The sequence below is a fragment of the Saccharopolyspora sp. NPDC002376 genome (genome assembly GCF_053593195.1).
Genome location: NZ_JBSFBZ010000041.1, coordinates 1 through 57,671 on the forward strand (window position 1 = coordinate 1; position 57,671 = coordinate 57,671).

Below are 57,671 nucleotides of genomic sequence, written 5' to 3' on the forward strand. Positions count from 1 at the left end.
GAGGAGATCGTCGCGCTCGCGCTGCAGTACCTCGACGGACGCGCACCTCTGTTCGAGGAACGGGTGCGTCGCGGATGCGTTGTGGACGGCCACGGAGATCTGCTCGCAGAGGACATCTTCTGCCTGCCGGACGAGCCACGGGTGCTGGACTGCCTGGAGTTCGACGACGCACTGCGCTACGTCGACGGCCTCGACGACGCGGCCTTCCTGTCCATGGACCTGGAACGGCTTGGAGCCGTCGATCTCGCGGTGGACTTCCTGTCCTGGTACCGCGAATACTCCGCGTCCCGCAGCACCACATCCCTGGCCCACCACTACGTGGCCTACCGTGCGTTCGTCCGTGCCAAGGTCGCCTGCCTGAGATGTGCACAAGGTGCGGATGCGGCAGCGGACGCGGTGGCTCTGACCGCCATTGCCCTGCGCCACCTGCGCACCGCGCAGATCAGGCTGGTCCTGGTGGGCGGGCTTCCGGGAACGGGCAAGACGACCGTGGCCGGCGCGCTGGCCGATCGCATGGGCGCTGTCCTCCTCCGCACCGACCAGATCCGCCGCGAGCTCCCCGGTGCTGCTCAGCTCGCCGCACACGCGGGATACGGCCGAGGCCTGTACGACAGCGACAACGTCCACGACACCTACAGCGAAATGCTGGCCCGCGCCCGGACCCTGCTCGCTCACGGGGAGAACGTGGTGCTGGACGCGAGCTGGAGCAATGCCGACGAACGCGAAGCGGCCAGGGCGGTGGCACGCGAAACCTCTGCCGCACCGTCCGAGTTGCACTGCGTCGCGCCGATCGAGATCAGCGAAGCCCGCATCACCGCCAGAACCGACGACGCCTCGGATGCGACAGCGGACATTGCCGCGCACATGGCAGACCACTTCGCAGCCTGGCCACAAGCCACGCGCATTGATACCTCGGGAAACCCGGACACAGCACTGTCCGAAGCCTGGGGAGTGCTGGAACCCTGAACCGATCAGCATGCCGAACACGTCGGTGGGCCGCGGCACGCGCCGCCACAGGATCATGTCGAAGATATCCAACGACAACACCGAGCAGGACCCATCGCAGAGCATCCGCTCCACCCGCTCAAGCTGCGACACGCGCTCGGTACCCATCGCATTCAACAAAGTCTTGATCTCCGTTCAGCAAGCCAGATCGACAGCTCGGCCGTCCGGAGGAAGCTCGCGGCGCAGCAGGCAGAGCTGCTGTCCGCGTTGCTCGCGGCAGGCGAGCCGCCGCCGGGATTCGAGCCCGATCGGCTTCGCGCCCAGTTCGACGTCCTGCTGGCGAAACGACGTCGGGTGGTCAGCAACCGGAACTCGGGGACCTAAGCGGACGGCATCCTGGGCTGTTCGAGGCTTTCGGGCGGAAGAATCCCCGCCGGACCGGGACCGGCGCGCGCTACGACGCGGATTCCATTGTGGACTGGCTGCGGGATCGGGGAGTTCTCGACCGGCCGAAGCACTGGCGGTGGCGGCGATTCCTCAGGTGGCTGACCAGTTGATCCAGGCAGGGCTGCGAATGTCCCCGATCCAGCGGCAGGTCATGGCTATGCGCAGAGCGCCGTGTCCAGGGCTTGCTCGACGTGTTGTGCCGTGGGAAGGCTGGTGAGAGCGCCTGTGACGACGACCGTGGCCGCGCGCCCGTCTTCCGTTGCGGCGTTGCGGGTGGTGTAGCCGGGGGCGTCGCCGCCGTGGGTCCAGGCGGTGCCTCCGCAGCTCAACTTGATGGCGGCGATGCCTAGCCCGTAGCGAGTGCTTCCGGTCGTGTCGAAGGCGGGGGCGTCAACGGTGGTCCGCATCTGTTCAAGTTGTTCCGGCTTGAGCAGCTCCCCGTTCAGCAGCGCGGTGAGGAATCGGTTGAGGTCTCGGGGAGTGCCGACCATCTGTCCGGCTGCCCACCCCATTGACGGATCCATCTCGGTGACGTCGGCCTGGGAGCCGTTGGAGTCGGGAAAGTATCCGTGCGGGTGGCTTCCGCGGATGGTTTGCTCGCCGAGCGCGGGCCAGTAGGTGTCCTTCAGCCCGATGGGCTCGATGATCCGCTTGGTGATCTCCTCGCCGACGGGGCGGCCGGTGACCTTCTGGATGAGCAGGCCGGCGACGACGTAGTTGGGGTTGCTGTAGCTCCAGCCGGTGCCGGGCGCGAACAGGGACTTCTTGGCCAGGGCGATGTCGAGCAGTTGATGCGGCTCGAAATAGGTGTGCTGGACTTCGGAGTAGTTCGTCGCGAGCTCTTCGTCGTTGTCGTCCAGCCCGCTGGTGTGCTGGAGGATCTGCCGCACGGTGATCTTCCGGCCGTCGATGCCGTCGCCGCGGAGCAGGTTCGGCAGGTAGGTCTCGATCGGAGCGTCGAGGTCGATCTTGCCCTCGCCGACCAGTTGCAGCACTACCGTGGCGACGAACATCTTGGTGTTGCTGGCGATGCGCACCTGCCCGTTGGCGGGCACCTCCGCCCCGGTGGCGAGGTCGCTCACGCCCGCGGTGTAGTCGCGAACTTGCCCGTCGCGCCCGTGGACGGCGGCGAGCGCGCCGGGAAAGCCATCGTCGCGGATCAGCCGGTCCAGGCTCGCCTGGACCGCGTCGGAGCGGTGCGGGGCGGTGCTTTCGACGGACGAATCCTCATCTGCGAAGGGGAAATCGTCGTCATCGCATGCGGTGAGCCCGGCGATCAGCACGGGGATGCACAGGCTCAGCGCAGCTGCCCGGCGCTTGCGGCGGCGCGGTCCGCCTTGGGGGTTGAACACGGGATCCCTTTCCTGAAACGGTGAGCCGCCAGCATGCCGGGGTGCAGGCGGCCGATCGATCCCGCGCGCAGGAAGGTGTGAAGTGCAGCCAGCGCTACCGTGCCGACGGACGCAACGTGCCCGGCCGGTCAGGGCGTCGCTGGGTGTTTTCGAGATAGCGCAGGACCGCGGCGACACGCCGGTCCGCGCGGTCGGTCGGGGCGAGGTCCAGCTTGGCGAAGATGCTGCGGATGTGCTTGTGGACGGCCCCGTTCGTGACGCAGAGCCGCTCGGCTATGGCGCCGTTGCCCAGTCCTTCCGCCATCAGCGCCAGCACGTCGCGTTCCCGGGAGCTCAGGCGCTCCAGCCCGGTGTCGGGCCGGGTCCTGGTCATGAGCTGGGCGACGACCTCCGGATCGATGGCCGTACCTCCGTTCGCCACTCGGTGCAGCGCGTCCAGGAATTCCCCGACTCGTCCGACGCGTTCCTTGAGCAGGTATCCGAGGCGGGAGGTGTCACGGGCCAGGAGATCCGTGGCGAAGGCTTGTTCGACGTAGGCCGAAAGCACGAGCACGGCCAGGTCCGGCTGCCGCCGCCTGGCCTCGACGGCGGCAGTGATGCCCTCGTTGGTGTGTGTCGGCGGCATCCGAACGTCCACAATGGCCACGTCTGGCTGGTGCGCCTCGACCGCGGTCAGGAAGTCCTCGGGTGTGCCTGCGGTGGCCACGACGTCGAGCGATTCCGCGCGCAACAGCAGCGTCACGCCTTCGCGCAGCAGCAGGTCATCCTCGGCGATCACTATCCGCATGGCAGGCTCACAGTCAGGGTAGTAGGTCCGCCGGCCGGGCTGACCAGCGAGAACTTTCCGTCCACCGCTTCGATTCGGCGGCGCATGCCGATTATCCCGGAACCGCTGTGCTCGTCGGCTCCACCACGGCCGTCGTCGGTGATCTCCACCCGCAGCTCGTCGTCTCGGTAGCCGAGCCGAACGGTGGCCTGCCGGGCATGGCTGTGCTTGGCGATGTTGGTCAGTGCCTCGGCCACCACGAAGTAGGCCGTCGCCTCGACGGATGCGGCGCACCGCCCAGGCAGATCGGCATCGATCCGGCAGTCCACCGGGCACGATGCCGCCAAGGCGGTGAGGGCGTCGGGAAGGCTGCGATCGGCCAGCCCCGGCGGCAGGATGCTGCGGACCACCCCGCGCAGCTCCTGGAGCGCTTCCTCGGCGGCGTCCTGGGCGCGGTCGAGGATGGCGTGGGCATCGGACGGATCCCGGGAGAGCGCACGGCGAGAGGCGCCGAGCAGGACGTTGACAGCGACTAGCCGGTTCTGGGTTCCGTCGTGCAGCGCGCGTTCGATCCTGCGCAGTTCGGCGGAGTGGGCGTCCAGCGCGGCGGCCCGGGTCGCGGTCAGCTGCGCGACCCGGAGGGCGAGGTCTGCACCGGGTTCGGGCGACAGGAGACGGCGTCCGGGCCATGCCTGCAACCTGGCCATGCCGGGTAGGACGACGAAGACGACGACCAGCCACCCCACGCCCATCAGGCTCACCCAGAGAGCGTCCTGCGTACTGCGGACGTGCATGAGCTCCAGCGAGTCGGTGGCCTGCTCCGGCGGCACCAGGTACCACCACAGCGGGAAGGTGCCGTTGGTGACCACGTAGAACGGCAGCGTCACGCCGATCAGTCCGAGCAGAAGCCCGGCGGTCGCATGCCAGGCCGCCCAGCCCAACTCGCGACGCACTGCGGGATCCTTCAGGGCAGCACCCAACTGGGTCGGCACCGGACCCGGGCCGATGATCTCGGCATCCCAGCGCGAAAGCCGAGCGCGCTCCCGGTCCGCGATCATGCGCAGCATCCGCAACGTGAAGGGTGCCAGGAGAAAACCCACGCCCACGAGGCACGTCAGTGCGGTCACGGTCGCCGCGAGCAGTGCTCCCACGGCCATGACCGCGCTGCCGAGCCCGCCGACGAGGTGTTCGAAGGCGTCCATGATGACGCGCGCGCGGGTGGCCAAACTCCATGAACGGATCGGCCCCGGCGCTTCGCGTGTCGGCATCCACCGCACCTCCTTGGTGAAGATCGAATGTTAGGGCACCACGAGGACCGGAGCACCGCCCAGGTATTCGACGCGAACGTACAGCCTGCTGTACTCGAACTGTCCAGCTCGCGGGTTGGTTCGTGGCGGTTCTGGCGCCATAGGCTCAAAAAAGTCCCGACAGGCCGTCGACCGTGGAGCGCCATGACCGACTCCGACCGCATCGCGGAGAGTTCCGAGCCCCAGCGGACGACGCGGCCCACCGATGCCCGAGCCGGAAGGCTTCGACCGCTGTTGTGGCTTGTGCTCGTCATCAGCGCTTCCGCGAACCTGGTGCTGTGGTCCACGAGCAGCGGTGTCCTCATTGGACTCTGGTTCGGCCTGCTCACCGCCTTGAGCGGCATGGGCCTAATCGTCCACCACTACCACCACCGACGCGGATGACCACAGGTACCGCAGACGGCCGACCACGAAGGACGAAGAAGCTGTCCACCGTTGCACTGACGCAAGTCACCAAGACCTATCCCAATGGCCTCCGGGCGCTCGACGACGTGAGCCTGACCGTCGAGCGCGGCTCCTTCATCGCCGTGATGGGACCGTCCGGGTCGGGCAAGAGCACGCTGATGCACTGCGCCTCCGGCCTGGACATCCCGACCAGCGGAAGCGTCGTCATCGGCGATACCGACATCAGCGCGCTGAACGAAACCCGCCGCACCGAACTTCGCCGGGAACGAGTGGGGTTCATCTTCCAGTCCTACAACTTGCTGCCATCGCTCACCATCGCCGACAACCTCACGCTCCCACTACGACTGGCCGGCACCGTGCCGGACGAGGATTGGTTGCGCACGCTGCTCGACCGCGTCGGCCTGGCCGACCGCCTCGCGCACCGCCCGGCCGAGCTCTCCGGCGGGCAGCAACAACGGGCCGCGATCGTCAGGGCGTTGATTGCCCGGCCAGCGGTCGTGTTCGCCGACGAACCAACGGGCGCGCTGGACCTGCGCAGCGCCCGGGATGTGCTCGGCCTGCTCCGCGAAATGGTCCACAGCCTAGGGCAAACCGTCGTCATGGTCACCCACGATGCCGCCGCAGCCGCGCACGCCGACCGCGCACTGGTCATGGCCGACGGGCGGATCATCGACACCGTCACCGCACCTTCCGCCGCCGACCTGGCCAGGCGCATCACCGAACTTGAAACGGAGTAGACGATGCTGCGCCTGGCGCTGCATACCGCCCGCCACCGGATCGCTGCCCTGCTGGCCGTCGTGTGCGCCACGCTCGTCGGCGCGACCCTCATCACCTGCATCGGGGTGATCGCCGAGTCCGGCCTGCGCTCGCACGCGCCGGCTGACCGGCTTGCCACCACTGACATCGTCGTGTCGGCCAGCCAGTCCTACACGCCGCCCGGTGACTTCCCGATCGCGCTGCCGGAACGCGCCGAAGTGCCTGCCGATCTGGTCGGTCGGTTGGCGCGGTTCCCCGGCGTCACGACCGCGATCGGTGACGTGAGCTTTCCCGCCGTGGTCCTCGACGCGCGAGGCACGGCCGTACCGGCCGAAGACCCGCGCACTGCCGGACATGGTTGGTCTTCGACCGCCCTGCTGGACCACCTGCACATCTCCGGCATGGCGCCGACCGGCCCCGGCGAGGTCGCCCTCGACGACGACCTCGCGACCGCGGCAGCCGTGTCGCCCGGCGACCAGGTTGCGGTGAGCGCGGCCGGAAAGCAGGGCAGCTACCGCGTCTCAGCCGTGATCGCCACTCCTCAGGCGGGCGGGATCTTCTTCGCTGATCCCACGGCGATGGGATTGGCCGGTCGCGACGGTGCGGTAGACCTGGTAGCGCTGCGCACCGACCCGGGCGCTACCGACTCGGTCGCCGCCGAGGTACAGAAATCCCTGGGCGCGAGCGGGCTCCTCGTGTCCACCGGTTCGGCGATAGGTGACGTCGAGGACCTCGGCGCATCGGCGGCCCGATCCCTCCTCCCGCTGCTCGCGTTCTCGATGGCCGGGACCGTTCTGCTGATCATCGGGTTCATTGTGGGTGGCGCACTGGCCGTGTCGGTCGGAGCACAACGACAGGACCTCGCCCTGATGCGTGCCATCGGGGCTTTGCCACGGCAGATCCGCAGATTCGCGGCCGCGCAGGCCACCATCGTTGCTCTTCCCGGCACGGCGGTCGGCCTCGCCGCCGGTTATCTGCTGGCCGAGCAGTTCCGGCGACTGCTCGTGTCGATCGGTCTTGCCCCGTCCACCTTGTCGCTGAGCATCAGCCCATTGCCGGCGATCGGCGCGGCGCTGCTCCTGGTCGTTGTCGTGCAGGTGTCCGCCCGCTGTGCGGCGTGGCGCACTTCCCGCTTGCCGGCCACCGAGGCAGTATCCGAGTCACGCAGCGAACCGCGCACTCCGTCGACGTTGCGGACCTGGACCGGCGGCCTGCTGGTTGTCGGCGCCACCGCATTCTCGATCACGCCGCTGCTGATCCGGTCGCAGATCGGGGCGTCCACCACCGCCGTCGCCGGTATCGTCGCGGTGATCGGGCTCGCGATGGCCGGCCCGGCTCTGGTCCAGCGGCTCAGCCAAACCCTCGCGCGGAAACTGCCGACGGGTGTCGCCGCGCCTACCTGGCTCGCGGTGGCCAACGGCCGCGATTACGCGCTGCGGATGGCCGCGGCCATCACCACCCTCTCCATGGCCGTGGTCTTCACGATTACCTACACCTTCACGCAGACCACTGTGCTGGCGGCCACCGCCAGCGACGTGCGGGACAGCACCCGGGCGCAGTTGAGTATCAGCGCGCCTGAGCTCGGTGGCCTGCCTGACGACGTGGCGACCGCCGTTGCGGCCATACCCGGCGTGCAGGCCGCGGCTCCGGTTAACAGCACCACGGTTCTGTGGCCCTACCAGGTTTTCGACGAAACCGAGGTCGAGAGCTCGTCCGCGCTCGTCCTGACCTCTGCCGCACCGGAAGTCCTCGATCTCGACGTGCGCGCCGGTGACCTCGCCGAGCTCACCGGCGACACCGTCGCGGTCGACGCCGAGGTCGCCAGCTCGCGTGATGCGCCGGTAGGCAGCGAGACAAGCCTGATCCTCGGTGACGGGCAGCAGGTCAACGCCAGGGTTGTCGCCACCTACGCGCGTGGCCTCGGTTTCGGTCCGGTCGTGCTTTCCCGCGACCTCGCGGCCGGCCACACCACCACAGGGCTGGACGACAGCATCCTGATCCGCACCGATGGCACAGACGCCGCCAGGAAGAACCTCGCCGCCCACACCGAATCCCGTCCAGGCCTGGTCCTCGACGACGATCCCGCGGCCGCACTGGGCGGGACGGCAGCCGTGAGTCCTGAGTTGTGGGTGAACATCGCGGTACTGGCGGTGCTGCTCGGCTACCTCCTGCTCGGCATCGCGAACAAGATCGTCGCCACCACCGCTCAACGCCGCAACGAACTCGCCACCCTGCGGCTGATCGGTGCCACCGCGCGACAGATCCGGGCGATGATGCGGCGTGAGGCAGCATTGATCTGCGCCGTCTCCCTGGCCACCGGTCTACTGCTGTCGCTCGTGCCCGTCGTGCTGCTGTCCATTGGTTTCCTGCACCAGCCATGGCCTGCAGGACCAGCGTGGCTGACACCGCTGATCGCGGTCGTGGTCGCAGCGATCACTTTCCTCGCCACCGAACTACCCACCCGGCGGCTGCTGCGCACACCTCCCATCGAAGCCCGCACCCACCCGTCATGAACCCGGCGCAGACCTCACAGATGTCCACATCGAACAGGTCGACAACACCGGCTGGGCGATCGAACACCAGCTAGCTATACCTGCAATCCGGTAGCTGACGCTGCTGTGCCATCCGCCGGCAGCTCGTACCTTCCATATCACTGGATTCGGGTTCAACGAATGAAAACATCCTGATTTGAAGGGGAAACCCCGTGGTCAATCGTGTGCAAACCGGACGAAAGGCCGGCTTGCGTTCCGTCATCGGCCGTTACCCGTTGACGAGCTTCTTCGTCCTGGCGATGGGGCTGAGCTGGATCGCTTGGACACCGTACGTGATGTCCAAGAACGGCATCGGTGAGGAGGACTTCGAGTTCCCCCCGGTGTTGGGCACGTCGCAGATCCTCGGCATGCTGCCCGGCGCCTATCTCGGTCCGATCCTCGCCGCGTTCATCGTCACCGCTGCCGCCGAAGGCAGGCCCGGGTTGCGCCGATGGGCCGGGCGCTTGCTGAGGTGGCGGGTCAACTGGAAATGGTACGTCCTGGCCGTCATCGGCGTTCCCGTCGCCCTCATCATCGGCGGCATTCCCTTCGCCGGCGTGGAAAACATGGCCCTCCCGCCCGCGATGGTGCTCGTGGCCATCGTGCCCGGACTCGTTCTGCAGGTCGTCACGACCGGTATTGCCGAGGAGCCCGGTTGGCGTGACTTCGCGTTGCCCCTGATGCAGCCGCGGTTCGGTCCACTGCGCGGTACGCTCCTGCTCGGCGTGCTCTGGGGTATCTGGCACCTGCCGCTGTTCCTGACGGAGTGGGGCGGATACCCCAACGTCACGTGGGTGGATCCTGTCGAGTTCATCATCTCCTGCGTCGCCATCAGCATCGTCATGACCTGGGTGTTCAACCGCACCGGCGAAAGCCTGCCGGTCGCCATGCTGTTGCACGCCAGCGTCAACAACTTCCTCTCGATCGGGTGGGCGTTCGTATTCCCCACGCTCGGCGACTCGCACCAGGCCACGGCCCACGTCGTCCTTCTCGTCTTCGGGGTAACGGCCCTCGTCCTGCTCGTGACGACGCGCGGCAAGCTCGGATACAAGCCGAGCGCGGTAACCGAAACTCCGGATGCACAGGTGCACACGACGGCGTGATCGGCGGAGCATCGACCGGTCTCACGTGCTGGTACTCGCCACCGACCGGGTAACCACCGAAGTCCTGGCCAGCATGCGGAAAGCAGCTGCCCGAACCAACGCTCCGGCGGTCCTCGTGACCAACGAGGTGGGCAAGTCCGGCCTGATGGCCCGGTCGAGAGCCGGGGGGCATCTCAGCCCCCGGCTCTCGACCGGGCGCACCTGCTCGGTGGCAGCGCTGTGGACGTGCGACCGCTGATCAGCAACCCAATCGTCAGCCCCCGGTCATCACATCCGTTCTCGTCTGATCGTGAACATGCTGAGCTCCGCCGGATCCAGGCGCGCAGCGGCGGTTAGCTGACCAGGCGCCAGTCTTGCGCTCATCGACGATCTGGTCGTTCTGGTAGGTGCCATGTGCCAGGTGTCAGCATCTTCTCGCCGGCGAGTTCTGCCCGTGCCCGCCGCTCGTAGCACCGACGCCCGATGCGCTCGGATGGGGGACTGCGAGTGATGACATAGGACGCTGCACGAAAACGGTGGTTTCAGACGCGGTCGGCGAGGTCGAGATCGCGGTTCCGCGAGACCGTGAGGGCGCCTTCGAGTCGCAGATCGTCCGGATGCTCACCGACGGCATCGGTGGACTCGACGTACGAAGATGCGAGCGCCTGGGCGGCATCCTCAACGAGTACCAACACGCAGCCCGACCCCGATGAATGCTATTCCCGGCAAGCGCAGGGTCAAGGGAGGGCGCGGATTCCCTGACCACGCAACGGAAAGATTGCCCGGCAGCGGTCGATCAACGCTGGTACCGCTGGACCACCCTCGTGCTGCTCGCGCATCTCTTCCTCGCCATCACCACTGCCGCCGAGCACACCAAACCCACACCGACCGACCTAATTCCCTTGTCCCTCAACGAAATCCGGCACCTGTGTGCTAGGATCGTGTTGCGCAGGAATACCTGTGAGATCGGAAAATCCAACGGAGAAAATATGATTCGCAAGATCCTGGTTGGCACGGCGATCGTCGCCGGCACGCTGGCCTTCAGTGCTCCGGCCATGGCCTCCCCATGGGGTCCCAGGCTCGTCGGGGTTTACCCCTCGGAGGCTATGGCACTGGACTATTGCAAACTGGGCATTGCCTCGGGTGACTGGGGCCACTGCAAAATGAAGAAGACCTACTACGGTATCGAGCTGTGGGTCAGCGCCTGAGCGGCTCCACATTTGCCCGGATCCATCGGTGGTCTTGGGTCACCGTTCGGTCGTAGGCAGGCGAGATGCCCTCCTGAGCTGAGAAGATGAATCTTGCTGAAGGATCTGTCCCTCCGAGCGGGGAGGGCATCTCGCAGGTGCGGTCTTCTCATAGTGCGGCGCGAGTGGATGCGGTGTTCGATGAACCGAATTTGATCGCGTATGCGGGGCTGCTGCCGGTGGTGCGTTGGCTGAGCAGACGCGGCTTCCCGAGCTGGTCACCGAGGCGGTGTGTATTACCGGTGCGGATAACAGCGGCGGGGCGAACCCGGCGGCGAAGATGATGACGCTGATGGCAGCGATGGCCGCAGGCGCGGATAGTAGCGACGGCGTCGACCGGGCTCGGCATACAGCCATGCCGGCTGTCTTCGACGGGATCAGAGCCCCGTCCACCTGGTGGCGCTCTCATGCGGATGCCGGGCCGGTGGTGTTCCGGCGACAATTGCCTTGCGGTTGCCCGAGTATCTCGGTGACGGTGGTTCGATGATCGTGGTGTGCGTGCTGACAGGTGACGACTGGGCCGAGTGGCGGGTTGAGATTGGCGGTGCAGCACTCGTACGCGATGCCATCGGCCATCGCACCCTTGACCCCCTCCCTGTCTGACTGGGGTGAGACGCCTGGATCGGTTCGGGTTAGCCTGGGTGGGACGTGATTGAGGAGTAGCAGACCCCTTATGGCCAGCAGTAACACCACGAGCAACACCGGTACCACCGGTAGCGCTGCCGGTAATGGTCGGGCGTGTCAGATGGGTTGTGTATGAGATCACTTTGTGATTGGAGTACGACCCATGACGGATACGCAGCAGCCGGGGCATGGCCCGTTCGAGGCAGCCACTGTCCAGCCGCCGTTGTCGGCTCGGGAGACGGTCGATGAGATGGTCGAGGCTGGTCTTCTCGACGATGTGATGTCCAAAGTAGACGAAGGTGGGTTGGTGTTGACCGGCCAGGGCGGGTTCCTGCCCGAGCTGGTCAAGGCCGTCCTCGAGCGCGGTCTGCAGGCTGAGATGACCAGCCATCTCGGTTATGACAAGGGTGATCCGGCTGGTCGTGGCTCCCCGAACTCCCGTAACGGGACCAGTGCCAAGGCGGTGGTGAGGGCGCGAAGTTTCGGATGAGCGTCCTGATTGGACTGAAGAATCGTGGTGTCAAGGATGTGTTCTTCCTTGTCTGCGACGCCTGGGCGGCATCCTCAACGAGTACCAACATGCAGCCTGACCCCGATGAATGACATTCCCGGCAAGCGCAGGGTCAAGGGAGGGCGCGGATTCCCTGACCACGCAACGGAAAGATCGCCCGGCAGCGGTCGATCAACGCCGAAACCCGACGGGGCATGCGCTGGTTGCGCGGGTACCCGACGCAGATGTCGCTGCGCTCCACGTCGTCCTCGATCGGGCGCGCCACCAGCGGCAGGCCCTCGTAGCTCACGTCGGTCGGCGGCAACTGCATCAGAATCGAGTAGCCCAAGCCGCGTGCGACGAGCGCGCGCACCGTCTCGAAGTCAGCCGAGCGCCACCCGATCACCGGATCGAGCCCGCACGAACGCACCGACGGCAGCAGGTTGTCGCGCACCGAAGGGATGTCGAGCAGGACCATCTCCTCGCCCCGCAGGTCTGCCAAGCGGACGGCCTCGCCACCGGCCAGCGGATGCCCTGCGGGCAGGATCACGTGCGGAGCACGTTCCTGGATGACGTGCGCCTCGACTCTGGGAACCAGGTGTCGCCGATGCACGATGACCGCGTCGAGCCGCCCAGCCAGCATCAGCTCCTGCAACTCGTCCGAGGAACCCTCCCGGAACGTCAACTGGAGGCCCGGGTTCGGCAGCGCTAATTCGCAAATCAGCGGAGGCATCATGAACGCAGCTAGCGTCGAGTAGCAGCCGATCGCGAGCCGCCCGGCAATGTCATTGCCCAGCGCGCTGGCTTCCAGCTCCGCTGCCTGCCGAAGCAGCTGCCTGGCCTCGACCAGGAAGTTCTGCCCGGCAGAGGTCAACGTCAAGCCCTTGGCCCGCTGCCGGACGCTCAGCTGTACCTGCAGCGCGCGCTCCAGTTCTGCGATGGCCAGGGACACCCCGGCCTGCGAAACCTGACAGGCCTGTGCGGCGGCGCTGATCGAGCCGTGCTCGGCGGCGGCCACGAAGTACTCGACCTGCCGCAACGTGTACCGGAAAATAAGCACTCCCTATGTGAAACCTCAGAAACAATCGTTTTACAAATCTTTGCGGCGGCCGGACAGTGGCTTGTGGCCGGAACCACACCAGTCCAGAAGGAGCCGCACCACCGATGAGTCAGGTACTACGCAGCGAAGGAGCTGCGCCGCCCGAGGAGGGCGAAGCCAGCGTCGTGCTGCTTGGCACCAGCGGCGGGCCGCGCTGGTGGACCGACCGCGCGGGCATCGCCACTGCGGTCGTAGTCGGCGAGGCCATCTACTTGTTCGACTGCGGTAGCGGCGTTGGACGGCAGCTCAGGCTGGCGGGACTCGACATCGAACGGCTGCGTGGCGTGTTCATCACCCACCTGCACTCCGATCACGTGGTGGACCTGGCCAGCCTCGGCATCTTCGGCATGTTCGGGCTGGAGAACCACGCAGGTCCGCCCATCCCGATCATCGGTCCCGCCGACCGCGGCGCGATCGTCCCGGCCTCGCCGCGAGCCGAAACCAATCCCGGCGTGCTCTACCCCGACGATCCGACGCCCGGCATCGTCGGTTTCTGGGAATACTCGATGCGCGCCAGCGCGACCGACCTCAACGACCGGTTCCGCGACTCACTGCGCCCGGCGCCGAACGACCTGTTCGCGCCCAGCGAGATCGAGCTGCCCACCGAGCTTGGGTTCCACGCCAACGACAACCCGGTCCCGGCGATGGAACCAGTGGTCGTCTTCGCCGACGAACGGGTCACGGTGTCCGCGATCCTCGTCCGGCACCCCCCGGTGGCCCCGGCCTACGCCTACCGCATCGACACCCCGGCTGGCTCGGTGACGATCTCCGGCGACACCGCGCCGTGCGAGAACCTGGTCCGCCTCGCTCGCGACACTGACCTGCTGCTGCACGAGGTGATCGACGAGGCGTGGATCACCGAGCGCTACGGCGACGGCGCGACCCCGGAAGAGCGCACCATGATCGACCATCACCTGAACGCGCACACCGGCATCCGCGACACCGCGCGCATCGCGACCGAAGCGGGCGCCGGAGCTCTGGTCCTGCACCACTTCGTCCCGGGCAACCGACCCAGGCACCGCTGGGAGACCGCCCGCAACCACTTCGCCGGCCCGGTCTTCGTCGGCGACGACCTGATGCGGATCCCCATCGGCGCCGCAGCTCGCCCGGAAGGGAAGTCAGCGTGACCGCACCACAGGAGCAGAACACGACACCGAACACCACGGCCGAAGAGTCGCTGAACACCCCGCACATGCGGCGCGTCCTGCTATCGAGCTTCCTAGGCAGCGCCATCGAGTTCTATGACCTGATGCTGTACGCGGCGGCGGCCAGCCTGGTCTTCGGCCCGGTGTTCTTCGCCCACATGAGCCCAGGCCTGGCGCTGTTCGCCTCCTTCGGCACGATGGCCGCGGGCTACCTGGCGCGCCCGCTGGGCGGGCTGATCTTCGGCCCCATCGGCGATCGCAAGGGACGCAAGACCGTGCTGATAAGCACGCTCGTACTGATGGGTGTGGCGAGCGCTCTGATCGGGCTGCTGCCCTCCTACGCCACGATCGGCGCGGCGGCTCCGGTCCTGCTGGTGCTGCTCCGGGTGGTCCAGGGCATCGCCGTGGGCGGTGAGTGGGGCGGTTCGATGCTGGTCGCACTCGAGCACGCCCCGGGCGGAAAACGCGGATTCGCAGCCAGTTTCGCGAACCTCGGCGGCCCGGCGGGCACAGTGACCGCCACCGCGGTGCTGGGCCTGTTTGCACTGCTGCCCGACGACGCCTTCTACAGCTGGGGCTGGCGGGCTCCGTTCGTGATCAGCTTCGGACTTGTCGCGTTCGGCCTGTTCGTCCGCGCCAAGGTGGCCGAGACGCCGGTGTTCGAGCGGCTGGCGCAAGCAGGCGAGGCGAAGGCAACCCCGGTGCGCGAGGTGTTCGGGAAGCACTGGAAGCCACTGGCGCTGGCGATCGCCGCCGGTATCACGCCGTACGTGGTGCAGGGGCTCTTCGTCGTCTGGTCGACGGCGTTCGTCGTCGACCACGGGATGGACCGCTCGCTGGCACTGAACCTACACATCGCCGGCGCCGTCGGGCTGATGATCATGATCGCGGTGACCGCCCGGCTCAGCGACCACTTCGGCCGCCGACCGGTCATGCTCGCGGGCGTGGCGCTCGGCCTGCTGCTGGCATTCCCGCTGCTCGCAATGCTAAAGAGCGCAGGGTTCTGGAGCGTCCTGCTGGCGATCGTGGCGGCCCAAATGCTGGTCCAGGGACCCATCTTCGGGCCGTTCGCGGCGTTCACCGCAGAGCTTTTCCCGACCCGCATCCGGTACACCGGCGCGTCGCTGGCATACCAGACGGCCTCCACCCTGGGCGCGGGCCTGACGCCGATGATCGCCACCGCGCTATACAACATCAACGGCCACGGCACAACCCTGATCACGGCATTCCTGATGCTGTGCCTGTTGGTCAGCGGTCTGGCAATCTGGTCGAGCCGAGAGGGAACGCAGGCGAAGCTGGATTTGCTCTAGCCCGGAGCAGCCGGGCTGTCGGTCCTCACCGCCCGATACGTGTCTTGAGCATGTGAACACAGCTTATGCGACGCACCCCAGTGATCGCGACAGCCTGGTGGACGGTGCCCTCAACGCCGGTGCGGACGGCGTAGCGAGCTTCCCATTCTTATGTGGACTGCTCGGCCCGGACCTACTCGGATCTCAACACGGCTGCTGGTGTGGCCTGCGCTATGCCAGCCGCGGAACGCAGCACAACGTTCCAGGAAATCGGTGGCAGGACGATGGACCCCAGGGCTGCGTCAAAGGGGGCTGCCCAGGGGTCGTTCTTACCTGACGTGTGAGGCCGTGGCCTCACCTGGAAGGAGGCCACCGTGCCCAAGCCCTGCCCGCAGGAGTTCCGTGATGACGTGGTGGCGGTGGCCCGTCGTGGCGAGGTTCCGTTGAAGCAGGTCGCCAAGGATTTCGGGATCTCCGAGTTCTGTCTGGCCAACTGATTGCGTGCCGCCGACGTCGCCGACGGCATACGCGCCGGGGTGACTCGTGAGGAGTCTGCCGACTTGCGGGAGCGCAACCGGTTGTTGGAGCAGGGGAACGAGGTCCTGCGCAAGGCCGCCGCGTACTTGTCGCAGGGCAATCTGCCGGGGAAATAGTTTTCCCGCTCGTGGCGTGAACTGGCCGCGGCCGGCGCCCCGATCCGGGTGCCGGTCGCGGTGACGTGCAGGGTGCTGGACATCTCCCGGCAGGCCTACCAGCTCAGGCGAGACTTCACCGCGAAAGCACCCGGCCAGCGGTTTGTCGGTGACATCACCTACCTGCCCACTGGACGACCTCTGGGGTGCTGCCCAATCGTTCGGCTGCTGTGCGGGTGAGAGCGGCGGATGCGTTGACCAGTACCGGTTGTGCGGCTCCTGCTAGGAGGGGGAGGTCTGACAGGGAGTCGGTGTAGGCCCGGTCCCAGCGTGGGCAGTCGATGAGTTCGAGCTGGCGCACCTTCTCCTTTCCGTGGTTGTGCACGATGAAGCGGCCGGCGGTGGGGTCGAGGTGGGAGGCGACGAGTTCCACCGCTCCGAGGCCGATCCCGCGCAGGTAGGCCGCGGCGAGTTCGTGTTCCGAAGCGGTTGCGACGATGACGCGCCATCCGGCGTCGTGGAGTCCACGGAGGACTGCGACTCCGTCCCACGCGACGCGGGATGATCGGGCCATCTGGTCCGCGAGTTTGCGGGCCAGGGCGTCGTAGGCGGGCCGCGTCATGCCGGCCACTGCGCGGGTGGCCAGTGTTCGCAGCACGCCGGGGCGCAGGTGTTCATGGCGCCAGTCACGGGCGAGGCGCGGGGCTCTCGCGGCGACTGCGAGCGCCCGTGCGGGGGAGCGTCGGTACTGGTGGATCGCCAAGGCGGCGAAGGTGTCGGCGGTGTAGAGCACGCCGTCGAGGTCGACGACGGCGGTTCGGGGCGTCATCGGCGCAGCGAGATGTGCACGTCGCCTTCACCGGGGCGGGCGGCGTCGAGCAGGTCGCCTGGGATGCGGAACACCCGGCCGGGGGCAGCGGGCCACGGCAATCGCTTTTCTGCCACGACCTGGCCGTTCTGGGTGGCCACGACCCGAGGGAAGGCGACGTACTGGTCGACCCAGGCCAGGAGCCGGTTGCGGGCGGGGCGGCGGTCGTCGACGCGGCGCACCATCGGCGAGATCCACCGCAGCGGTTCGTCGGCGACGATCCGGATGCTCTTCTCCGAGGGGCGCCGTTTCTCGCGCAGGTGGTCCAGGACGCTGGCCGCGACCTGCTTGCCGTCGAGTGCGGCGATGTCGGCGGTGTCGACCGGGTGCAGCACGTTGCCCGCGGCGAAGACGCCGGGACGTTCGGTGCGCAGTTCGGTATCCACGATCGGTCCGAGCGTGCCGGGGTCGAGTTCCAGACCGGCGGCGCGGACCAGTTCGTTGTCCGGGATCCAGTCGCCGGTGAACACCACGGTGTCGCAGGGGACGGTGTCGCGGCGTCCGGTGACGAGGTCTTCGACTTCAACGGCTTCGACCCGCGGTTTGCCGATGATCCGGGTGATCTTGGTGTGGGTGCGCACCGGGACGCGCAGGCCGAGTTTGCCCGGTACGGAGAACAGCGCGTAGGACTCGACCTTGGGGTGTTCGCTGGTCATCAGTACGGTCTCGCAGTCGGCATCGCGCAACGTCAGCACCGCTGACCAGGAGACGAGTTCGCTGCCGACGATCACCGCTTTGGTGCCGACCTTGCGGTGGTGCAGGTGGACCATGTTCTGCAGCTGGCCGGTCGTGAAGATCCCGTCGGGGCGGTCGCCGGGCACCATCCGAGCGGTGCGCGGCCGCTCGCGAGCGCCGGTGGCCAGCACGATCGCCCCGGCGTGCACCTCGAACAGGCCGTCCGGGGTGGTCACTTCCAGGCCGCCGTCGGAGGACCAGCCGGTGACCATCGCGCTGGTGCGGATCACCGCGCCGGCTTGCTCGGCGCTGTCGACCATGCGGCGGGCGTAGGCCGGTCCGCTGTGGAACCGGTGCAGGTCGCGGATGCCGAAGCCGGGGTGGTCGCAGTGCCGCGGGATGCCGCCGGCCTGCTGCTCCCGGTCCAGCACCAGTACCTCGCCCGGCACGGCCGGCGCCAGTTCCTGGGCCGCGCGCAGGCCCGCCGGGCCCGCCCCGACGATCGCGACCTCCGGGGTCAGCCGCGTGCGTGCCGTGCTCATCGGTGTGCCTTCCTCTCGCTGTCCTGCAGCATTTCCGTCACGTTCGCGCCGCAGTAGAAGCCCTGGCAGCGTCCGTTCATCGCGCGCGTTCGCCGCCGCAGTCCGTCCAGATCGCAGGGTGGGATGGTGCTGTTCAGCGCGTCGCGGATCTCGCCCTTGGTGACGCGCTCGCAGAAGCACATCACGGTGCCGTAGGCGGGGTCGGCCGCGATGCGGTCGCTGTCGGCGTAGGGCCGCAGGTAGGCCTCGCCGATGTTGGGCATCTGCGGCGCATCCGGCAGGTCCGTGCGTTCGTGCAGTTCCAGGCCGGCCTTCTCCAGCAGTCCCAGCAGGTGTTCGGCGATGGCCATGCCGGAGGTCAGGCCGGTGGAGCGGATCCCGCCGGCGACGGCGTAGCGCTGCGGAGCGTCGACCTCCACGGTGTAGTCCGGGGCGTCGCTGGCGGCTCGCAGCCCCGCGTAAGTCGCGGTCACTTCCTCCTTGAGGAGCTGGGGCATGATGCGTTCGCCCTTCTCCTGCAGGAACTTGTAGCCGTCCTCGGTGGTCGAGGTGTCGCTGCGGTTGGTCATGTCCTCGGCGGTGGGGCCCAGCATGACGTTGCCGTAGATGGTGGGGGAGACCAGCACGCCTTTGCCCAGCTTGGACGGCACCGGGAGCACGATCTTGTTCACCATCGGACGGGTCTGCTTGTCGAAGACCAGCAGTTCGCCGCGCCGCGGGTGCAGGTGGAACCGGTCGTGGCCGAACTGGGCGTCGATGACGTCGCTGCCCAGTCCGGCGGCGTTGATGACCCAGCGGGCGCGGACGTCGCCCCGGTTGGTGTGCAGGACCGTCTCGTCAGCGCCAACGGTCACCGACTCAACCCGGTGTGAACGCAGCAGCCGGGTGCCTCGCCGCACCGCGTCCGTGGCCAGCGCGAGGTTCGTGGTCCAGGTGCAGATGATCGATTCACCGGGCACCGTCAGGCCGCCCAACGCTCCCGGGCCCAGCGTTGGCACCTGCCGGTAGACGTCGTCCGGGCCGACGATCTCGGTCTCGGCGTAGCCGTTCTGCGCAGCTTTCTCCTGCAATCCGGGCAGCGCGGCCAGCTGTTCCTCGTCCCAGGCGACCAGCAGCGCACCGGTCGGTTCGTAGGGGATGCCGGTTTCGTCGGCGTAGGCCTTGAGCAGGTGGTATCCCCGGGACACCAGCTGTGATTCCAGGGTCCCCGGTTTGGCGTCGAAGCCGGTGTGCAGGATCGCCGTGTTCGCTTTGCTCGTGCCGTCGCCGACGTCGCAGCGCGACTCGATCAGCGCCACCTCGAGCTGGTGCCCAGCCAGCAGTCGAGCGATCGCCGAACCGACCACGCCGGCACCGATGACGGCCACATCGACGACTTCCGTGTCGTGTGCCGAAGTCATGACTCCTCCAGATTCTCGCGATCGCTGCTGAGCGCGGCGTCGACTGCAGTGCGCCATCGGGCGCGGAACTCGGCAGCGTCGTCGGCACCCAGTTGCGGGGTAAAGCTAGTGCTCGGTGTCCAGTCGATGATCGCCTGCTCGAGCGCAAGCCCGGGATCGGCCGCAGCGCGGGCGAATCCGGCCGCGCCGAGCGCCGTTGCGTGCGCCGAGGGGAACACGTCGACTTGGACCTGCAGCAGGTCGGCGACGGCCTGCATCAGCACCTGGCTGCGGGTGAGCCCGCCGTCCACCCGCAGCCGCCGCAGCGGTTCGCCGACGTCTTGGGCGGCGCAGTCCGCGAGCTCGGCGACCTGCGCGGCGATGCCGTCCAGCACCGACTTGATCAGGTGACCGACCTCTGTGGACAGAGTCATGCCGCTGAAGCTGGCCTTCGCCTCCGGCGCCCACCACGGGGCCGACAAGCCGGCCAGTGCGGGCACGCACAGCACTCCGTCGCTGTCGGCCACCGCCACGCGATCCAGGTCTGCTGCGCCCTGGATCAGCCCCAGGTCCTGCAGCCACCGCACAGCCGAAGCCGCTGTGGCGACTTGCCCGTCGAAGCAGTACGACGTTTCGCCGCGCACCCGCCACGCGACGGAGGCTGCTAGTCCCGCGCTGGAGCGGACCGGTGTCGGACCCATGTTGGCCAGCAGGAAGGCTCCGGTGCCGAAGGTGCACTTGGCCTCGCCGGGGGAGAGGCATCGTTGCGCCAGAAGAGCGGCCTGCTGGTCGACGACGAGGCCGCCGACCGGCACCGTGCCGCCGAAGAGAGTGGTCTCACCGACCATTTCGTCGTTGGCGGCGATGCGCGGCAGGGCCTCACCGGTGAGGTCAAACGCCGCCAGCAGTTCTGGATCCCACGACACCGAGTCCAGGTCGGTGAGCAGCGATCGACTGGCAGTGCTGGCGTCGGTCACGAACTCGCCGGTGAGCTGGTGGATCAGCCAGGTGTCCGATGTGGTCACCACGCCGTCGGTGGTCAGCTGTTCGCGGATCCAGCGCATCTTTGGCGCTGAGAAGTACGGGTCCAGCACCAACCCGGTGCGCTGGCCGATCGCCTCCGCCGAGTCGCTGCGCTTCGCGCAGATCTCCGCGGAGCGCCGGTCCTGCCAGACGATCGCCTGTGTCAGCGGGCGTCCCGTCGCGGGGTCCCAGGCGAGCACCGTCTCGCCCTGGTTGGCCAGCGTCACGCAGTCGACGCGCACCCCCACTTCGGCGACGGCCCGCCGCCCTGACGCCAGCACGGAGTCGAGCAGTTCCTGCGGGTCCTGTTCCACCCCGCCACCGGAGAGGTAACGGGGGTGCACAGGGAGTTCGACGACGCTGAGCACGCGGCCGCCGCCGTCGACCACCATTGCCTTGGTGCCCGAGGTTCCCTGATCGATCGCCAGGACGGTGGTCACCGGTTACCTCCCGAGTTGCTCGGAGCCTGGTTCGGGTCGGCGTCCAGCGCCTTGTCGATGTCGTGCAGGTCCGGCATCGACAGGCTCTTCGCGCCGTGGCGCACCAGCAGGTAGACCAGGTAGACCGCGCCGATGGCGAACATGACGAGCACGTACAGCCAGGGCTCGGCGAACGAGGCGTCCCGGAAGATCAGCAGCTCGAAGGCCAGCCAGACGACCGCCAGCACCAGCACCGGGATCTCCATGCGGCCGAGTTCGAAGCCCTTCGACGGCGGCAGGTTCTTGCGCTTGACGATGTAGAGCAGCACCGTCGCCGCGTAGATCAGCGCGGGCAGCAGCGTGGCTGCTGAGAACAGCGAGAACAGCGCCTGGGTGGAGCCAGCGAACAGTGCCAGCACGATTTGGCTGACCACGAACATGAACACCGAGGCGTTCATCGGGGTGCCCGTCGATCCGTTGATCCTGTTGAGCAGCTGCCAGGCGGGGAACCTCTTGTCGCGGGACATGGCCCACACCAGGCGGGCGCCGCTGAGCGAGATCACCAGACCGCACGAGAAGATCGAGAGCACGACCAGCACCAGCAGCGCCTTGCCGACGTAGGAGCCGAGCACGCGGGCGATCACATCGGCCACCGGGGTGTCGGACTGCGCCAGCGCCACCGGGTCGCCTGCCAGCGCCGTCACCGCGACGAGGAACAGCATGCCGAGCACGCCGAGGCCGACCACTGCCTGGGCCATCGCCTTGGGGACCACCCGCGCCGGGTCCTTGGTCTCCTCGGCCAGGTTCGCCGCGGACTCGAAGCCGACGATGGTGAACGCGCCGAGCAGGAAGCCCATCGCCCACGGTCCGGCCGAGGTCAGGCCGCCCAGCGCGAAGTAGCCCTCGCTCGGGATGTCGCCGGTGCTGAACAGGGTGCTGAAGTCGAGCTGCCCGGTGATGCCGCCGACCACGAACAGCAGCACTGTCAGCGACACCATCCCGATCAGCTGGATGGTCACCGCCACGTTGTTGACCCGCTGCGTGGCCCGGGTCGACAGCGCCACCAGGATCGCCTGCAGCAGCAGCACGACCGCAGTGATGGCCCAGGCGTTCTCGTTGGTGCCCTGGTACTGGAACAACACCGGCAGGATGGTCGCGGCGATTGTGTAGTCCACAGCGACGACGACCACGCCGAGGAAGGTGAACGACACCCAGCCCATGATCCAGCCCAGGATCGGGTTCGCCAGCCGGGAGATCCACTGGTACGAGTAGCCGCTGACCGGGATCCGCGCCGCCAGCGCACCGAAGATCAGCGCCACGCTCAGCTGGCCGATGACCACGACCGGCCAGGTCCAGATGCCCATCGGTCCGGACGAGCTGAGCACCGAGCCGTAGGCGGTGAAGATGCCGGTCGCGATCGAGACGAATCCGAAGGCCACCGCGAAGGAGGTGTACCAGCCGAGCTCGCGTTTCATCTCCTGCGCGTAGCCGAACTCTGAGAGGCCGTTGCCGCGCTCACCGGGCGTTGTCATTTCCGCCCTCCCTCTTCTGCTCCGCCGGGCCGCGATGTGCCGGCTGCCGGGGTGTTCTGTTGGTCTTCGGGCTGGATGATCCGGCCGCCGGATTCGGCGATCGCCCGGGCCAGCTCCGTCGGGGGTTCCTGGTCGGTGACCACGCCGGAGAGCTGATCCAGCGCTGCGACGCGGTACGGGGTGACGCGTTGGTGCTTGGTGCTGTCGACCAGCGCGTAGCTCGCGGCGCAGTTACGGATCATGGCTCGCCGCACGTGGCATTCGTCGAGGTGGAAGTCGGTCAGTCCGGCTCCGGCGGCCAGTCCACCGGAGCCGAGGAACGCGACGTCGGCGTGGATTTCCTCGAAGAAATCGTGAGCCACCGGGCCGGACAGGGCCAGGTCACCGCGCCGCATGCGGCCGCCGCTGACGTGCAGCTCAACTCCCGGGACATCGGCGAGTTCGGTGGCGACCCGCATCGAGCACGTCGCCACCACGCCGGTGAAGTCCTTCGGGATGGAGCGAGCGAGCTCGACCGCGGTCGTGCCGACGTCGATGACGACCGTCTGACCCGGCTGGATGAGCTGCGCCGCCAGCCGGCCGATGACCGACTTGGCCTGCTGCGCGGTGCTGGAGCGCTCCAGGAAGGGAGCCTCGTCGCCGAGGTGACCGGTGCGCACGGCACCGCCCCGGACGCGCGTCAGGACGCCTTTGCCTTCCAGCTCGGCGAGATCGCGCCGGATGGTCTCGGTGGAGACCTCCAGCAGTTCGGAGAACTCCGCTGTCGAGATGACCCGGCCGGACCGGATCGCCTGGTTGATGCGGTCGTGCCGCTCAGCAACGAGCATCTTTGACCGTTCCTGTGGAAAACTGTGGGTGATTGTGGAGGAGTATGGGATTCGTTGGATGTCGGTGTCAAGGCGGCTCGATGTGACGCAGGCCATCCCCGGTGTGCATTCGCGTCGGTGAGAGCACGCCGCCGCATGCAGAGTGGCGGGAGATGTTCTCTGGGGCGCCTGTGCTTCAGACGCGCGCTAGGGCGTGTCTCCCAAAGCGCGAAGCCAGGTGACGATCGCCTTCGGCACGGCTTCGCCGCGGAAGGTCAACGCGAGCTTGTCGTAGCGGGTGGCCAACCCGCGCCACTGCTTTGCGCGGTGGATCTTCGTAGACAACCGAGGGCCGGGTCGACGCCGTAGGCCTCGTCCCCGGTGGCCCACCGGGCCGGCGCTCCGGCGCGCAGAGCACGGGTCAGCATGTCGGCTGCGAGTGCGGGCTTGGTGGCGAACTCGATGTCGTCGGGAACGCCGGCCAACTCGGGCGGTCCCCCGCTGGGCGGTGCCGACGGTGGTTCTGCTTGGGAGGCCGAGGTGTCACAGGTGGCGACGAGCACGAGCGTTCCAGAGCGGCGCAAAGGTGTCTCTTTCCCGGCGGTCGCCGCGCGAGTCAGACGGCCAGGTCGGCAACCGACCCGGACGGCGCGGTGCCCGAGCGTCTGGCAGACAGTGCGAACGGTCCGTTAGCACCTGTCGGTTCAGTCGCCGGAGTGGTCCGGCAGGAGTTGAGCCGCGAGTGATCGTGCCGTGGCAGTGAGTGTGGCCGTGCCCAACCCGGTCCGGCCCATGAACACGATCCCTTGTTGCGCGGCCAGGAGGGCCCGCGCTAGCGCGATCGGATCCGCTCCGACCGGCACGTCGCCCTCGCGTTGGGCACGGGCCACGCAGTCGGCGATCAGCGCGGTGGACGTCTCGTAGGTGCGGTGGGCGTGGATGAGGACTTCCGGATCGGCGTGACCGAGTTCGCAGGTGCTGTTGGCCAACATGCAGCCACGTCGCGTGCCGGCGCCCGTCGGGTCGTCGATCGGTGCCTCGAGGAGCATGCGTAGTGCGTCCAGGGCCCGTGGAGCCTCGGCGAGGGCTTCCCGAAGATGGCCATGGCTGTCGTCAGTGTAGCTGCGCAGCGCCCGGAGGAAGAGCTGACGCTTGTCGCCGAACGCTGCATACAGGCTGCCTTTGCCCAGCCCGCTGACCCGCATCAGGTCTTCCAGCGAGGTCGCGGCGTAACCGGCGTTCCAGAACTGATCACGAACAGCGTTCAGCACCTGCTTCTCGTCGAACGCTCGCGGACGTGCCATGCGAACCAGGATACGGGTTCTTGACCGTGCGGTCCACCATGCTTATGGTGGACCGCACGGTCAAGAACCCCGTGGCACGTTGCATCTAGGGAAGTGGGAAGCACATGGGAAAGCTGGACAACAAGGTGGCGATCGTGACCGGCGGGTCGCGGGGGATCGGGGCGGCGTCGGCGCTGGCGCTGGCTGACGAAGGAGCTGACGTCGCGATCAGCTACTCGTCCTCGGCGGATCAGGCCAAGGCCGTGGTCGCCGACCTGGAGGCAAAGGGAGTGCGCGCGGCGGCCTTCCGGGCCGACCAGGCGGATGCGACGCAGGCGGCTGGCCTGATCCACAACGTGGTCCAGCAGTTCGGAAAGCTGGACATTCTGGTCAACAACGCGGGCTTCACCGCCGCTGCCCCGATTGACAGTGAGCTCGCCGACGAGTCCGCCTTCGACCGCCAGCTCGCCATCAACTACACCAGTGTCGTAGCCGCGATCAGGGCGGCGTTCCCGCTGCTGCCCGATGGCGGGCGGATCGTGAGCATCAGCTCGGGTGTGGGAACGCGGGTGGGTTTTCCCGGGATGACCGACTACGCGGGCTCCAAGTCGGCCCTCGAGGGCTATAGCCGGGGCGCAGCCCGCGATCTGGCGCATCGGGGCATCACCGTCAACGTGATCCAGCCCGGGTTCATCGACACCGAGATGAACCCCGCCGACGGCCCGGCCGCATCCATGTTCCTTTCGACAACGGCGATGGGGCGGCACGGCAGGCCGGAGGAGATCGCCGCAGGCGTTGTCTTCCTCGCCAGCCCGCAGGCCTCCTACGTCACCGGCGCAGTGCTGAGGATCGACGGCGGATACGGCGCATAGCGCGACCGCGCAGCTTACGGCGGGCGGCCACGGACGGCGGCGGCGCAGGAGTGCAGTGACACCTACGGGTCGGACACCTCCCGACTTGGCAGTAGCCGAGGAGGAGGACGCGGGATGGGGCGTCGAAGCAAGTGCCCCGAGGAGTTCCGCCGCAACGCTGTCGAGCTGGCGCTCGACGGCGGCCGGTCGGTCCGCGACGTAGCTCGCGAGCTCGGGGTGAACTACGAGACGCTGCGCAACTGTGGCGAGGGCCTGCGCCGGAAACGCTGCGAGGGCATGGCGGCGGTCACCGGCGCCGAACGCACCGACCTGGCCCGACTAGCGCTGGGTCGCCGAAGTCGAGCTGGAGAAGGAGGTCCTGCGAAAAGCCGCGGTCTTCTCCGCCCGGGAGACAGACCGGTGACCCGAGAGGTGATCTACAGTTCATCGCCGCGGAGAAGACCACCTATCCCGTCCGTCCCTTGTGCCAGTTCTGGCCGTGAGCCCGTCGGCGTTCTATGACTGGCGGTGTCGCGGCAGCCCATGATGGTGGTGCTTGATCGGTGTCGCGCACTGCTGTCCTGACCGATGCCCAGTGGGCCCGCCTGGCCTCGCTCTTGCCCTCGTCGGACGGGCGGCGTGGGCGGCCGTTCCGCGACTCGCGGCGAGTCGTGGAGGGCATCCTCTACCGGTACCGATGCGGCCTGGCCTGGCGCGATGTCCCAGCCGAGTTCGGGCCGTGGCAGACCTTGTGGAAGCGGCACCGCCGCTATGCGGGTGATGGCACCTGGGGCCACGCTCTCGCTGCTCTGCTCACCGACGCCGATACTGCCGGGATCGTGAACTGGGCAGTCAGCGTGGACTCCACCATCATCCGCGCCCACCAGCACGCTGCCACCCTCGAGCGTGACATGGGAGGGGGGAAGGTCGGAAACTACACGAATCTGCTCGCCGAGCCCGGCGATCACGCCTTGGGCCGGTCCTGCGGCGGCCTGTCGACGAAGATCCACCAACTCGTTGACGGACACGGCCGGCCCATCGTGGTGCTGGTCGGGCCCGGCCAGGGCGCGGACTCGCCGATGTTCCCGCATCTGATGGCGCACCTGAGCGTCGCCAGGGCGGGCCCCGGCCGTCCCCGGACCCGACCCGAACGGCTACGAGCGGGCAAGGCCTATTCCTCCCGCTCGATCCGCCGCCACCTGCGTGCGCGGCGGATCGTCACGGTCATCCCTGAATCCGCCGACCAGCAAGGACACCGCCGACGGCGTGGTTCACGAGGCGGTCGCCCACCCGCGTTCGACCGTGTCGACTACCGCAACCGCAACGTCGTCGAACGCGGCTTCTGCCACGTCAAGCAGTGGCGCGGGTTGGCCACCCGCTACGACAAGCTCGCGTTGACCTTCCGCGGCGGGGCCGTGCTGAAGGCGATCGTCACCTGGGTCCACGCTTTGAGAGACACGCGCTAGTTCGCGCCCCCGTCCTGGTCCGGATGTGGGGTTTCGGGGTCTGGCAACCGAGGCTGATGAGGGGGAGCGGCCAGTGTGACGGGTCAACGCGAAGCGCGTACCAATTCCCGATCAGAGTGCATGCCGGTGTGTTGGTGCATCCCCGTATCCGGGCGGGGGGCCCGCAGTGCGATTAGGCGGTGACTACTTCGACGGCTGCCTCGGAGAGCGCATCGCGCAGGTCGCCGGTGGGCTCGGTGTCCACGACGACACCGGTGAGCTGGTCGAGGGAGCAGACGTGGTGGCCGGCGATTCGGCCGAACTTCTCGCTGGAGACCAAGGCGTAGGAGCGGTGGGCGTTGGCGAGCACGGTCCGGCGCACCGCGATCTCTTCGAGGTGGTAGTCGGTGAGGCCGGCTTCGGGGTGCAGGCCTCCCGAGCCGAGGAAGGCGACGTCCGGGTAGGCCTCGGCGAAGAAACCGGCGGCAGTCGCGTTCGACAGAGCGAGGTCTCCGGGCCGCACTCGCCCACCTGAGACCAGGACGTCGAGCCCGGCGCGATCGGCCAGCTCCGAGGCGACGACTAGCGAGTTGGTCAGCACCGTCGCTGACAGCCCAGCTGGGAGCGCCCGGGCCACCGCGGCCGCCGTGGTCCCGACGTCGATCATGATGATCTGACCGTCCCGCACGAGCGAAGCGGCCGCACGGCCGATCCTGCTCTTGTTCCCGGCGCCCAGGCGCTGGCGCTGCTCGATGGGCGGTTCCTGTGAAATCGGCGGCTCCGTGCTCGCCGCGCCGCCGTGCACCCGGGTGAGCACTCCGCGTTCCTCGAGCGCCACGAGATCTCGCCGGATAGTTTCCCCGGAGACGGCCAGCTCCCGCACGAGCGTGTCAGTGCTGACGATCTGCGCGCTGCGCACCATCTCGGTGATCAGGGCATGGCGTTCTACGGCGAGCACAGATCGGATTGTAGCTGTGGACTTCTGTGGAGTCGGTGCCTCGCGTTGACCGGCGACGCGGCATGACGAACCCGGCTGAGAGTGATCAAGCAGCGACGATCCTCGATCGCGGCGGACCTCATCGTCGTGGGGTGTCGACCAGGGCTGGGAGATGGCGGCTGAGTGGTCACTGGACTGCGCTGAGGGCGTCCTGAGAATCCAGAACCTCTACGGCAGCAATCCGCCTCACATCATCGACGTGCCGCCGGGATAGGTCGGGATCCGGCTCGCTCTGCCGTTGACCGCTGGAGCGCGGTCGCGATCCAGCGGTCAACGTCGTCGAGCACCTGCATGCGTCCATGATCGCGCGCCGGGATCGCCTGCATTGCGGCGGCCCCGCCGGTTCAGCCCCGCTGCGGCATGCCGCTGCCGTGCGCGAACGAGCTGTGCTCCACGCCACGCACCGGTTCAGGCTGCCGCTGCAGCTCCGCGATGGATCGTTCGAGGTCCTCGACCAGGAGATCCGCGAGGTCGTGGGTGAAGCCGTTGCGGACCACGATCCGCAGCACCGCCAGGTCGGTGCGGTCTGCCGGGAACGCGTAGGACGGGACCAGCCAACCGCGTTCCCGCAGGTGCGCCGACACGTCGAAGACCGAGTAGCCGGTGACCTCCTCGCGCAGCGTGAAGGCGAACACCGGCAGCTGGTTCCCCCGGGTGAGCAACCGGAACGGCCCGAGCCCGGCGATCCGGTCGGCCAGCGAGGTCGCTATGTCCCGGCAGGTCTGCTGGACCCTGCGGAAGCCGTCGAAACCCAACCGCAGGAACGCGTAGTACTGCGCGACCACCTGCCCGCCCGGCCGGGAGAAGTTCAGCGCGAACGTCGGCATGCTGCCGCCGAGGTAGTTGACGTCGAAGACGAGGTCCTGCGGCAGCGCGGCCGACTCCCGCCACACCACCCAGCCCACGCCCGGGTAGACCAGGCCGTACTTGTGCCCGGAGGTGTTGATCGAGGCGACTCTCGGCAGCCGGAAGTCCCAGCGCAGGTCGGGGTCGCAGAACGGGGCGATCATCGCTCCGGAGGCGCCGTCGACGTGCACTGGGACGTCCCAGCCGTGCTCGGCGGACAACCGGTCCAGCGCGGCGCAGATCTCGGCCACCGGCTCGTAGCTGCCGTCGAAGGTGGAGCCCAGCACCGCCACCACCCCGATGGTGTTCTCGTCGCAGCGGGCGGCGGCTTCGGCGGCGTCGAGGTGGAAGCGCTCCCCCTCCATCGGCACCAGCCGCGCCTCGACGTCCCAGTAGTTCGCGAACTTCTCCCAGCAGATCTGGACGTTGGCGCCCATCACGACGTTCGGCCGGCCGGTCGAACGGCCGGCCGCGCGCCGGGCGTGCTGCCAACGGCGTTTGAGCGCCAACCCCGCCAGCATGCACGCCTCGCTGGAACCGGTGGTGGAGCAGCCGATGGTGGACTCGGGGTCGGGGGCGTGCCACAGCTCCGCGAGCATCCGCACGCAGCGCTGCTCCAGCGCGGCCGTGCGCGGGTACTCGTCCTTGTCGACCATGTTCTTCTCGAAGCACTCCGCCATCAACCGGTCGGCCTGCGGTTCCATCCAGCTGGTGACGAACGTGGCGAGGTTGAGCCGCGCGTTGCCGTCCAGCATCAGCTCGTCGTGCACGATCTGGTAGGCCACGTCGGGATCGAGCTCCCGCGCGGGCAACCGGTTGCGCGGCACCTGCGCCGGTTCGGCGACGAACACCGGGTTGATCGACAGGTGCTCGCGGCGGGAATCCCGGCTGCGCCCGGTGTTGCGGCGATGCTCCCGGTTCCGTGCGGTCATGGGTGCCAACGCTAGGTCAGCCGACCACCGGCCGCAGGGCGCGAAAGCCGCCCGGCGACACGGGAGACCTTCCCCGCACCTGCGCAGTTCTCTGCAGAGGAGGCCGTCGCCGCGACACCGGAAGCTCCCCGACCGCCGCGTCCCGCGGGACGCGGCCCGACTGCGGGCGGCTCGACGAAGCTGGCGCAGTGCGCAACGAAGTCACGCAGAGTCGAAGGTCCGCACGACTACGCGGTGTTTGCCGCCTCGCGTGCGCTCCATGGGCTCGTCGGTCGTCAGGTCGATGTCGACTGCGCTGCCCACCAGGCGTTGAACTTCGCCGAGCAGCATCGAGCGCTCATCCGCCTTGAAACCCGGTTCTACCTCGAGGCGCACCAAGACACGACCGGGCTCCGGCTGGACGAACTGGTAGCGCCGAACGTGACGGGTATCGAAGAAGCACTTCCCGAGCAGGTGCATGGAAACGTGCTTGCCATTCGGCAAGTGCAAACTGTCGCCCTGCCGACCGACCACCCGCTCTAGGAATGTGCCTTCCGCGCCGCATGGACATGTCGCCGCGCCGAGCACGGCCCGGTCCCCGATCCGGTATCGCAGGAAGGGCAGCGTCCGGGCGTGCAGGTTCGTCACGACCACGTCACCCTCCTCGCCCGGTCGACACCGGCGGCCGGCGTCGTCGAGGATCTCGACGATCGATACGTTCTCGGCGAGGTGAAGTCGACCGCGCGAACATTCCTGCGACAGGATGCCGCCGTCGTTGCACCCGTACTGATCGCGCAACGGCGCTTCGAAGGCTTGCTCGATGCGCTCGCGCCAGGTCGGGAACAACAGCTCAGCCGTCGTGACGATCGTCTTCGGCGGTGAGACGCGCACACCGGCTTCCAGAACGGCGTCGGCCATCGCTGCGACATGGCTCGCGTATCCGTACCAGAGCACTCCCCGCGCGCGTCCGGCCGTGAGTGCGCGTTCCAGGCTCGTCTCCGGGTCGACATGGCATCCCGCTGCGGAGACCACGCGCCCCTCCAGGAGAGAGCGCAAGCGGAACTTCAGACCCTCGCTCGCGGACTGCAACGAGGGTGGAGAACCCACCATGACCAGGCGGTCTCCGTAGCGGTAGCCAGTGCGTTCCCAGAAGTACAGGTTCGCCGCGTAGATGTGGGTCCAGGCGCGCTTGTCGAGCGGGTACTGAAACGGGTCGCCGGTACTACCACCGGTCTTCTTGGCGATGTGCGGAATGTCCCGCCAGTCCCGGCTCAAGAAGTTGTCCATGCATGACCGCATCATCGCCTTGTCGATCACCGGGAGCTCGGCGAGGTCCACGTCATCCATGTCCCGCCCGGCCAGCACGTCACGGTAGTACGGCACCTCTTCCTTGGCGTGCCGCAAGACAGCATGCAACCGGTCCCGTTGCCAAGATCGACGCTTTTGCTCGGGCCAGGTGAAGAACTCCGGCAACCACCGGGCGATGCTCAGATAAGGTGCCCGGACAACGGGCTCCACGACGCCGCGTGTCACGGCAGAGACCACTCGCGGGCGCAAGGCGGTGTGCAGACGGGGCAGAGACATCATCCGATCTCCCGGGCTGTTCAATCAGAAATGCTTTGTGACACTGGCAGATTCGGTTCTCCGATTCTCGGACCGGGCCGGTCAGGGCTCCGTGGAGCGGTAGCGCGCTACGACTCTGGTGAAGTCCCAGTCGCGCTGAGGGATCCCGCTTCCCGCGTCATCACTCGGGTCGCCGGGACGGTCGCGGTTGACCGCCCAGAAGGTGAATCGGCCGAGCCATCGGTCGTTGGCGTAGTCCAGGAAGTTGTGGAAGTCGGCCAACGACACGGTTTCCTCGGACCCACCGTTCTTGGACGATATGCCGGCCTTCTGGTACGCCTCTTCGATCGGTATTGCGAAGGTGCTGGCGATCTCCGACACGAGTCCTTCGGCGGCCGAGATCGTATCGCGGGTCATGTCGACGCCCCCGAAGTTGAACGGCATGATCGTGAAGACGTCGACGTTGGCGCCGAGCTCGTGCGCTCGTCGGATGAGCCGCTTGCCGAAGTCGCTCGGTCCGGTGCGTTCGGTGGGGAAAACGAGGGTCGTCTTCAGTCCGGGGTTGCGCTGCTTGACGATCTTCAGCGCGCCGAGTTCGCGGTCCTGCGCTTCAGGGGATTTGAATTCGCGCTTCTCGATGTCGACCTCGACCGCTTTGAGCTGGTAGGCGTCGATGACCTTCTGGTACGCGTTCGCCAGGGACTGTTCGTCCGGGCACACTTCGCCCAGCTTTCGCCCCTCCTGGGCGCTGCCTCCCATGGAGACGACGACGTCACCACCTGCGTCGCGGATCCTCTTGATCTGAGTGGCATCCTCGCCGTCCAGCGGCCGTTCGCCGTCCCATGCGGGATCGCAGCCGTTGCCGGAGAGGATGAACGCAAGGGTGAACGCCTTGACGCCGGTTTCCTTCATCACCGCAACCGGATCAGGAGGGCTGCCCCACCCGAAGAAGAGATATGGCGATGAAGTCACCACGGACGTGCTCGGGGGAACGGTGTTGCTGTGCACTCCGCACGAGATGCACGCCCAACCGATCACGAGGGTCACGAACAGCGCGCGCATCTTCGGCATGATCCGATTTTCCCCTGCCGCCACGAGGGCCGCCTGCCGTGTCACCCGGTGATCGTGGGTAATCATTCGGTGGTTCTGCCGAGGGACCGGCAAGTGGATCTGGTTTCCGCACGCCGGATGTGCGCACTGGTTCCGCGAAGATCGCTCGTCTTCCACCATCGTGGTCACTTCGCGCGTCCGCAGTGAGGCGTGCAGGTGACCGCTGCGTCCCAATCGGAGATTCGCCTCCTCGTGGGTGAACAGAACCGCACCGATGCTGTGCCACAAATCGGTGGCGGAGCATCCACTTTGGTATTGCCAAGCAAGCGGACCGTCGCATGAAGGTCAACCATGGCTTACCGGATCCCTGTTGCGTCCCAACCGGTTTCTGGAGGTCTCGTGGATCGAACGGACAAGATGATCGTCGCAGTAGTGGGTTACGGCTATTGGGGGTCCAAGCACGTACGCGTTCTCAGCACCTTGCCCGGCGTGGAGGTGGTGGTCGTCGACCAGGATCTCGGGCGGCTGGCCGAGGCCCACCGCAACTTCCCTGCGGTGGGCACAGCGTGTGCGCTGGACGAGGTTCTCGCCGACGTGCACGCGGTGGTGGTGGCAACTCCACCGTGCTCGCACGCGCAGATCGCGCTGAGCTCCGTGCTCGCGGGAAAGCACACCCTCGTCGAGAAGCCGCTGGCGACCTCGATCGAGGACGCCCGAAGACTCGTCGATGTGGCCGATGAACGTGGTGTGGTGCTCATGACCGGCCACACCTTCGAGTACAACGCCGCCGTGTGGAAGCTCAAGGAGATCATCGATTCCGGCGAGCTGGGGCGGGTGCTCTACATCGACACCGCGCGGCTGAACCTCGGTCTGTACCAACGGGACGTGAACGTCATCTGGGACCTCGCACCGCACGACCTCTCGATCATCTCGTTCCTGATGGACGAAACTCCGGCGTCGGTCACCACGTGGGCCCATCATCACGTCGACGGGCGACACGCGGACGTGGCGCACGTGCGCCTGGAACTGGAGAAGTCCGGGACCTACGCCTTCGTCCACGTCAGCTGGCTCAATCCGCAGAAGGTCCGCCGCGTGACGGTCGTCGGCGACCAGAAGATGGCGGTCTACGACGACACTTCCGATGAGGACCGGATCCGCGTCTACGACATCGGCGTCGACTCGCACGGCCTCGACGATCCTGCGGACGCGCACGCGATGCCGATCACCTACCGCTCCGGCGACATCGTCTCGCCGCACGTGGCGTTCCGCGAGCCGCTGCTCGTGCAGGACACCCACTTCATCGACTGCGCGCGCACCGGCCGAGTTCCCAACACCTCCGGTCGGCGCGGCCTGGAGATCGTCCGGGTGCTCAGCGCGTCGGACCTGGCACAGGTCACCGGTCGACCGGTACGGGTCCTGGACGTTCCAGCCCAGCGCTCCGCCGTTGACGCGGAAGTCCCGCAGCTGCTCCCAGAACCGGCTTGCGGGGAGGTCGTGCAATGAACGGGAACACCGGTGCGGTCCCCTTCCTGGACCTCGTGGACATCAACGCCGACCTGCAGGCGGATGTGGAAGTGGCGTGGAAGGCGGTCCTCCAGCACGGCCGGTTCGTCGGCGGGCCGGAGGTCGAACGGTTCGAGACGCAGTTCGCCACGTACTGCGGGGCGCGCAGTTGCGTCGGTGTCGCCAACGGCACCGACGCCATCGAACTGATCTTGACCGCGCTGGGGATCGGCGGCGGCGACGAGGTCATCGTTCCGGCGAACACCTTCGTCGCCACCGCGGAAGCGGTGCGCGCGGCCGGGGCGCGACCGGTGTTCGTCGATGTCCTCCCCGACACGCTGCTGATCGATCCCGCGGCGGCAGCCGCAGCGGTGAACCGGCGTACTGCTGCGATCATCGGGGTCCACCTGTTCGGCCAAATGGTTGCCGTGCCTGCGCTGAGCTCGCTCGCTGACCGCTGCGGTCTCGCGTTCATAGAGGACGCGGCACAGGCACACGGAGCGCGCTACAGCGGGCACCGCGCTGGAAGCGTCGGCCACGCCGCCGCTTTCAGCTTCTACCCCGGGAAGAACCTCGGTGCACTGGGCGATGGCGGCGCCGTCGTCACCAGCGACGTCGAGTTGGCCGACCGGGTGCGGCGCCTCGCGAACCACGGTCGAGCAGCGCACGACCGGTACCTCCACGAGCTGCCAGGCCGGAACAGCAGGCTCGACAGCATCCAAGCCGCAGCGCTGTCCTTGAAACTCCCGCGGCTGGACTCGGACAACGCGCGTCGGCGCGAAATCATGCGCCGGTACCGGGAATCGCTACCGGTGTCCTGCGTGCCGGTCGCCGTGGACCCCGCAGCCGAGCACGTGCACCACCTCGCGGTGGTGCGGACGTTGCGGCGGGAAGAAGCGGGGGAGGCGCTTTCCTCGGCCGGTGTGGGGTGGGGCGTGCACTACCCGGTTCCCTGCCACCTGCAACCGGCTTTCGCCGGATGCGACGAACGGCTTCCCGTCGCCGAGGAGGCGGCCACGCAGATCTTGTCCCTGCCGATCTCCCCGACGCTCGACGACGGCGACGTCGTATGGGTTTGCGACGCATTGCGAGGTGTCTGAACGTGACCGGAACCCAACACTCCAACGGCGAACCGGTCAACGCTCAGCGCTTCGACGCCGCGCAATTGAGAACCGCTGCCGCGCCGGCCAGTCCGCTCGACGGCGCTCGGGAGGACCGGCCGGCCCCACCGCCCGCGCCGGAAAGCCGGGCGTGGTCCGCACTGCTGGCCAACAAGCGGCGACTGCTGGGCGTGTCTCTGCTGATCGTGCTGCTCGGCGCCGGTACCGGTTTCGTCGGGGCCTTGGTGTGGCCGCCGGTGTACGCGGCGCGCGCGCAGATCCTCTTCGAGATCGGCGAGGAGAAGTCGACCGGCTTCCTGCGAGAGGACCGGAGTCTGACGACCCAACTGGTGCTGCTGCGCAGCAGGCAGGTGCTGGGGCCAGTCGCCGACCAGGAGCGGCTTCCGGTGGAGGAATTGGAGAAGACCGTGACGATGTCGCTGCTGGACAGCAGCGAGGTCCTGCAGGTCGAGGCCAGGGCTGGTACCCCCGACGTCGCCCAGCGCCGGGCCCAGGAGATCGTCGACCGCTACCGGAACGTGGCGCGAACCAACAGCGGGTCCGAATTGGACGGCTACGTGCTCGGGAACCTCGCCGATGTCCGGGCGCAGCTCGCCGAGGCGAACGCGCAGGTCTCGCGAGAGCGCGCAGTACCCGGTTCGCCTTCGCTGGCCGCCGCAGAAGCTCTGGCGCAAAGCCTGAAGCAACGTGAGCAGCAGTTGCAGTCGCAGCTCGAACAGCTCAGCATGACCGAACTCGCGCGGTCCGAACCCAAGGTCGTGGTGCCGGCCTACGCGGTGACCGACCCCGTCAGTCCTCGTCCCATGTTCGCCACGACAGCAGGAGCGCTCGCCGGACTCCTGGTCGCAGCCGTCACCGCTGTGCTCCTGGTCCGCCGGTGGAGCACTCGGTGAGTGCTCACTCCGTGCTGCGCGCCGACCTGTCCCGACCAGCCGCCAGGAGTACGGTGCGGCGTTCTGCCGTCGTCTCCGGCGGAATCCTCATCAGCCGACTGACGGGGCTGGTCCGGGTCGTCGTGGTTGGCGCGGTGCTCGGCCCGACCTACTTCGCGAACGCGTTCGTCGCCACGAACATGGTCCCCAACCTGACCTACAGCGTGATCGCGGGGCCCGCGCTCGCTCTCGTGATCGTCCCGACCGTGGTGCAGGTGCTCGCGCACGGCGGACCAGAAACGGCGATCAGGCTGTTCGGCCGGGTCAGCGGGTTCCTGCTGATCGCCTCGGCAGCGCTAGCCGGCATCGTGGCGCTCTCCGCGCCAGTGCTCGGTTGGTGCCTGAGCCTCGGAATCCCGCAGCCCTCGCTCCGGGAACAAGCCGAGCAGACGACAACAGTGCTGGTCCTGCTGGTCGCCCCACAGGTCGTGCTCTACACGGCGGCAGCGCTGGGCACCGCCGCTCAGCAGGCCCGCGAACGCTTCGCGCTGGCGGCCGTGGCCCCCGCAGCGGAGAACGTGGTGCTCATCGCCGCCGTAGTCGTGGTAGGCGTGCGCTGGGGGCCAGGGCTCGATGTCGCGGACATCACGGCTGGCCCGTTGGTCGTTCTCGGGGTGGGCAGCACCCTTGCCGTGGCGGTGCACGCTTGCCTCCAGTTGTTCGGGGCGTCCCGGGCCGGGCTGCCGCTGCGCCCGTCGTTGCGCTGGCGACTTGACCCGGAGGCGGCGTCCGTCCTGCGACGGCTGCGCAATTCGATCAGCCTGCCCCTCACACGATCGGTCGCGCTGTACGTGCTCCTTGCCGCCGCAGCGACCGTGCCTGGCGGAGTCATCGTGGTGCAGAGCGCCTACACGGTCATGCAGGTTCCGACCGCGTTGGGGGCACGGGCAGTGTCGACCGTCGTCCTGCCCGGGATGTCAGCCGCAGTTGCACGCGACGACCACAGCGGTTTCGCCGCGTCATGGCGACAAGCCCTGACCTTCGCGTCGATTACCAGCCTGCCTCCGCTGCTCCTGCTCACCGCGCTCGCACACCCGGTTGCGGGCATGCTGGCGAACGGGGAGTTGCACTCGGATGAGCTGATCGACCAGCTCGCGGCCTGTCTCGTGGTGATCGCAGTCGCCCAGTTCGCGGCGAGCGTGCACATGGTCGGACTCGATGCGCTGTTCGCGCAGCTGAACACCCGCTGCCCGAGGCTGGCCAGCTACGCACTCCTGGCCGCGTCGCTCACCGTCACCGTTGCCGCACTGCTCGTGCCGGACGACCAATCCCGCTCGGTGGTGTTGTGCGCGGGCCTGCTGGCGGGCGAGCTGGCCGGAGCGGTGACCGTGCTCCTCGGTCTGCGAGCCGTGTTGCGGCCCGAACGCTGGATCGACCACGCGCAGATCGTGCGGGCTCTTCTCGCTTGCGTCTCGATGGTGCCGATCGTCGTTTTCGGCCGCTGGTTCCTGAGCACGGGCGAGATCAGCCGGGTTGGATCCGCGATCGCCCTCGGCGCCTGCGGACTGGTGGCGATCGCGGTCTACGCCGGGGCAGTGCGCATCAGCTGGATCGGACGATGCCCATGAGCGTTCGGCTGCCCCGACGCGACGAGATCTCCGGCAGGATTCCGGACCGCGCGGAAGCACTGCTCATGACCCTGGCCGCCTTGTGTGCATCGCTGGCGGGACTGGCCATCGCCGTGGCCGGACCGCTGGTCGCCGCATCACTGGTGGCCTCAGCGCTCTTCGCCGCGGCCGCGTACCGCCCCGTGTTCGCGACCTATGCCTACCTGCTGACCTTGCCGTTCCTCGCGGGTATCGAACGCGGCGCGCTGGTGCCCGGAGCACGGCTGAACGAGGCGTTGTTCGTCGTGCTGGTGGCCGGGGCGTGCCTCGGTGGCTGGCTGCGGCTGCTACGCGGTGACCCGATCCCGCTGCGTCTGCGGCCGCTGGACGTTCCGCTAGCCGGTTTCGTGGTGCTCAGCACGGTTTGGCCGATCGCGTCGATGATGCTGCGCGGCGCCCAACCGCACGCCTCCGATCTAGTCGCGCTGCTACCGGTGTGCAAACTCGTGGCGCTGTTCCTCCTAGTCCGGTTGACCGTGCACACCGAGCAACAGCGGCTCCGCTGCATCCGCCTGGTGGTCTGGCCGACCGCTGGGTTGTCGATAGTCGCGATCTTGCAGACGCTGGGTGTCGAACCGGTGCTGACGTTGCTGAGCGCGTTCTGGAATGCGAGCACGAGCGAGGCCAGCGGCCGCGGCACGGCGACACTGGGGTCTTCGATCGCGACCGGTGATTACATCACCGTCGGGCTGGTACTCCTGCTGTACTGCGGCACTCGCGGAATCCTCGGCAAGTCGGAGCGGATCGGGCTCGGTGTCCTGCTCGGTGCCGGCGCCCTGGCAAGTGGGCAGTTCTCGACCTGGATCTCCGTACTCGTGGCCGGAGTGCTGATCCTGCGCCGCTACCCGCAGGCCCGGCAGCAGGTGGTCAGGTTCCTGCCGATCGTGGGGATCGCCGCGCTCGTCGGCGCACCCGCGTTCCTCGGCCGCATGGCGGACTTCACGCAGGGCCACACCGTGCCCCGCAGCTGGCTCGGCCGGTGGGACAACCTCACCACCTTCTACCTGCCGCAGCTGGCGGACGGGCACCTCGTCCTCGGGATCTCGCCTAACTCGGTGGTCACTGCCCCGGAGACCTGGCGGGACTCCATCTACCTCGAATCCGGCTACCTGTACTTCCTCTGGGCAGGCGGGATTCCACTGCTGATCGGGTTCGTCTGGCTGTCGGTCGCGGTGCTGCGCGGGGCCGATCGGCTGGCCGCGCGTCCCGGTTCGGCAGGGGCGTGCGCGGCAACGCTCGAGGTCGCTTGGTGGATGGTCCTGGTTCTGTCGCTGATCGACATCCACCTGGTGGTGCGCGGGTTCGGCGATCTGCTGTTCGTTCTGCTGGCGATCATGTCCGGGAGGCTTGGTGATGACGAGTACGGCACTCAGGATCCTGCTTTCGATCGGTCTAGCACGACCTAGGAGGCCGACACCGGCGGTGCGGGCGGAGCGCACACCGGAACCGTTGACGCCGTGCGGTCGGCGACCTCGGTGGGAGCGGGCCGTGGTGCGCGGGATCGACGTGGTCGGTGCAGCCGTCGGGTTGACCGTTCTCGCGCCGTCGATGCTCATCGTCGCCGGCATCATCCGCCTCGCCAGCCAGGGCCCGGCGCTGTTCCGGCAACGCCGGGTCGGGCAGGGCGGAAAGACTTTCACGCTCTACAAGTTCCGCACCATGCGCCTGGGAAGCAGCGACGAACCGCTGCGCGAGATGATCGCACGGGAGTTGCGCGGCGAGGACACCTCCTCCGACGGCAGTTTCAAGCTGGACCGCGATCCGCGCATCACCGCGGTTGGTTCTTGGCTGCGGCGTACCAGCCTCGATGAGTTGCCGCAGCTGCTCAACGTGCTGCGCGGTGACATGGCGCTGGTGGGCCCCCGTCCGTGCCTCGAGTGGGAGGCCGCGATGTTCCCAGCGGAGTTCGCCGAGCGGAACGCGGTGAAACCCGGGCTGACCGGGCTGTGGCAGGTCAGCGGCCGCAGCACCATGGGCACCTTGGACATGCTCCGTCTGGACATGGTCTACGTGCGGTCCTGCAGCCTGCAGACCGATCTCGCCATCCTGGCCCGAACCCTGCCGTCGATGCTGCGCGGGGACGGTGCCCGATGACGACGCTCTTCGTGGCAACCACGGGCGGTCACCTGGCCCAGCTGCACAGCCTGTCCGAGCGGATTCCCGCGGACGGTCCGGCGGTGTGGGTGACCAGCCGCAACGAGCAGAGCACGTCGATGCTGGCAGATCGGGATGTCGTATACGTTCCGCCGGTCGGATGCCGCAGCGTGCGGGGAGTGCTGCGGTGCTTGCCGATCGCGCACCGGCTGTGGCGCGATCGGGGCATCACCCGGGCCATCTCCACCGGTTCCGGCATCGCACTCGGCTTCCTGCCCTACCTGGCCGCGCGCGGCGTGGAGTGCCATTACGTCGAGAGCGCCGCACGGGTGAACAGCCCGTCATTGACCGGAAAACTGGTCCGCTGGGTTCCCCGGGTCCGGGTGTACACCCAGTACCCGCACGCTGCCGGTCGCGGCTGGCACCACGGCGGCAGCCAGTTCGACGTCTACCGGGCAACGACCGCAGACAGCCCGCCGGGAGACCGGTTGCGCGTGGTGGTCACGGTCGGCGCATCGACGTTCCCGTTCCGCCGGATGATCGAATCTCTGGTGCCGCTGCTCGAGCCGGGCGGTGCGATGTACCAAGCGACCGGCCTTCCGGTCGAAGTTCTTTGGCAGACCGGCCCGGCACCGGTGGACGACCTGCCGATCCAGACCAAGCCGTACCTGCCGATCACCGAGCTCGCGGAGGCGCTTTCGAAGGCCGACGCAGTGATCAGCCACTCCGGTACCGGGTCCGTGCTGCTGGCGTTCGATGCGGGGAAGGCGCCGGTGGTGGTCACCAGACAGCGCCGGTTCGGCGAGGCGATCGACGACCACCAGCACCAGCTCGCGACCGAACTCGATCGTCGCGGCCTGGTACTGCACCGGGAACTCGGCGACATCACCGTCGATGACCTGCTAGCAGCTCGGTCAACGGCGGTGGGAACGCTGCGGGAGCCACCGCCGTTCCAGCTCTCCCGAACTCCTGCGAAGGGTCTAATGCGCAGCACCACACCCGAAATCGTCACTGTCGACCCGCGGAAGGACCCGCGATGGGCCGAACTCGCCGCTGGTCCGCAGGGCAGCCTGTTCACCTCCCAGCCGTGGCTGGAGGCACTGTGCCGGACGTACGGCTTCACCCCTGAAGCTCGCATCGCGGTGGACGCATCGGGAGCGGTAGTCGGCGGCTTCGCCTGGGTCCGCATCCACGACATCCGCGGAGAACGGCTGTGCAGCCTGCCGTTCTCCGACTGGGCGGACCCGTTCGCCCCCGACGAGGCTGTCTGGCGCCAGCTCACCGACGGGATCGTCGACGAGGAAGTCCCATTTGCTCTGCGGTGCTTGCACTCCGAAGCCCCCGTGCGGGATCCGCGGCTGCGGGAAGCAGGCCGACTCGCCTGGCACGCGACGCGGTTGGACGCCCCACTGCCCGAACTCCACCGACGGATCTCCGCCAACGCCCGCCGCAACATAGCCGTAGCCGAGCGGAACGGCGTCCGGATCACCGCCGACACCGGGGTGGAAGCGCTGCGGAACTTTCACCGGATGCAGGTTCGGCTGCGCAAGCACAAGTACCGAATGCTGGCCCAACCGATGGAGTTCTTCGAGAACATCTGGGAGCAGTTCCACTCCGACGACTCGGTCGTGACCATGACAGCGCACGTGGGCGACGAATCCGTCGCCGCTGCGGTGTTCCTGCAGCGGAACGGTTCGCTGCACTTCAAGTTCGGTTCGTCATTGCAGGACCGGCTGCAACTGCGCCCCAACGACGCGATCTACTGGGCCGCGATCCGCTGGGCAGCGGATCGCGGGCTGCGGCTGGTCGACTGGGGTGTTAGCGACCTCGACCAGCCGGGGTTGCTGCGCTTCAAGCGGAAGTACGCCGACGATGAGAAGCAGGTCGTGATCTTGCGCTCACAGCGCGGAGCATCGACCGAACGTTCCGAAGTCGACGATCTTCTCGGCGAAATCACTGGTTTGCTCACCGACGAATCCGTCTCCGATGACATCACTGGGAAAGCCGGCTCCCTGCTCTACCGGTACTTCTGCTAGGAGGTTTCATGCAGCGCGATGACCGATCAGCCGTGAACATGACGTGTGCCGTTGCACCTCCACGGACGAACGCGGCCAGGATAAGTCCGGAAGAGAAGTTCGGTGCACGAGTTGTCATCGTGGGCCAGGGCTACGTGGGCCTTCCCGTGGCCATGCGCGCCTGCGAGGCCGGATTCGACGTCGTCGGTCTTGACGTCGACGAGGACCGCATCGATCTGCTCCAGAGCGGCAAGTCCTTCATCGACGACGTGGACGACGAGCGACTCGCGGCCGCTCTGGCGACGGGCCGGTACCTACCCACCACCAAGCACGCGGAACTGCGCGGTTTCGACTTCGCTTCGGTCTGCGTTCCTACTCCACTGCACGACGGCGCACCGGACCTGCGTTGCATAGAGGATGCCGCCCGGGCGTTGTCCACGCACATCTCGCCCGGCTGCTGCGTGGTGCTCGAGTCCACCACCTATCCCGGGACCACGGAGGAGATCTTCGTGCCGATCCTGGAGTCCGGTTCAGGACTGCGCGCAGGAGCCGACTTCTACGTCGGTTACAGCCCAGAACGCATCGACCCGAGCAACCCGACCTGGAAGTTCCACAACACGCCGAAGATCGTGTCCGGTGTGGACCCGGGGTCATTGCGAGCCGTCCGCGACTTCTACGACCAGCTGGTGGAAGTGACCGTTCCAGTGCCAGGCACTCGGGACGCGGAACTGGCGAAACTCCTGGAGAACACCTTCCGGCACGTCAACATCGCGTTGGTCAACGAACTCGCGCTATTCTCGCACGGACTCGGGGTGGACGTGTGGTCAGTCCTCGATGCGGCGGCCAGCAAACCGTTCGGGTTCATGCGCTTCTCGCCCGGACCCGGGGTCGGCGGGCACTGCCTGCCAATCGATGCTTCCTACCTGTCTTGGCAGGTGCGGCGTTCCCTGGGACAGGAGTTCCGACTGGTCGACGTCGCCAACGATGTCAACAAACACATGCCGGACTATGTCGTCGCACGCGCCACTGAACACCTGAACCGGCGCCGCAAATCCGTGAACAGCAGCGACGTCCTGCTGATCGGGCTGACCTACAAGGCGAACTCCGGCGATGCACGCAACTCCCCGTCGATGGCCGTGGCCGAGCGCCTCGTCCGGCTCGGCGCCGACCTTCGCGCGGTCGACCCCCTTATCGACCCGGACGAAGTTCCGCAACACGTGCGGCTGGTGGGGTTCGATGCCGACCAAATCTCCCAGTCTGACCTGATCATCGTGCTGACCGACCACGACATGCTCGACTGGGCGTTGCTGGAGCGCTACGCCGACCGCGTGTTGGACACCCGCAACCGGCTCCGCTCACCGCAAGTGGAACGGTTCTGACGAAGTCACCGGTGTTGTCGGGGTGGGGATTCTCGATTCGGGGAGATGCGGGTTGGGGGAGGGGAAGCGCATCCATCGGTCGGAATCGTCGGTGGGCCAAGAGCTTTCAGTTCTGGATCAGGTCTGCGCAGGTTCGCCGATCATGATCGAGGGGGCGTTGGTGTTGCCGCCGATGATGGATGGCATCAGCGAGGCGTCCGCGACTCGGAGGCCGTCGATGCCGAGGACCTTGAGGTCGGCCCGACCACTGCTCGTTCGTCCGCGCCCGTTCGGCAGGTGCCGGTGGCGGCCGTCATACCTGAGTGGACTGTCCGTCCTCCGATGTGTTGTCGCCCGCTCACGCGGTCTTTGGGGCGGTCTCGGCCTCACGTTCCTCAGCGGCGAGGGCAGGTACCGCGGGCAGTGCGATGAGCGCGGCCAGTGCGATGGCGAGCACCCCACCGGCGAGTTTGCCCAGTACCAGCGGCAGGATGAGATTCGGCTGGAAGTTCGCCGTGAACGCCAGGTGATCCCCTACGAGGAAGGCGGCGCAGACGGCGAACGCGATGCACAGCACCTTGTCCTTCGGCGGCATGTGGCGAACGAGTCGGAACAGGGCCAGCACGTTGGCTGCGGCGGCCAGTAGTCCGGCCGTGCCTTCGGTGCTCATCCCCACGCGGCGGCCAAGCGCGCCCAAGGGGCGGGCGAGCCCCTTGCGCAGCATGTAGACCATGGGGAACGCCCCGGCAAGCATGATGCCGATATTGCCGGCGACTTCCAGCGCCCGGTACTGGTCTTCGGTGTCGGCGATAACCGGATCGAAGCCCCAGCCGCCGAGAACGGAGGAGAACACGCCCGTGAAGTGCTCGATGATGCTCACCGCCAGTACGAGCTTCAGCGCGGCATCCAGGATTCGTCCGAACCAGATGAACAGGCGGATCATGGTCGTCGGCACGAACCACAGAGCCAGCGCCAGAAGCACCACGAACACCGCCAGCGGTAGCACGTTGAGCAGCATGGATCCGGTGTCCAGACCGGACAGCGGCGCGTTCGAAGCACTGTCGGCGGACACCTCGCCACGCACCGTCGTCGAGGTGGCGAGCAGGATGCTGGTGGTGACCAGCACGCCGATGGGGATCGCGAGTACACCGGACATCACGCCCAGCGCCATGTAGCGGTGGTCGCGGCGGTCCAACATGGCCAGTCCGACCGGGATGGTGAAGATGATGGTGGCCCCGGCCATGTAGCCGACCACGGTGGCCATGATCCATCCACCAGTACTGCCTGCGGTTTCCTGCGCCAGTTGGTAGCCGCCCATGTCCACCGCGATCAAGCTCGTCGCGGCGATCGCCGGGTCCGCACCGATCGCGCCGAACAGCGGGCCGGCGACCGACTCGACCAGTGCCGACAGGTACGGGATGGCGGCCATGATCCCGGCGACGGGAAGGAAGATGGGCCCGATGGAGTACAAGCCTTCCTTGAACTCTCGGCCGAGTCCGTTTTCGTCGTCGCGGATCGACGCCACGGCGCCGATCACGACGAACACCATCATGAGGTAAATGATCAGGTTCCCGAAGAACTCCACTCGCCCTCCTCCTTCCGGTGGTCAACGGTTCAGCCCAGGAGTGGTCGCAGGTGGTCGTTGAGGAATGTGCCGTTCGGATCGAACTCACGGCGCACGGCGAGGAAGGTGTCGAACTCGGGGAACAGCTCACCCAGCCGATCCCGCGTCATGAAGTGGATCTTGCCCCAGTGCGGTCGGGCCTGATATTGCTGCAGCCGCTGGTCCACGGCGCGCAGGAACGGCCAGTAGTCGGTACCGGGCGCACCGGACACCGAGAGCACCATGGTGTCGCGCTGGTAGTTCGGCGACAGGTACGCGTCGTCGGCCGAAGTCCAACGCACTTCGATCGGATAGAGCTGGTCGGGAAACTCGTCGAGCATCAACCGCCGGATCTTGTTGAGGGCCTCCAGGCCGTGCTCGGCCGGAACCATGTACTCCATCTCGTGGAAGGGCTCGTCGTACCCGCCGGGGTAGACCCGGTAGGCGCGATCGGTCCGGTTTCCCACGTCGTCGGAGACGAGCCCTTCTGGCTCGGTGACCTCGACCTCGTCGTAGATCTTGACGTAGCAGTGGTTGCTCATCGGCTGGTCGGGTGGCGCCGGGAGTTGGTAGAGGTCCACGGAGTGGTCCGCGGGACACCAGAAGAACGAGAAGTGCCGGTGATTGGCGATCAGCTCGTCCCAGGAGTCCTCGATCTCCTGCCACGGCCGGTAGCTGATCTCTTCTTTGATGTAGTAGGCGGGGGAAACGGCCAGCTCGACCTCGAGCATCACGCCGAGCGAGCCGATCGCGACCTGCGCCGCGCGCAGCTCCCGCATCCGGTCCTCACCGATTTCGACGACCTCGCCATGTCCGTTGACCAGTCGCACTCGGCGCATCGCTGCGGACATGTTCGGCAGCTCGATGCCGGAGCCGTGCGTGGCCGTCGAGAGAGCACCGGCGATTACCTGCTTGTCGATGTCACCCTGATTGGACAGTGACAGCCCGGCATCCCACAGCGGCTCACCGAGCTGACCGACCGTGGTGCCCGCCAGCGCGGTGGCTCGCAGCCGCTGAGGATCGGTTGCGGTCACCCCGCTCAGTTGCGTCAGGTCGAGCATGAGCCCACCGGTGGGCACGATCGGCGTGAACGAGTGTCCCGTTCCGGCGACCCGCACGTTCATCCCTTGCCGGATCGCGTAGCGGACGGCGTCGACGACTTCGGATTCGTCGCGGGGCTGGGCGTACATCGCCGCGGTGACGGTGTGGTTTCCGGCCCAGTTGGTCCAGACTCGGTCGTAGCTGGTGGGCGCGGACAGCGAGGGCTCGGTCAAGTGGATGCTCCGATCTTGTGCAACGGATCTCGATCAGTCGTCGGATACGCCTCCCGCATCGGCAGCGCGGGCTGGATGGCGCATGGCATGGAATCAGCACCGGGCGATTCCCGGCCGATCAGGACGTGTTGACCACGACGTGCTTCGTTCGGGAGTAGTCGTCGAGCGCGAGGGCGGACATATCGCGTCCGTAGCCGGAGAGTTCTTCGAACGCTCCGAGCTCGGACGCGGGGACCAGGACCAGCCTCTGCGTACCGGTAGGACGGAGCTTCTTCGTCATCAAGTTGCTCCCCGAAGGCTCGTCGGAGGAGCGCACCAGCGGTGAAATTCAACGGCGAATGCTGCCGGCGGCGTCTCCGAGTGGACAGCGGTGCCGGAAAACCTAAAACATTCAATTTTAAAATGACAAGCGTCTATTCGGGTCCCGTTAGCGCCGGTATGCTCGCTCGATGTCGTACGGTGACGGCCGAACCGATCACGTCCGTACGTCAAATCCCGCCCGGACCAGTTGGTGAGCAGAGGAAAGACAACGGTGTCGAGTTTTGCTGCGTACCTACGGTTGGACGGGACCGAAGGTCCGGGACTGCCCCGCAACGTGGCCCGACAACTGGAGACCGCGATCGCCGTCGGGCTGCTCAGCCACGGCGACCGACTGCCACCAGAATCCGAACTCGCGGCCGAGCTGGGGGTTTCCACCGGGACCCTCCGGCAGGCATTGGAGACCCTACGACAGCGTGGGGCTATCGAAACCCGCCGCGGACGCGGCGGCGGCAGCTTCGTGCGAAACGCGTCGAAACTGCCGCCCGAAACGGCGCTGAACCAGCTGCGTGAGCGCAGCGCCGACTCGCTACGGGATCTCGGCGACGCCTGTGCCGCTGTGGTCGGTGGGGCCGCCCACCTGGCTGCGCAGCGGGCAGTCCGCGACGATGTGGAACGGCTGCGGCGGCTGGCCGAGCACTTCCGCTTCGCCGAGATCGCGGATGAGCGACGCCGAGCGGACAGCCGTTTCCACATCGAGATCGGTGTGGTCGCTCACTCGGTCCGGCTCACACAGGCCATCGTCCACCTGCACGATGAGCTGGCGTCGTTGTTCTGGATGGCCGGTGGCGAGGCCGAGCACCATCCCGTGACCGAATCGGCACACAATGCGCTCATTGAGGCGATCGACAGCGTTGACGCGGATACCGCGCGTGCTGTCGTGATGCAGAACGTGGAAAGCCGGGTGCAGCACCTGATCGATCTGCACCTGGACCTAGCGGTGCGCGGTGAACCATGATGGCAGCGTCGCGCAACCAGAAGGTGAAGGATCTTGAACGACGGAGATCTCGCGTCGCTGCGCCGTTGCGCGGAACGCATCAGAGCACGGGTTGATCGGGTGCTCGATGATCTCGGCTCGGTTCAGACCGAGATCGTTCGGATATTCGCATCAGCTCGGCGGCCGCTGCGCCGAGCCGACGTCGCGCAGGTGCAGCCGACCCTGCTGAACGTGCTCGACCAGCACCGCGGCTTCGTGCAGGGGGTGGGCCTCGCGCTCGACGACGGCCACCTCCGCGACGCATCGCGCTGGATGGAGTGGTGGCGCCGCGAGGACGACAAGCCGGCCCGCTTTGTCCGCCACCATCTCGCCCCGGAGCACAACTACTTCTACGACTACGTCAACCAAGAGTGGTTCGCGCTGCCCCAGCGCTCGAGACGGCCGGCGGTCACCGGCCCTTTCGTCGACTTCGCCGGGACCAACGAACACACCATCACCCTGGCCGTTCCGGTGGTCCACGACGATGAGTTCGTCGATGTGCTGGGGGCAGACATCGCGGTCGAGGGCGTCGAGCGGTTGCTGATCGAGTCCTTGCGATCGCGGTCACCGGACGCAGTGCTGCTCAACGAGCACGACCGCGTCGTGGCGTCGACCAGCGCGCAGTGGTGGAGCGGGACCCTGCTGCGCCGTGATCCAGGCGTGGCCTGGTCCGAGGGCGTCGACCTCGGCGGTGACCTGCGCTGGCGCCTCGTCACGGCGCACCGAGTGCCGGACACGGACCACAACTGAGGTCAATGCGGGCGAACCTATCGTCTTGACCTTGGCAGGTAACGTTGCCTGCTCATGCTGAGTCCTCGTCATCTGACGTCCAAACGGCTTGATCGTGCGTGCTTCTGGGCAGGTGCAGTGCGGCGTCGCGCTCACTCTTTTCGGTTTCGTCGTAGCGAGCGGGGGGCGCAACGGCATGATGCGGTTGTGCCCGCCGGTTCCGTCACCGGTTCGTGTCTGGTGGGGTGGCGGCAAGATTGCCTCATGAACGAACTGCCCGAGCCGTGCCGTGGAGAAGTGACTTGCCGTGCCGGGTGGCGGATTGCTTGCCGGCGCGGCCGTATCGGTCCGCGCGCGTTAGGAGTTCGACACCAGGCTGGGCGGTCGGCAGGTGGCGGTGGCCGTTGCCAGGTCGCAGCATCTTTGAGTGCGCTCCGGTGCGCGGTCGGGAGCGGAAGGACGTGGGTGATGCAGGCGGATCTGGTGCTTGAGGGCGGCGGGGTCAAGGGGATCGGCACGGTGGGCGCCGTCCTCGGGCTGATGGAGCGCGGCTATGCGTTCCCGAGGATCGCCGGTACCTCGGTTGGAGCGATGGTGGCGGCACTGGTGGCTGCCGGAGCCGACACCAGGCAGCTCCGCGGAGCCATGGGGCGGCTCGAACTCTCCCGGGTGCCGGATCGGATGCCACCGCGCCTGCCGTTGATCAGCGAAGCGCTCGGGCTGCTCACTCGGAACGGCGCTTACGAGGGCGACTACCTCCGGGATTGGTTGGACCGCGAGCTGCAGGCGCTCGGCGTGACCACATTCGGCGATCTCCGCCGCGAGCCCGACGGCGACGACGTCAACCTGCACGACGACCAGCGCTACAAGCTCGTCGTGCTGGCCACCGACATCACCCACGGCCGGCTGCTGAGGCTGCCGTGGGACTACCACCAGTTCCACCACGATCCCGACCGGCAGTCCGTCGCCGATGCGGTGCGGATGTCGATGTCCATCCCGCTGTACTTCGAACCACAGCAGCTCACCGATCCGGTCACTGGCGAGACCTCGGTCATCGTCGATGGTGCGGTGCTGTCGAACTTCGCTGTCGAGATCTTCGATCGCACCGACGAGCAGCAGCCGCGCTGGCCCACCTACGGGGTCCGGATCATGCCCAATCTGCCCGCCGGCATCGACCACGTCTTCCCCACGCTGGGGCTACCCCTGCCGCCGCCGTTCGAACTGCTCAAGAAGGTCGTTGTCACGGCGTTCGTGGGCAATGACCAGACCCACCTCAACCGCCCCGATGTCCGTGACCGCACGATCACCATCGACACCGCGGAGGTCGGCATCACCGAGTTCGACGTGGATCCTGAGACGGTGCAGACCTTGGTCCAACACGGGAAGGAAGCAGCCGACGCCTTCCTCGCAGACCAGCCCGGTTGAGGCCGTCAGTCCCGACTTCTCATGTTGCGACCCACGGCACGGGCCCTCCTGTCGTGGTGCGCTGCCGCTGTCAACCAGTCACGGGCAGCGGGGAACGGTGTCGGTGGGATCGACATTCGGTGCCGTCATCGCACTGGAGCGGTCGCCGTGGCATAGCCGGGCATTTTCAGCACGCCGGTACCCTCGGTAAACGTCCGAGCAAGGGCTAGCCGCCCTCGGCGCCACGGACTGCGGCCGAGTTGCAGTGCTTGCGTTGACGGCTGGCGCGGGCCGACCTCGGCCTTCCGCAGATCAGTGCAAGGCAGAAGAAGCAGCCCGATCCCACCAGGGACACGAACAGGACCTGCGTGTACCAGTTCTCGCTCGCGGACTCGGTTGGCAATCCGTTCGTCCACACCAGACCGATCAAGCAGACGTTGCACCACATGGCAGAGATGAACAGTGCGATGAACGCGCCCCAAAGCGGAAGCCGCAGCAGCCAACCTCTGCGGTGTGATTGATCCATGCCGCATGATCCTGGCACTGCTGCGACCGGACGCAAGCTGCTCGCCCCTTTGAGGTGACGCTCGCCTGATCGACAGTCCAATAGCACCGGTCGGCAAAACTCCTGCCCAGACTGTGTGTCGGCGCTGTGCGGACAAGTGCTTCGCTCCGTGCAGTGCTTTCGCATGGAGAGGGGTAGCTCGACCTTGTTGCTCCTGATGCGGCCGAGCCACAGGACGGACCGATGACCACTATGGACATTTCGCTCGCGGTTGATCGACTAGTGCCAGTCAACATCAGTCTGTTGGTTGAATCAGGTGGCGGTCAGGGCGCCATGCTTTCACGCCGAAGTGCTGCTGATCGGCGGCCGCTGCGTGCTGGCCGATGTGGGATTGCTGCCCGCCGCGGTTTGCGCGTCGCATTGTTCTCGCAGTGATGTGGATGGGGTGTCATTGGTCGGTGAGTTCGGCGATGGCGTGGGGGAGCGCATCGCCGAGTTTCTCCAGGTCTGCGACGGCGTCCCGGTTGGCTTGTATCCCGATGTGGATCGTGTCGAGGTAGGGCGTGATGGCGATCGACAGGGCGTGTCCGGCGGCCAGGGGCGCCAGCGGATAGAGCTCGCGGAGCGGTGCGCCGTCCAAGGTGACCTTCATGTCGGGCAGCGGCACGCTGGTGATCATGGTGTCGAACAGCAGCCCGGCCGTTTGGGAGACCACAGGTGTGGCCAGCTGGTGCGCCAGCGGTGGCATTTGCCCGGCGAGAACGAGAAAGGCACCGGGTCCGCGGAGCGGGCCAGTGGCTTTGTTGCGGTCCATAGCGGCGCGGACCAGTCGCAACCGGACTGCCGGGTCGGGTTCGCCCACGGGCAGGTCGCACAGGTATCCGGACAGCCGGTTGTGACCGGAGGGAGAGCGCTCGGATGCTCTGCGGTTGACCGGGATCAGCGCCCGCACGGTGTGGCCCTCGATGAGATAGCCCCGGGTGGCAAGCCAGCGGCGCAGCGCACCGGTGATGATCGCCAGAGCCGCGTCGTTGGTCGTGCCGCCGTGGCGGGCCCGAATCCTGCGCACTTCTTTCCTGTCAAGGGGGATCAGTGCCATGCGCCGGGCCGCGCAGGCGCGGGCGTGCAACGGCGACCCCGGCTCGGGCAGCCGGATGTTGCGCAGTACGTCTGAGGCGATCCCCAGCGTGTCCACGGTCTGCTGCACTACTGCCGGGAGGTCGATGCTTGTGAGCGCGTTGAGAAACCGATCCGGCCCTGGCAGCACACGTAGCGCTCCCCGGGGCTGGTCGGATGCCTCGCTGGCTGCTGGAGCGGGTGTGAACCCATCGAGCAGGCCGAGCCCGGTTTCTACCGCGGCGCAGCCGTCGGTGAGGGAGTGGTGGAGTTTCACCGCCACGGCGAATCGGCCGCCGTCCAGGCCGCTGATCACGTGGATTTCCCACAGGGGACGGGTCAGGTCGAGTGGGGTTTCGTGGAGCTCGGCCACTAGCGCGGCCAGCTCGTCCCGACCGCCTGGCGCGGCCACCTGGTGGGTGTGGACGTGGTTCGCGGCGCGAAAGTCAGGGTCCTCCTCCCAGCGCGCCTGCCCGGGCGGCCACCAGCTGCGACGAAGCCGAAGCCGCATCCGGGGGATGTGCTGGGCCCGCTCGGCCAGCAGCCCGGACACCTTCCCGGGCTGCACCGGGCGGCGCGGGGTGAACACTGCGACCGCGCCCAGGTGCATCGGTGCCGCTTGCTGCTCCAAGCACACGAACGCCCAGTCCAGCCCACTGACCGCACCCGTCATCGGAAAGCCCTCCTCGTTACCAACGTCCCGCTCATAAACCTGAAAGATGTCTCGGCATTGAAAAGCTGGACGAGCCGGAAGATCAGATGCCCAGGCGCCGGCAGACGCGCGCCGCGATCTGATCCGCCAACGTCGCCACCGGCTGCTGGTCCGCATCCTCAGCGCGGTAGTCCTCCGCCCACCGCGACCCGGCTTCGGGCCATATGGCCGGATCGGGCTCGATGTCCTGCGCAGGAGCTGTGGAATCGGCGTTCATGTCACTCCTGTGGACATTGGCCGCAGGAGTCATTGCCGCAGCCTTCGTAGTAGCCCCGCGCGTGGCGCTGCTCGTGTTCGTGTGCTTCGCGCTCCCCGCGAACTGAGGAGAGCGTGCGGTCTCGGTCCCGATGCACGCGCGCGCCCGCGCACAGCTGCAGCATCCGGCGAAACACCACGTTCCTACTCCCTCCGTCGAACACCCGTCGCTCGCCGACCCGTCACGGCTGGCGCAAGCAGCGAACTCGAAAAAATGGCAAAGATCGCGTAGATCTTTCGTGGCGACGCGAAACCCACACGGTCCTCAGTGGATTCCGCCGCAGAACGCAGAACGCAATTGACCGTAGCCAACCAGGGGAAGAACGCAACCGTGCCCGGAAGCATTCACCACTTCGATCCCGCGGGAGGCAGCTTCAGTACGTGCCAAAGTCTTTCGGGCACGTCGCCCACTCGGGTAAGTCGTCGACTCGGGTAAGTCGCCCACTCGGGTAAGTCGTCGACGGCGTCACATCGCAGTGGGGAACTCTGGAGACAGTCTGTGCCCTTCCGGACCGGAATAGCATTCGTGATCATCGGCATTCAATGACGAACATCCCAAGCGCGGTAGCGATGACCTCGCCACCCGCCTGGTCGGCTACCGCAACTCCTGATCAGGTTCGGGTGCGAGATGAGGGGTGCCGGTGAGCTCGGGCAGCGGGCCGATCTGCCACGGGTCGTTGGTGCTGGCGGTGTGGGCGAGGTAATGGCGTGCATCGCGTTGGCCCATGGAGATGAGCTCTTCGAGGTATTCGGGTTCGAAGTGCAGGTAGCTGAGGAGCTCGCCGTGGGCGGGGCTGTCGCCGCCGAGCAGGTGCCTGATCACGCGGTGGCGCAGGGCGCGCATGCTGAGTTTGTGGTTGCTGGCGTGGAAGCTCTTCAGAGCGTGTTCGCCCATCGTGCCGCGCTGGTCCGGGGCGACGAAGATGTAGGGGACCCGGCGGTACGGGGGTTTGCCCCGGACGTGCCGGTACTGCTGTGTTGCGTGTGCGATCGCGGGGTCGGTGTAGAAGAGGTTGATGTTGCCGAGCATGACGATGTCCTCGGCCAGCGGGTCCACGAGGGCGCCTTCGAGCACGTGCAACGCCCCGTCGGCGAGGTCCGGCGGCCTACCTTCGTGCCGAGCAGGTTCGTCGGATGGTGCGGTGATCGCATCGGTGCCGATGACCACGATCCGGTCGGCACCGAGGTCCAATGCCGGCTTGATCGGGGCGTTGAGCCGTGTCCCGCCATCGACGTACCAGCCACGTGCCTCGGTAGGGGCTTCGATGCGGACTGGGGGGAACAGCACCGGTAGCGCGGCGGAAGCCCGCAGGTGCACGTGGTCGATCGTCGCGGGGGTGTAGTCGAGGGCGTGGGAGCGGTGCAGTGACCGCTGTGCCGCGCTTTCGACGAAAACAACAGTACGGCCTCTGCGCACGGCGGTGGCAACCACGGCGAGGGCATCCACGCCCGCATGAGCGACGTTGTGGTGCAGTTGTGACAAGTCGATCCACTGCTGCAGGCGTTGTTCCAGCGGAGCCGGATCCAGCAGGCTGGAAAGCCGGACTCCGGGAAGTGACAGCACCTCGCCCAGGTAGCGGGTTGCATTGAGGGGCAGCTGGTAGTGCAGCGGCCGCATGACGTGTTCGGGAGAGACGCCGCGCCAGCGTTGGAGCATGCTCGCGGCGGCGTCCTCTGCGCTGAGGTGGTGGGCCGCGGCGAGGTAGGCGGCGTTCATCGCCCCCACACTGGTGCCCACGAACAGGGATGGCCGTTGACCGAGGCGGTCGAGTTCGGGCACGAGAACGGACACCGCGCCGGCCTCATAGGCACCGCGCGCGCCACCGCCGGTCAGAACCAGCGCGATTCGCTCGTCGTTCACCACGTCCATGGTGACATCAGTTCGCGAGATCGCGGAGCCCCAGTTGCGGGGAGCCCATCCGACACATCCGTCGCAGATAAAGCTGCCCGCGCCTGTCCCACGCCTGCTGATTCGGAAGAGGAAACCATCAACCCGTGTTACTGGTGCCTGATCATTCCGGCACCGGTACCACCCGGTAGTCACCCAGCAGGGGTCCGGGAGCGGTGACCGATGCTGGCGCGTCGTCCGTTCGTGCACGACGGGTGGGTTCGCCGATGCACTCAGCTCGGTGCCGGTTGATGTGGCACGACGGGTTGTGCGTCAACGTCGGTGCGGTCAGTTCTCCTCGCCCCCCGTTGTAGGTCGTCGATGGTGGGCTGGTGCTGCTGGACGTACCCGATGAGCATGTCGAACATGGTGAGCACGTCGCGCAGCTCGCCGTGGGCCGCACACACCGTCGGGTGGCTTGTGTCGCGGATCTTGTCGGCCAGCAGACCGACCAACGAGCGGAACTCGTAGAGGATCGAGGTGTTTACCACGGCGTAGCAGCCCAGGTCGTCGCTGATTTGTTCCGGCGTCTGCCGCTGAGCGGCACTGACTGCGTCCCGGAGCGCTTCGCGGGCCTGGTACAGCGTCTCAAGTGGGTGCTCCACACAGGTACTCATGACGCTCTCCCGTTCTGCATGTCGAGGAACCCCATGATGATGACCCGCACTGGCCGGTGAAACAGGGTACAAGTGCTCGACATGCGGGTGGTACGGGCAAACCGAAGCTTGCGCGGCGCTGAAACCGGCCCGAAAACCGAGCCGACGTGCTCCGGCGGCAACCGCATCGCTGCCGGTGCTCGGGGTGTGGACGAGCGGTGCTGTTGCGACGGCCGATTGTGACCAGCAACGTGATCGTTGAAGCTATACGCGGCGTTGATCGCGCCGACGCTGGTGCCGGCGAACAGCGATGGCCGTTGCTCCACCAGACGCTCTCCGCTCGACGCCCTGGTAGGCAAGCACTGTTCGACACTGCGGACGTTCGCGACGTCCGCAGGGATGTCGAACTGTGTCCCGGAATCGAGAGCACCACGATTCCGGGACACACCTCTTTCAGAGCCGGCCGCGTTGAACGCCGATCATGCGCCATGAAGGTGCTGTTCATCAGCGTCGGCTTCAGAAGCCAGGCTGAGGTCATAGCCCCTGGGCCCCATGCCTGCGGCTAGCTCGCTGCGGATTTCGCCGCGCACGTCGGTCGGCAGGCTCAGCCCTCGCAACGCGGTCGACTGTTTGACGACCTCGTGCAGCAACGACTCTAAAACCGCGCCTGCCTCCTGCTTCCGCTTTTCCGCTTTCTCGCAGATCCGGCGGCTGTGCGCTTCGCTCTCGGCGTTTCGCCGTTCGCAGCGCTGTCGTGTCTGGTCGAGCAGACCTTCAGCGTCGTTCTGCGCTATCGCGGTGATCCGCTTGTACTCCCGCCGAACGTTCCGCCGAAGACGGTGTTCACACTCGTTCTGCTCCCTCTTCAGCCGGGCCGTTTCTCGCCCCAGGGCCGCCCGGTGCTCCGCCAAGCTGCGGGCAAAATCGCAGGCCTGCGTCCTGATCTGCTCTGCGATCTGCTCGGCCTCCGCCAAGACGACCTCAGCCTCCGATCTCGCCTGCTCGATGATCGTCGTCGCACGCTGCTCAGCGAACTCAACGATCTCCGAGTCAGGTGTTGCGCCGGTGTCTTTGGCCGAAAGCTCATCCCGGAGCCGACGTAGTTCGGCTTCGAGCAGGGCAACGTGCTCGACGACCTGTGCTCGATCGAACCCGCGCCACCGCTCGGCAAAATCCGGACGAACCGGAACAGCATCATTCATTGCGCCTCCACCCCCCCAACTGGAGCGCGATATCTGCACGCCGCGAACCCGAGTACCGGTGAACGGCCGCACCCGCCACGATCTTCACGGGTGAGCCAACTCGGTGACGGCGAAACCATCATCGGCGCCCCACAACGACCCAGCGAGGTCAACTCACCTCTGTCACCCGGGGTGGCGACGAGCGGGGCATCGCAGCAGATCACACCGTGGGCGCGGCGCCGACGTCGGCGCGAAACGACCGGTACGGGTGAGGCGTTGAAGGGCAGTTGAGACCGTTGTGGCCGATGATGCCGATAGCGTCCGACCGCGACGTCCTTCGTCGGCGCTCACGAACGCTCATCGGGGCGGGGGTATCGGCGCTTCGTGGTCAGGGAACCCCCTGGCTGTTGGCGGTTCCGCGCCGATGGGTGCGGATGAGATCGAGGGGGCGCAATGGGTCTGGTTCAGGAAACTCAGCGGACGCTGTATGCCACGGTCGGGGCGACGGCGTGGGTGGTGGAGAGGCTGCGTGATGTCCCCACTCGGGTTGAGCATGCGTGGCAGGAGCGGGAGTGGGTGATGCACCGGCTTCAGGGTGCTTATGACCAGCTTGCGGGCCGCGGTGAGGCGATCGTGGGGGAGGCGCAGCAGGGGCTCGGGGGCTTGGGTCGTGAGGTGGGTCAGGCCGCGCGGCGCATTCCGGGGGTTGCCGTGGTCGAAGGGGAGGTCGCCAGGACGGTCGTCAATGAGGAGGACTTGCCGATTGCTCACTACGACCGGCTCAGGGTGGCCGAGATCGTCCAGAAGCTACCGGGGCTGTCCCAGCGCGAGCTGCACGAGGTCCGCGGCTACGAGACACGCAACCAGGCACGTGCGACGGTCGTCGGGCGCCTCGATGAATTGTGCGAGGAGGAGCCTTGGCCTGGCTACGACGAGATGAAGCTGGATGAGATCTTGCCGCGGGCGCGGGCATCGTCGGATGCGGAGCAGGAGGTGTTGGTGAGTTACGAGCGCCGTCACAAGCATCGCCGGACGATCGTTGACGCGTTTGGCCGCGGTTGAGGTGTTCTGATGCTCCGTCCGGGGCGTGACGACTTCCGCGGTCAGCCCGACCCGTCCACCACGGCCAGAGCCGGCAGCGCACTGGAACTCAGCGACGCCGAGGCAGTGGCGCATGATGGCCTCAGGCTTCGAGGACTAGTGTCAGCAGAGCCCACATGGTGGCCAGAACGGCCCGGGCTTGAGGATTTTTTTCGGTGCGTCGGGTTCGTCGGGTGCGGGAAGGTCGCGCAGCGCGTCGATGGTGGTGGTCAGCGTGCCCGACGATTGCCAGACGGCGCCGCTATCCGGCATCGCCACGAGCAGTCGGACAGCGAGTGCCTTTTGCCGGTTGGCGATCCAGAGCGCATCGCTGTGCTCGGGCCAGCTCAGGACGCCGACGACCCACTCCGGACGGCCGAACGCGTCGGTCAAGGTCCAGAAGGTCCACAGCGTGTGGAGGCCAACTATGATCGCGAGCTCGGGGTAGAGCTCCAGCGCTTCGTTGACGCTGGTCACGGTGAGTCATCCTTCTGCAGTGGACAGGTCGGTGTCTTTCGTTCGCTCAGCGCAACATCAGACGTCTCGGACGTGAACGTCCAATATGGACCATGGATTGTTAGCCACGGCCGACGGTGGTGTCCGCCTGAGCAAAGGTAGCTGTCAGCTTACAACTCAGTCCTGGACGTATAGCTCGTACATCGCGGCATGTGTCGATCAGTCGGTTGCCTGAGCAGTTGTCTCGTGGCGGTCGCGCCTGTATTTCGTCGTGTCGGGTGTCAGCCTTTCGGTCGATCTTCCGCCACGCCGGTGACGATGCATCGCTGTCACTCGACGCTCGACGACAAGGCGAGCAGGAAGACCAGAGTTGCTAATAAGAACCCGCCGACTGTGGGCGCCACGGCGACGTAGGCGGTTCGACGTGTGTCGTGTTCATGCAGCAATCGCAGCGCTGGGGCGCTGAACAACGTGAACAGGGCACAACTGAGCCCGATGCTCATCGCACTGGTGATCTGGCCGGGGTTTGCGCTCAGCAGCGCCCAGCCGGAGGCGGCGCCCAGAACGAAAGTGCTCACTCCGGTTACGGGCAGGGCCTTCCTGCGCATCGGGCTACCCACAGCGTCTTGGCGTACGCGGAG

General features: G+C 67.1%; 52 protein-coding genes and 4 pseudogenes. 28 read left to right on the forward strand and 28 right to left on the reverse strand.

What is annotated here, in order from left to right; all coding sequences use genetic code 11:
• The coding region (locus tag ACWCO2_RS24675; protein WP_450130130.1) for an AAA family ATPase at positions 1–966 on the forward strand (966 nt) is incomplete at its 5' end.
• Between the two features lie 581 nt (positions 967–1,547).
• Here ACWCO2_RS24675 and ACWCO2_RS24680 read toward each other — a convergent pair.
• The 3 genes from ACWCO2_RS24680 to ACWCO2_RS24690 all read right to left on the reverse strand — a co-directional run bounded on the left by ACWCO2_RS24680 (position 1,548) and on the right by ACWCO2_RS24690 (position 4,778).
• Positions 1,548–2,744: a serine hydrolase domain-containing protein gene (locus tag ACWCO2_RS24680; RefSeq protein WP_450130131.1), complete on the reverse strand. Its 1,197-nt coding sequence runs from the start codon at positions 2,742–2,744 to the stop codon at positions 1,548–1,550.
• A 94-nt stretch (positions 2,745–2,838) separates the two neighbouring features.
• Complete coding sequence (locus ACWCO2_RS24685) at positions 2,839–3,531, reverse strand: response regulator transcription factor (RefSeq protein WP_450130132.1); 693 nt, start codon at positions 3,529–3,531, stop codon at positions 2,839–2,841.
• A complete protein-coding gene (locus ACWCO2_RS24690) occupies positions 3,522–4,778 on the reverse strand; it encodes a sensor histidine kinase (protein ID WP_450130133.1) in 1,257 nt (418 codons plus the stop codon). The genes ACWCO2_RS24685 and ACWCO2_RS24690 overlap by 10 nt, the downstream gene beginning before the upstream one ends.
• 183 nt (positions 4,779–4,961) lie before the next feature.
• Between ACWCO2_RS24690 and ACWCO2_RS24695 the strand changes: the two genes are divergently transcribed.
• The 9 genes and pseudogenes from ACWCO2_RS24695 to ACWCO2_RS24735 all read left to right on the forward strand — a co-directional run.
• Positions 4,962–5,201, forward strand: coding sequence for a hypothetical protein (locus ACWCO2_RS24695; protein ID WP_450130134.1), 240 nt, complete (start codon positions 4,962–4,964; stop codon positions 5,199–5,201).
• Positions 5,198–5,959: an ABC transporter ATP-binding protein gene (locus ACWCO2_RS24700; RefSeq protein ID WP_450130135.1), complete on the forward strand. Its 762-nt coding sequence runs from the start codon at positions 5,198–5,200 to the stop codon at positions 5,957–5,959. The genes ACWCO2_RS24695 and ACWCO2_RS24700 overlap by 4 nt, the downstream gene beginning before the upstream one ends.
• A 3-nt stretch (positions 5,960–5,962) precedes the next feature.
• Positions 5,963–8,491: an FtsX-like permease family protein gene (locus tag ACWCO2_RS24705; protein ID WP_450130136.1), complete on the forward strand. Its 2,529-nt coding sequence runs from the start codon at positions 5,963–5,965 to the stop codon at positions 8,489–8,491.
• Positions 8,492–8,682: 191 nt separating this feature from the next.
• Complete coding sequence (locus tag ACWCO2_RS24710) at positions 8,683–9,612, forward strand: CPBP family intramembrane glutamic endopeptidase (protein WP_450130137.1); 930 nt, start codon at positions 8,683–8,685, stop codon at positions 9,610–9,612.
• 25 nt (positions 9,613–9,637) lie between these two features.
• Positions 9,638–9,850 carry a hypothetical protein gene (locus ACWCO2_RS24715; RefSeq protein ID WP_450130138.1) on the forward strand — a complete coding sequence of 71 codons (213 nt, stop codon included), beginning with the start codon at positions 9,638–9,640 and terminating at the stop codon, positions 9,848–9,850.
• A 259-nt stretch (positions 9,851–10,109) separates the two neighbouring features.
• Positions 10,110–10,238: pseudogene (locus ACWCO2_RS24720) on the forward strand (IS256 family transposase); the annotation flags it as partial.
• Positions 10,239–10,394: 156 nt separating this feature from the next.
• Positions 10,395–10,541 (forward strand): annotated as a pseudogene (locus ACWCO2_RS24725) (IS701 family transposase); the annotation flags it as partial.
• Positions 10,542–11,025: 484 nt separating this feature from the next.
• Positions 11,026–11,325 (forward strand): hypothetical protein, encoded by a 300-nt coding sequence (locus ACWCO2_RS24730; RefSeq protein ID WP_450130139.1) that lies wholly within the window; start codon positions 11,026–11,028, stop codon positions 11,323–11,325.
• 300 nt (positions 11,326–11,625) lie between these two features.
• A pseudogene (locus tag ACWCO2_RS24735) lies at positions 11,626–11,928 on the forward strand (transposase); the annotation flags it as partial.
• A 157-nt stretch (positions 11,929–12,085) separates the two neighbouring features.
• On the opposite strand, the gene ACWCO2_RS24740 reads toward ACWCO2_RS24735, so the two are convergent.
• Complete coding sequence (locus tag ACWCO2_RS24740; protein ID WP_450130140.1) at positions 12,086–13,012, reverse strand: LysR family transcriptional regulator; 927 nt, start codon at positions 13,010–13,012, stop codon at positions 12,086–12,088.
• A 104-nt stretch (positions 13,013–13,116) separates the two neighbouring features.
• On the opposite strand from ACWCO2_RS24740, the gene ACWCO2_RS24745 reads away from it, so the two are divergent.
• From ACWCO2_RS24745 to ACWCO2_RS24755, 3 genes are all read left to right on the forward strand, one after another.
• Positions 13,117–14,178, forward strand: a complete 1,062-nt coding sequence (locus ACWCO2_RS24745; RefSeq protein WP_450130141.1) for an MBL fold metallo-hydrolase — start codon at positions 13,117–13,119, stop codon at positions 14,176–14,178.
• Entirely contained in the window at positions 14,175–15,506 is a 1,332-nt protein-coding gene (locus ACWCO2_RS24750) for an MFS transporter (protein WP_450130142.1), read from the forward strand. Before ACWCO2_RS24745 ends, ACWCO2_RS24750 begins: the two co-directional genes overlap by 4 nt.
• Before the next feature lie 353 nt (positions 15,507–15,859).
• Positions 15,860–15,982: a hypothetical protein gene (locus tag ACWCO2_RS24755; protein ID WP_450130143.1), complete on the forward strand. Its 123-nt coding sequence runs from the start codon at positions 15,860–15,862 to the stop codon at positions 15,980–15,982.
• Positions 15,983–16,292: 310 nt separating this feature from the next.
• Here the strand turns inward: ACWCO2_RS24755 and ACWCO2_RS24760 are convergent, their stop codons facing one another.
• From ACWCO2_RS24760 to ACWCO2_RS24795, 8 genes are all read right to left on the reverse strand, one after another.
• Complete coding sequence (locus tag ACWCO2_RS24760) at positions 16,293–16,946, reverse strand: HAD family hydrolase (RefSeq protein WP_450130144.1); 654 nt, start codon at positions 16,944–16,946, stop codon at positions 16,293–16,295.
• Entirely contained in the window at positions 16,943–18,202 is a 1,260-nt protein-coding gene (locus ACWCO2_RS24765; protein ID WP_450130145.1) for an NAD(P)/FAD-dependent oxidoreductase, read from the reverse strand. The genes ACWCO2_RS24760 and ACWCO2_RS24765 overlap by 4 nt, the downstream gene beginning before the upstream one ends.
• Positions 18,199–19,602, reverse strand: a complete 1,404-nt coding sequence (locus tag ACWCO2_RS24770) for an FAD-dependent oxidoreductase (RefSeq protein WP_450130146.1) — start codon at positions 19,600–19,602, stop codon at positions 18,199–18,201. The genes ACWCO2_RS24765 and ACWCO2_RS24770 overlap by 4 nt, the downstream gene beginning before the upstream one ends.
• The gene (locus ACWCO2_RS24775; protein WP_450130147.1) at positions 19,599–21,044 is read right to left on the reverse strand and encodes an FGGY family carbohydrate kinase; all 1,446 of its coding nucleotides are present in this window, start codon (positions 21,042–21,044) and stop codon (positions 19,599–19,601) included. The genes ACWCO2_RS24770 and ACWCO2_RS24775 overlap by 4 nt, the downstream gene beginning before the upstream one ends.
• Positions 21,041–22,555, reverse strand: a complete 1,515-nt coding sequence (locus tag ACWCO2_RS24780) for an amino acid permease (RefSeq protein ID WP_450130148.1) — start codon at positions 22,553–22,555, stop codon at positions 21,041–21,043. Before ACWCO2_RS24780 ends, ACWCO2_RS24775 begins: the two co-directional genes overlap by 4 nt.
• Positions 22,552–23,382 (reverse strand): DeoR/GlpR family DNA-binding transcription regulator, encoded by an 831-nt coding sequence (locus ACWCO2_RS24785; RefSeq protein ID WP_450130149.1) that lies wholly within the window; start codon positions 23,380–23,382, stop codon positions 22,552–22,554. Before ACWCO2_RS24785 ends, ACWCO2_RS24780 begins: the two co-directional genes overlap by 4 nt.
• Positions 23,383–23,568: 186 nt before the next feature.
• The gene (locus ACWCO2_RS24790) at positions 23,569–23,706 is read right to left on the reverse strand and encodes a hypothetical protein (RefSeq protein WP_450130150.1); all 138 of its coding nucleotides are present in this window, start codon (positions 23,704–23,706) and stop codon (positions 23,569–23,571) included.
• Between the two features lie 359 nt (positions 23,707–24,065).
• A complete protein-coding gene (locus tag ACWCO2_RS24795; protein WP_450130151.1) occupies positions 24,066–24,665 on the reverse strand; it encodes a TetR/AcrR family transcriptional regulator in 600 nt (199 codons plus the stop codon).
• A 104-nt stretch (positions 24,666–24,769) separates the two neighbouring features.
• On the opposite strand from ACWCO2_RS24795, the gene ACWCO2_RS24800 reads away from it, so the two are divergent.
• The 3 genes from ACWCO2_RS24800 to ACWCO2_RS24810 all read left to right on the forward strand — a co-directional run bounded on the left by ACWCO2_RS24800 (position 24,770) and on the right by ACWCO2_RS24810 (position 26,961).
• Complete coding sequence (locus ACWCO2_RS24800) at positions 24,770–25,516, forward strand: SDR family NAD(P)-dependent oxidoreductase (protein WP_450130152.1); 747 nt, start codon at positions 24,770–24,772, stop codon at positions 25,514–25,516.
• Positions 25,517–25,630: 114 nt separating this feature from the next.
• Positions 25,631–26,017: a transposase gene (locus ACWCO2_RS24805; RefSeq protein WP_450130153.1), complete on the forward strand. Its 387-nt coding sequence runs from the start codon at positions 25,631–25,633 to the stop codon at positions 26,015–26,017.
• A gap of 41 nt (positions 26,018–26,058) precedes the next feature.
• Positions 26,059–26,961, forward strand: a complete 903-nt coding sequence (locus tag ACWCO2_RS24810) for an IS5 family transposase (protein WP_450130154.1) — start codon at positions 26,059–26,061, stop codon at positions 26,959–26,961.
• A 172-nt stretch (positions 26,962–27,133) separates the two neighbouring features.
• Here the strand turns inward: ACWCO2_RS24810 and ACWCO2_RS24815 are convergent, their stop codons facing one another.
• From ACWCO2_RS24815 to ACWCO2_RS24830, 4 genes are all read right to left on the reverse strand, one after another.
• Positions 27,134–27,898 (reverse strand): DeoR/GlpR family DNA-binding transcription regulator, encoded by a 765-nt coding sequence (locus ACWCO2_RS24815; RefSeq protein WP_450130155.1) that lies wholly within the window; start codon positions 27,896–27,898, stop codon positions 27,134–27,136.
• Between the two features lie 383 nt (positions 27,899–28,281).
• A complete protein-coding gene (locus ACWCO2_RS24820; RefSeq protein WP_450130156.1) occupies positions 28,282–29,715 on the reverse strand; it encodes a glutamate decarboxylase in 1,434 nt (477 codons plus the stop codon).
• Between the two features lie 201 nt (positions 29,716–29,916).
• Positions 29,917–31,227, reverse strand: a complete 1,311-nt coding sequence (locus ACWCO2_RS24825) for a phenylacetate--CoA ligase family protein (RefSeq protein WP_450130157.1) — start codon at positions 31,225–31,227, stop codon at positions 29,917–29,919.
• 132 nt (positions 31,228–31,359) lie between these two features.
• Positions 31,360–32,328, reverse strand: coding sequence for a chitinase (locus ACWCO2_RS24830; protein ID WP_450130158.1), 969 nt, complete (start codon positions 32,326–32,328; stop codon positions 31,360–31,362).
• Positions 32,329–32,706: 378 nt separating this feature from the next.
• Between ACWCO2_RS24830 and ACWCO2_RS24835 the strand changes: the two genes are divergently transcribed.
• From ACWCO2_RS24835 to ACWCO2_RS24870, 8 genes are all read left to right on the forward strand, one after another.
• On the forward strand, positions 32,707–33,810 hold the full coding sequence (locus ACWCO2_RS24835; protein WP_450130159.1) for a Gfo/Idh/MocA family protein: 1,104 nt from the start codon (positions 32,707–32,709) through the stop codon (positions 33,808–33,810).
• A complete protein-coding gene (locus tag ACWCO2_RS24840; RefSeq protein ID WP_450130160.1) occupies positions 33,807–34,910 on the forward strand; it encodes a DegT/DnrJ/EryC1/StrS family aminotransferase in 1,104 nt (367 codons plus the stop codon). Before ACWCO2_RS24835 ends, ACWCO2_RS24840 begins: the two co-directional genes overlap by 4 nt.
• Positions 34,911–34,912: 2 nt before the next feature.
• Complete coding sequence (locus ACWCO2_RS24845; protein ID WP_450130161.1) at positions 34,913–35,824, forward strand: hypothetical protein; 912 nt, start codon at positions 34,913–34,915, stop codon at positions 35,822–35,824.
• Positions 35,821–37,431, forward strand: a complete 1,611-nt coding sequence (locus tag ACWCO2_RS24850; RefSeq protein WP_450130162.1) for a lipid II flippase MurJ — start codon at positions 35,821–35,823, stop codon at positions 37,429–37,431. The genes ACWCO2_RS24845 and ACWCO2_RS24850 overlap by 4 nt, the downstream gene beginning before the upstream one ends.
• Positions 37,422–38,876: a hypothetical protein gene (locus tag ACWCO2_RS24855; protein WP_450130163.1), complete on the forward strand. Its 1,455-nt coding sequence runs from the start codon at positions 37,422–37,424 to the stop codon at positions 38,874–38,876. Before ACWCO2_RS24850 ends, ACWCO2_RS24855 begins: the two co-directional genes overlap by 10 nt.
• Positions 38,877–38,958: 82 nt before the next feature.
• Positions 38,959–39,564 (forward strand): sugar transferase, encoded by a 606-nt coding sequence (locus tag ACWCO2_RS24860; protein ID WP_450130164.1) that lies wholly within the window; start codon positions 38,959–38,961, stop codon positions 39,562–39,564.
• Positions 39,561–41,600 (forward strand): GNAT family N-acetyltransferase, encoded by a 2,040-nt coding sequence (locus tag ACWCO2_RS24865; protein ID WP_450130165.1) that lies wholly within the window; start codon positions 39,561–39,563, stop codon positions 41,598–41,600. The genes ACWCO2_RS24860 and ACWCO2_RS24865 overlap by 4 nt, the downstream gene beginning before the upstream one ends.
• Before the next feature lie 119 nt (positions 41,601–41,719).
• A complete protein-coding gene (locus ACWCO2_RS24870; RefSeq protein ID WP_450130166.1) occupies positions 41,720–42,958 on the forward strand; it encodes a nucleotide sugar dehydrogenase in 1,239 nt (412 codons plus the stop codon).
• Positions 42,959–43,075: 117 nt separating this feature from the next.
• On the opposite strand, the pseudogene ACWCO2_RS24875 reads toward ACWCO2_RS24870, so the two are convergent.
• The 4 genes and pseudogenes from ACWCO2_RS24875 to ACWCO2_RS24890 all read right to left on the reverse strand — a co-directional run.
• A pseudogene (locus tag ACWCO2_RS24875) lies at positions 43,076–43,239 on the reverse strand (GMC oxidoreductase); the annotation flags it as partial.
• Positions 43,240–43,295: 56 nt separating this feature from the next.
• Positions 43,296–44,522: an ethanolamine utilization protein EutH gene (eutH, locus tag ACWCO2_RS24880; protein WP_450130167.1), complete on the reverse strand. Its 1,227-nt coding sequence runs from the start codon at positions 44,520–44,522 to the stop codon at positions 43,296–43,298.
• A 29-nt stretch (positions 44,523–44,551) separates the two neighbouring features.
• The gene (locus ACWCO2_RS24885) at positions 44,552–45,814 is read right to left on the reverse strand and encodes a D-arabinono-1,4-lactone oxidase (RefSeq protein WP_450130168.1); all 1,263 of its coding nucleotides are present in this window, start codon (positions 45,812–45,814) and stop codon (positions 44,552–44,554) included.
• Between the two features lie 118 nt (positions 45,815–45,932).
• Positions 45,933–46,094 (reverse strand): hypothetical protein, encoded by a 162-nt coding sequence (locus tag ACWCO2_RS24890; RefSeq protein WP_450130169.1) that lies wholly within the window; start codon positions 46,092–46,094, stop codon positions 45,933–45,935.
• 315 nt (positions 46,095–46,409) lie between these two features.
• Here ACWCO2_RS24890 and ACWCO2_RS24895 point away from each other — a divergent pair, with 315 nt between their 5' ends.
• From ACWCO2_RS24895 to ACWCO2_RS24905, 3 genes are all read left to right on the forward strand, one after another.
• Positions 46,410–47,090, forward strand: coding sequence for a FadR/GntR family transcriptional regulator (locus tag ACWCO2_RS24895; RefSeq protein WP_450130194.1), 681 nt, complete (start codon positions 46,410–46,412; stop codon positions 47,088–47,090).
• Between the two features lie 33 nt (positions 47,091–47,123).
• On the forward strand, positions 47,124–47,858 hold the full coding sequence (locus tag ACWCO2_RS24900; protein WP_450130170.1) for a cache domain-containing protein: 735 nt from the start codon (positions 47,124–47,126) through the stop codon (positions 47,856–47,858).
• 447 nt (positions 47,859–48,305) lie between these two features.
• A complete protein-coding gene (locus ACWCO2_RS24905) occupies positions 48,306–49,262 on the forward strand; it encodes a patatin-like phospholipase family protein (RefSeq protein ID WP_450130171.1) in 957 nt (318 codons plus the stop codon).
• 932 nt (positions 49,263–50,194) lie between these two features.
• Here the strand turns inward: ACWCO2_RS24905 and ACWCO2_RS24910 are convergent.
• The 6 genes from ACWCO2_RS24910 to ACWCO2_RS24935 all read right to left on the reverse strand — a co-directional run bounded on the left by ACWCO2_RS24910 (position 50,195) and on the right by ACWCO2_RS24935 (position 55,515).
• Positions 50,195–51,535, reverse strand: a complete 1,341-nt coding sequence (locus ACWCO2_RS24910) for a wax ester/triacylglycerol synthase family O-acyltransferase (protein ID WP_450130172.1) — start codon at positions 51,533–51,535, stop codon at positions 50,195–50,197.
• 82 nt (positions 51,536–51,617) lie between these two features.
• Entirely contained in the window at positions 51,618–51,791 is a 174-nt protein-coding gene (locus ACWCO2_RS24915) for a hypothetical protein (RefSeq protein ID WP_450130173.1), read from the reverse strand.
• Positions 51,792–52,424: 633 nt separating this feature from the next.
• The gene (locus ACWCO2_RS24920; protein WP_450130174.1) at positions 52,425–53,690 is read right to left on the reverse strand and encodes a patatin-like phospholipase family protein; all 1,266 of its coding nucleotides are present in this window, start codon (positions 53,688–53,690) and stop codon (positions 52,425–52,427) included.
• Between the two features lie 260 nt (positions 53,691–53,950).
• Entirely contained in the window at positions 53,951–54,334 is a 384-nt protein-coding gene (locus ACWCO2_RS24925; protein ID WP_450130175.1) for a hypothetical protein, read from the reverse strand.
• Positions 54,331–54,639 carry a hypothetical protein gene (locus ACWCO2_RS24930; protein WP_450130176.1) on the reverse strand — a complete coding sequence of 103 codons (309 nt, stop codon included), beginning with the start codon at positions 54,637–54,639 and terminating at the stop codon, positions 54,331–54,333. The genes ACWCO2_RS24925 and ACWCO2_RS24930 overlap by 4 nt, the downstream gene beginning before the upstream one ends.
• Positions 54,640–54,792: 153 nt before the next feature.
• Entirely contained in the window at positions 54,793–55,515 is a 723-nt protein-coding gene (locus ACWCO2_RS24935; protein ID WP_450130177.1) for a hypothetical protein, read from the reverse strand.
• Positions 55,516–55,947: 432 nt separating this feature from the next.
• On the opposite strand from ACWCO2_RS24935, the gene ACWCO2_RS24940 reads away from it, so the two are divergent.
• Complete coding sequence (locus ACWCO2_RS24940) at positions 55,948–56,556, forward strand: hypothetical protein (protein ID WP_450130178.1); 609 nt, start codon at positions 55,948–55,950, stop codon at positions 56,554–56,556.
• Between the two features lie 141 nt (positions 56,557–56,697).
• Here ACWCO2_RS24940 and ACWCO2_RS24945 read toward each other — a convergent pair whose 3' ends face one another.
• Both ACWCO2_RS24945 and ACWCO2_RS24950 read right to left on the reverse strand, forming a co-directional pair.
• The gene (locus ACWCO2_RS24945) at positions 56,698–57,051 is read right to left on the reverse strand and encodes a hypothetical protein (RefSeq protein WP_450130179.1); all 354 of its coding nucleotides are present in this window, start codon (positions 57,049–57,051) and stop codon (positions 56,698–56,700) included.
• Between the two features lie 308 nt (positions 57,052–57,359).
• Positions 57,360–57,608, reverse strand: a complete 249-nt coding sequence (locus ACWCO2_RS24950) for a hypothetical protein (RefSeq protein ID WP_450130180.1) — start codon at positions 57,606–57,608, stop codon at positions 57,360–57,362.
• Positions 57,609–57,671 lie beyond the last annotated feature (63 nt).

What these genes read in the sequence shown, in the direction of transcription:
- ACWCO2_RS24685 (WP_450130132.1), bottom strand. Translation starts at nt 3,531, where the DNA reads ATGCGGATAGTGATCGCCGAGGATGACCTGCTGCTGCGCGAAGGCGTG.
- ACWCO2_RS24690 (WP_450130133.1), bottom strand. Translation starts at nt 4,778, where the DNA reads ATGCCGACACGCGAAGCGCCGGGGCCGATCCGTTCATGGAGTTTGGCC.
- ACWCO2_RS24695 (WP_450130134.1), top strand. Translation starts at nt 4,962, where the DNA reads ATGACCGACTCCGACCGCATCGCGGAGAGTTCCGAGCCCCAGCGGACG.
- ACWCO2_RS24700 (WP_450130135.1), top strand. Translation starts at nt 5,198, where the DNA reads ATGACCACAGGTACCGCAGACGGCCGACCACGAAGGACGAAGAAGCTG.
- ACWCO2_RS24705 (WP_450130136.1), top strand. Translation starts at nt 5,963, where the DNA reads ATGCTGCGCCTGGCGCTGCATACCGCCCGCCACCGGATCGCTGCCCTG.
- ACWCO2_RS24745 (WP_450130141.1), top strand. Translation starts at nt 13,117, where the DNA reads ATGAGTCAGGTACTACGCAGCGAAGGAGCTGCGCCGCCCGAGGAGGGC.
- ACWCO2_RS24760 (WP_450130144.1), bottom strand. Translation starts at nt 16,946, where the DNA reads ATGACGCCCCGAACCGCCGTCGTCGACCTCGACGGCGTGCTCTACACC.
- ACWCO2_RS24765 (WP_450130145.1), bottom strand. Translation starts at nt 18,202, where the DNA reads ATGAGCACGGCACGCACGCGGCTGACCCCGGAGGTCGCGATCGTCGGG.
- ACWCO2_RS24770 (WP_450130146.1), bottom strand. Translation starts at nt 19,602, where the DNA reads ATGACTTCGGCACACGACACGGAAGTCGTCGATGTGGCCGTCATCGGT.
- ACWCO2_RS24780 (WP_450130148.1), bottom strand. Translation starts at nt 22,555, where the DNA reads ATGACAACGCCCGGTGAGCGCGGCAACGGCCTCTCAGAGTTCGGCTAC.
- ACWCO2_RS24785 (WP_450130149.1), bottom strand. Translation starts at nt 23,382, where the DNA reads ATGCTCGTTGCTGAGCGGCACGACCGCATCAACCAGGCGATCCGGTCC.
- ACWCO2_RS24795 (WP_450130151.1), bottom strand. Translation starts at nt 24,665, where the DNA reads ATGGCACGTCCGCGAGCGTTCGACGAGAAGCAGGTGCTGAACGCTGTT.
- ACWCO2_RS24800 (WP_450130152.1), top strand. Translation starts at nt 24,770, where the DNA reads ATGGGAAAGCTGGACAACAAGGTGGCGATCGTGACCGGCGGGTCGCGG.
- ACWCO2_RS24805 (WP_450130153.1), top strand. Translation starts at nt 25,631, where the DNA reads ATGGGGCGTCGAAGCAAGTGCCCCGAGGAGTTCCGCCGCAACGCTGTC.
- ACWCO2_RS24820 (WP_450130156.1), bottom strand. Translation starts at nt 29,715, where the DNA reads ATGACCGCACGGAACCGGGAGCATCGCCGCAACACCGGGCGCAGCCGG.
- ACWCO2_RS24830 (WP_450130158.1), bottom strand. Translation starts at nt 32,328, where the DNA reads ATGCCGAAGATGCGCGCGCTGTTCGTGACCCTCGTGATCGGTTGGGCG.
- ACWCO2_RS24840 (WP_450130160.1), top strand. Translation starts at nt 33,807, where the DNA reads ATGAACGGGAACACCGGTGCGGTCCCCTTCCTGGACCTCGTGGACATC.
- ACWCO2_RS24855 (WP_450130163.1), top strand. Translation starts at nt 37,422, where the DNA reads ATGCCCATGAGCGTTCGGCTGCCCCGACGCGACGAGATCTCCGGCAGG.
- ACWCO2_RS24865 (WP_450130165.1), top strand. Translation starts at nt 39,561, where the DNA reads ATGACGACGCTCTTCGTGGCAACCACGGGCGGTCACCTGGCCCAGCTG.
- ACWCO2_RS24890 (WP_450130169.1), bottom strand. Translation starts at nt 46,094, where the DNA reads ATGACGAAGAAGCTCCGTCCTACCGGTACGCAGAGGCTGGTCCTGGTC.
- ACWCO2_RS24905 (WP_450130171.1), top strand. Translation starts at nt 48,306, where the DNA reads ATGCAGGCGGATCTGGTGCTTGAGGGCGGCGGGGTCAAGGGGATCGGC.
- ACWCO2_RS24910 (WP_450130172.1), bottom strand. Translation starts at nt 51,535, where the DNA reads ATGACGGGTGCGGTCAGTGGGCTGGACTGGGCGTTCGTGTGCTTGGAG.
- ACWCO2_RS24915 (WP_450130173.1), bottom strand. Translation starts at nt 51,791, where the DNA reads ATGAACGCCGATTCCACAGCTCCTGCGCAGGACATCGAGCCCGATCCG.
- ACWCO2_RS24925 (WP_450130175.1), bottom strand. Translation starts at nt 54,334, where the DNA reads ATGAGTACCTGTGTGGAGCACCCACTTGAGACGCTGTACCAGGCCCGC.
- ACWCO2_RS24935 (WP_450130177.1), bottom strand. Translation starts at nt 55,515, where the DNA reads ATGAATGATGCTGTTCCGGTTCGTCCGGATTTTGCCGAGCGGTGGCGC.
- ACWCO2_RS24940 (WP_450130178.1), top strand. Translation starts at nt 55,948, where the DNA reads ATGGGTCTGGTTCAGGAAACTCAGCGGACGCTGTATGCCACGGTCGGG.